This window comes from Stenotrophomonas maltophilia group sp. Smal17, assembly GCF_030237045.1.
Classification (GTDB): Bacteria; Pseudomonadota; Gammaproteobacteria; order Xanthomonadales; family Xanthomonadaceae; genus Stenotrophomonas; species Stenotrophomonas forensis.
The window spans coordinates 1-48,257 of the sequence record NZ_JASJSU010000007.1; the positions used below are offsets into that span (position 1 = coordinate 1).

The 48,257-nt window shown below is 66.1% G+C and carries 44 protein-coding genes and 1 pseudogene; 26 read left to right on the forward strand and 19 right to left on the reverse strand.

Features of this window, described 5'->3' with window-relative positions:
- Positions 1–109: 109 nt before the first annotated feature.
- The gene (locus QRO93_RS03540) at positions 110–673 is read left to right on the forward strand and encodes a DUF3693 domain-containing protein (RefSeq protein ID WP_285303950.1); all 564 of its coding nucleotides are present in this window, start codon (positions 110–112) and stop codon (positions 671–673) included.
- Between the two features lie 509 nt (positions 674–1,182).
- Positions 1,183–1,935: a hypothetical protein gene (locus QRO93_RS03545; RefSeq protein WP_180878352.1), complete on the forward strand. Its 753-nt coding sequence runs from the start codon at positions 1,183–1,185 to the stop codon at positions 1,933–1,935.
- Positions 1,936–2,065: 130 nt separating this feature from the next.
- Here QRO93_RS03545 and QRO93_RS03550 read toward each other — a convergent pair whose 3' ends face one another.
- The gene (locus QRO93_RS03550; RefSeq protein ID WP_180878351.1) at positions 2,066–3,736 is read right to left on the reverse strand and encodes an ABC transporter ATP-binding protein; all 1,671 of its coding nucleotides are present in this window, start codon (positions 3,734–3,736) and stop codon (positions 2,066–2,068) included.
- Between the two features lie 172 nt (positions 3,737–3,908).
- On the opposite strand from QRO93_RS03550, the gene QRO93_RS03555 reads away from it, so the two are divergent.
- From QRO93_RS03555 to QRO93_RS03570, 4 genes are read left to right on the forward strand one after another with little or no spacing between them, the layout of a single operon-like run.
- On the forward strand, positions 3,909–6,293 hold the full coding sequence (locus tag QRO93_RS03555) for a TonB-dependent siderophore receptor (protein WP_258010853.1): 2,385 nt from the start codon (positions 3,909–3,911) through the stop codon (positions 6,291–6,293).
- A gap of 9 nt (positions 6,294–6,302) precedes the next feature.
- Positions 6,303–7,766 (forward strand): DUF3526 domain-containing protein, encoded by a 1,464-nt coding sequence (locus QRO93_RS03560; protein ID WP_285303951.1) that lies wholly within the window; start codon positions 6,303–6,305, stop codon positions 7,764–7,766.
- Positions 7,763–9,121 (forward strand): ABC transporter permease subunit, encoded by a 1,359-nt coding sequence (locus QRO93_RS03565; RefSeq protein WP_180878348.1) that lies wholly within the window; start codon positions 7,763–7,765, stop codon positions 9,119–9,121. Before QRO93_RS03560 ends, QRO93_RS03565 begins: the two co-directional genes overlap by 4 nt.
- Before the next feature lie 12 nt (positions 9,122–9,133).
- The gene (locus tag QRO93_RS03570; RefSeq protein ID WP_053449737.1) at positions 9,134–9,844 is read left to right on the forward strand and encodes an ABC transporter ATP-binding protein; all 711 of its coding nucleotides are present in this window, start codon (positions 9,134–9,136) and stop codon (positions 9,842–9,844) included.
- On the opposite strand, the gene QRO93_RS03575 is transcribed toward QRO93_RS03570, so the two are convergent.
- The 3 genes from QRO93_RS03575 to QRO93_RS03585 form a co-directional block, all read right to left on the reverse strand.
- On the reverse strand, positions 9,841–11,574 hold the full coding sequence (locus QRO93_RS03575; protein ID WP_285303952.1) for an asparagine synthase-related protein: 1,734 nt from the start codon (positions 11,572–11,574) through the stop codon (positions 9,841–9,843). The two genes, QRO93_RS03570 and QRO93_RS03575, sit on opposite strands and share 4 nt — an antisense overlap.
- A gap of 111 nt (positions 11,575–11,685) precedes the next feature.
- Positions 11,686–12,330, reverse strand: coding sequence for a lasso peptide biosynthesis B2 protein (locus QRO93_RS03580; RefSeq protein WP_258010852.1), 645 nt, complete (start codon positions 12,328–12,330; stop codon positions 11,686–11,688).
- Positions 12,331–12,479: 149 nt separating this feature from the next.
- Entirely contained in the window at positions 12,480–12,632 is a 153-nt protein-coding gene (locus QRO93_RS03585; RefSeq protein ID WP_162292569.1) for a hypothetical protein, read from the reverse strand.
- A gap of 191 nt (positions 12,633–12,823) precedes the next feature.
- On the opposite strand from QRO93_RS03585, the gene QRO93_RS03590 reads away from it, so the two are divergent.
- On the forward strand, positions 12,824–13,750 hold the full coding sequence (locus QRO93_RS03590) for a hypothetical protein (RefSeq protein ID WP_180878345.1): 927 nt from the start codon (positions 12,824–12,826) through the stop codon (positions 13,748–13,750).
- Positions 13,751–13,766: 16 nt separating this feature from the next.
- Here the strand turns inward: QRO93_RS03590 and QRO93_RS03595 are convergent, their stop codons facing one another.
- Together QRO93_RS03595 and QRO93_RS03600 are read right to left on the reverse strand one after the other, a co-directional pair.
- Entirely contained in the window at positions 13,767–14,675 is a 909-nt protein-coding gene (locus QRO93_RS03595) for a hypothetical protein (protein WP_180878344.1), read from the reverse strand.
- A gap of 20 nt (positions 14,676–14,695) precedes the next feature.
- Positions 14,696–15,175, reverse strand: a complete 480-nt coding sequence (locus QRO93_RS03600; RefSeq protein ID WP_180878343.1) for a GNAT family N-acetyltransferase — start codon at positions 15,173–15,175, stop codon at positions 14,696–14,698.
- A 133-nt stretch (positions 15,176–15,308) separates the two neighbouring features.
- Between QRO93_RS03600 and QRO93_RS03605 the strand changes: the two genes are divergently transcribed.
- Both QRO93_RS03605 and QRO93_RS03610 read left to right on the forward strand, forming a co-directional pair.
- Positions 15,309–17,504 (forward strand): hypothetical protein, encoded by a 2,196-nt coding sequence (locus QRO93_RS03605; protein ID WP_180878342.1) that lies wholly within the window; start codon positions 15,309–15,311, stop codon positions 17,502–17,504.
- A 72-nt stretch (positions 17,505–17,576) separates the two neighbouring features.
- Positions 17,577–18,062, forward strand: a complete 486-nt coding sequence (locus QRO93_RS03610; RefSeq protein WP_053449731.1) for a TspO/MBR family protein — start codon at positions 17,577–17,579, stop codon at positions 18,060–18,062.
- Between the two features lie 17 nt (positions 18,063–18,079).
- Here the strand turns inward: QRO93_RS03610 and QRO93_RS03615 are convergent, their stop codons facing one another.
- Positions 18,080–18,373, reverse strand: a complete 294-nt coding sequence (locus QRO93_RS03615; protein ID WP_049458084.1) for a hypothetical protein — start codon at positions 18,371–18,373, stop codon at positions 18,080–18,082.
- Between the two features lie 267 nt (positions 18,374–18,640).
- Between QRO93_RS03615 and QRO93_RS03620 the strand changes: the two genes are divergently transcribed.
- The 3 genes from QRO93_RS03620 to QRO93_RS03630 are packed head-to-tail and all read left to right on the forward strand — an operon-like array spanning position 18,641 to position 23,734.
- On the forward strand, positions 18,641–20,878 hold the full coding sequence (locus QRO93_RS03620) for an ATP-binding protein (RefSeq protein ID WP_180878341.1): 2,238 nt from the start codon (positions 18,641–18,643) through the stop codon (positions 20,876–20,878).
- Positions 20,875–21,342: a response regulator gene (locus QRO93_RS03625; RefSeq protein WP_053449729.1), complete on the forward strand. Its 468-nt coding sequence runs from the start codon at positions 20,875–20,877 to the stop codon at positions 21,340–21,342. Before QRO93_RS03620 ends, QRO93_RS03625 begins: the two co-directional genes overlap by 4 nt.
- Positions 21,335–23,734: a hybrid sensor histidine kinase/response regulator gene (locus QRO93_RS03630; RefSeq protein WP_285303953.1), complete on the forward strand. Its 2,400-nt coding sequence runs from the start codon at positions 21,335–21,337 to the stop codon at positions 23,732–23,734. The genes QRO93_RS03625 and QRO93_RS03630 overlap by 8 nt, the downstream gene beginning before the upstream one ends.
- A gap of 2 nt (positions 23,735–23,736) precedes the next feature.
- Here the strand turns inward: QRO93_RS03630 and QRO93_RS03635 are convergent, their stop codons facing one another.
- The 3 genes from QRO93_RS03635 to QRO93_RS03645 are packed head-to-tail and all read right to left on the reverse strand — an operon-like array spanning position 23,737 to position 25,740.
- Entirely contained in the window at positions 23,737–24,429 is a 693-nt protein-coding gene (locus QRO93_RS03635; RefSeq protein ID WP_180878339.1) for an oxidoreductase, read from the reverse strand.
- Between the two features lie 10 nt (positions 24,430–24,439).
- Positions 24,440–25,120, reverse strand: coding sequence for a ChrR family anti-sigma-E factor (locus QRO93_RS03640; protein ID WP_180878338.1), 681 nt, complete (start codon positions 25,118–25,120; stop codon positions 24,440–24,442).
- The gene (locus QRO93_RS03645) at positions 25,117–25,740 is read right to left on the reverse strand and encodes a sigma-70 family RNA polymerase sigma factor (RefSeq protein ID WP_180878337.1); all 624 of its coding nucleotides are present in this window, start codon (positions 25,738–25,740) and stop codon (positions 25,117–25,119) included. The genes QRO93_RS03640 and QRO93_RS03645 overlap by 4 nt, the downstream gene beginning before the upstream one ends.
- Positions 25,741–25,871: 131 nt before the next feature.
- On the opposite strand from QRO93_RS03645, the gene QRO93_RS03650 reads away from it, so the two are divergent.
- The 10 genes and pseudogenes from QRO93_RS03650 to QRO93_RS03695 form a co-directional block, all read left to right on the forward strand.
- Positions 25,872–26,639, forward strand: coding sequence for a hypothetical protein (locus tag QRO93_RS03650; protein ID WP_180878336.1), 768 nt, complete (start codon positions 25,872–25,874; stop codon positions 26,637–26,639).
- 81 nt (positions 26,640–26,720) lie between these two features.
- Positions 26,721–27,671 (forward strand): acyl-CoA desaturase, encoded by a 951-nt coding sequence (locus tag QRO93_RS03655; protein WP_180878335.1) that lies wholly within the window; start codon positions 26,721–26,723, stop codon positions 27,669–27,671.
- A gap of 1 nt (position 27,672) precedes the next feature.
- On the forward strand, positions 27,673–28,950 hold the full coding sequence (locus QRO93_RS03660; RefSeq protein WP_180878334.1) for an NAD(P)/FAD-dependent oxidoreductase: 1,278 nt from the start codon (positions 27,673–27,675) through the stop codon (positions 28,948–28,950).
- Positions 28,947–29,714, forward strand: a complete 768-nt coding sequence (locus QRO93_RS03665) for a DUF1365 domain-containing protein (protein ID WP_053449722.1) — start codon at positions 28,947–28,949, stop codon at positions 29,712–29,714. The genes QRO93_RS03660 and QRO93_RS03665 overlap by 4 nt, the downstream gene beginning before the upstream one ends.
- Positions 29,711–30,970 carry a cyclopropane-fatty-acyl-phospholipid synthase family protein gene (locus QRO93_RS03670; protein WP_180878333.1) on the forward strand — a complete coding sequence of 420 codons (1,260 nt, stop codon included), beginning with the start codon at positions 29,711–29,713 and terminating at the stop codon, positions 30,968–30,970. The genes QRO93_RS03665 and QRO93_RS03670 overlap by 4 nt, the downstream gene beginning before the upstream one ends.
- A 1-nt stretch (position 30,971) precedes the next feature.
- A complete protein-coding gene (locus tag QRO93_RS03675) occupies positions 30,972–31,520 on the forward strand; it encodes a DUF2878 domain-containing protein (RefSeq protein ID WP_180878438.1) in 549 nt (182 codons plus the stop codon).
- Positions 31,517–32,302, forward strand: coding sequence for a DUF1295 domain-containing protein (locus tag QRO93_RS03680; RefSeq protein WP_053449719.1), 786 nt, complete (start codon positions 31,517–31,519; stop codon positions 32,300–32,302). Before QRO93_RS03675 ends, QRO93_RS03680 begins: the two co-directional genes overlap by 4 nt.
- Positions 32,299–33,372, forward strand: a complete 1,074-nt coding sequence (locus QRO93_RS03685) for a cyclopropane-fatty-acyl-phospholipid synthase family protein (RefSeq protein WP_180878332.1) — start codon at positions 32,299–32,301, stop codon at positions 33,370–33,372. The genes QRO93_RS03680 and QRO93_RS03685 overlap by 4 nt, the downstream gene beginning before the upstream one ends.
- A gap of 8 nt (positions 33,373–33,380) precedes the next feature.
- Entirely contained in the window at positions 33,381–33,914 is a 534-nt protein-coding gene (locus QRO93_RS03690) for a lipocalin family protein (RefSeq protein ID WP_180878331.1), read from the forward strand.
- 124 nt (positions 33,915–34,038) lie between these two features.
- Positions 34,039–34,425 (forward strand): annotated as a pseudogene (locus QRO93_RS03695) (response regulator); the annotation flags it as partial.
- Positions 34,426–34,484: 59 nt separating this feature from the next.
- Here QRO93_RS03695 and QRO93_RS03700 read toward each other — a convergent pair.
- The gene (locus tag QRO93_RS03700; protein ID WP_285303954.1) at positions 34,485–35,957 is read right to left on the reverse strand and encodes a serine hydrolase domain-containing protein; all 1,473 of its coding nucleotides are present in this window, start codon (positions 35,955–35,957) and stop codon (positions 34,485–34,487) included.
- Between the two features lie 40 nt (positions 35,958–35,997).
- Here QRO93_RS03700 and QRO93_RS03705 point away from each other — a divergent pair, with 40 nt between their 5' ends.
- The 3 genes from QRO93_RS03705 to QRO93_RS03715 all read left to right on the forward strand — a co-directional run bounded on the left by QRO93_RS03705 (position 35,998) and on the right by QRO93_RS03715 (position 39,700).
- Positions 35,998–36,594: a transcriptional regulator gene (locus tag QRO93_RS03705; RefSeq protein WP_180878328.1), complete on the forward strand. Its 597-nt coding sequence runs from the start codon at positions 35,998–36,000 to the stop codon at positions 36,592–36,594.
- Positions 36,595–36,755: 161 nt separating this feature from the next.
- Positions 36,756–37,382, forward strand: coding sequence for a response regulator transcription factor (locus QRO93_RS03710; protein WP_180878327.1), 627 nt, complete (start codon positions 36,756–36,758; stop codon positions 37,380–37,382).
- Positions 37,379–39,700, forward strand: coding sequence for an ATP-binding protein (locus QRO93_RS03715; protein WP_180878326.1), 2,322 nt, complete (start codon positions 37,379–37,381; stop codon positions 39,698–39,700). Before QRO93_RS03710 ends, QRO93_RS03715 begins: the two co-directional genes overlap by 4 nt.
- Here the strand turns inward: QRO93_RS03715 and QRO93_RS03720 are convergent, their stop codons facing one another.
- The 5 genes from QRO93_RS03720 to QRO93_RS03740 all read right to left on the reverse strand — a co-directional run bounded on the left by QRO93_RS03720 (position 39,701) and on the right by QRO93_RS03740 (position 44,845).
- Positions 39,701–40,456: a SapC family protein gene (locus QRO93_RS03720; RefSeq protein ID WP_040007760.1), complete on the reverse strand. Its 756-nt coding sequence runs from the start codon at positions 40,454–40,456 to the stop codon at positions 39,701–39,703.
- 110 nt (positions 40,457–40,566) lie between these two features.
- Positions 40,567–40,839, reverse strand: coding sequence for a hypothetical protein (locus tag QRO93_RS03725; RefSeq protein WP_005409616.1), 273 nt, complete (start codon positions 40,837–40,839; stop codon positions 40,567–40,569).
- 200 nt (positions 40,840–41,039) lie between these two features.
- Positions 41,040–43,076, reverse strand: coding sequence for an elongation factor G (gene fusA / locus QRO93_RS03730; protein WP_180878325.1), 2,037 nt, complete (start codon positions 43,074–43,076; stop codon positions 41,040–41,042).
- Positions 43,077–43,477: 401 nt separating this feature from the next.
- Positions 43,478–44,227, reverse strand: a complete 750-nt coding sequence (locus tag QRO93_RS03735; protein WP_180878324.1) for a hypothetical protein — start codon at positions 44,225–44,227, stop codon at positions 43,478–43,480.
- A gap of 75 nt (positions 44,228–44,302) precedes the next feature.
- Positions 44,303–44,845: a hypothetical protein gene (locus QRO93_RS03740; RefSeq protein ID WP_180878323.1), complete on the reverse strand. Its 543-nt coding sequence runs from the start codon at positions 44,843–44,845 to the stop codon at positions 44,303–44,305.
- A 259-nt stretch (positions 44,846–45,104) separates the two neighbouring features.
- Here QRO93_RS03740 and QRO93_RS03745 point away from each other — a divergent pair, with 259 nt between their 5' ends.
- Positions 45,105–45,371, forward strand: a complete 267-nt coding sequence (locus tag QRO93_RS03745; protein ID WP_180878322.1) for a CD225/dispanin family protein — start codon at positions 45,105–45,107, stop codon at positions 45,369–45,371.
- 9 nt (positions 45,372–45,380) lie between these two features.
- Here the strand turns inward: QRO93_RS03745 and QRO93_RS03750 are convergent, their stop codons facing one another.
- The 3 genes from QRO93_RS03750 to QRO93_RS03760 are packed head-to-tail and all read right to left on the reverse strand — an operon-like array spanning position 45,381 to position 48,225.
- Entirely contained in the window at positions 45,381–46,142 is a 762-nt protein-coding gene (locus QRO93_RS03750; protein ID WP_180878321.1) for a heme ABC transporter ATP-binding protein, read from the reverse strand.
- Positions 46,139–47,182 (reverse strand): iron ABC transporter permease, encoded by a 1,044-nt coding sequence (locus QRO93_RS03755; protein WP_053449710.1) that lies wholly within the window; start codon positions 47,180–47,182, stop codon positions 46,139–46,141. The genes QRO93_RS03750 and QRO93_RS03755 overlap by 4 nt, the downstream gene beginning before the upstream one ends.
- Positions 47,179–48,225 (reverse strand): hemin ABC transporter substrate-binding protein, encoded by a 1,047-nt coding sequence (locus tag QRO93_RS03760; RefSeq protein WP_053449709.1) that lies wholly within the window; start codon positions 48,223–48,225, stop codon positions 47,179–47,181. The genes QRO93_RS03755 and QRO93_RS03760 overlap by 4 nt, the downstream gene beginning before the upstream one ends.
- Between the last annotated feature and the right edge of the window lie 32 nt (positions 48,226–48,257).

A 48,257-nucleotide genomic window follows, 5' to 3' on the forward strand; every position in this document is an offset into this window, starting at 1 on the left:
CAAGGGAACCCGCCAGCGGCCTTGGGGTGCCGGTGGCGGGGCATCAACTGACAGTTGACGCGGAGCGATATAAACTCACAGTTGATCCCCGTGTCAACTGGTACTCCACATGCGAAGCATCGACCTACTGCTAGACAAGGCCCGCGAGAAGTGCGAACGCCCGTCCGACAGGGCTTTGGCAGAGAGAATGCGCGTCACTGCCAGCGCCGTATCGAAGTGGCGGAAAGGCGGAGTGATCACGGAAATGCACGCATCTGCGCTGGCCGCCCTTGCCGGGATGGACGGCGAAATCGTCGTGCGGGTGATGGAGGAACAGGCCGAGACCCCCGCTCAGCGAAGGGTCTGGCGCTCGGTGTTGGACAGGTTAAGCGCGGCGGCGGCAGTGCTGGTGCTGGTAGTGGTCGCAGCGCCAGGCGTCGCACGCACAAAAGCCATTGAAATCAATAACGTAGATCAGGGCAAGGCCGCTGTTTGTATATTATGTTCCAAACATCTTGGCCCGGCCGCCACCTGGCCGTGGTGTCCGCTGATTGGGCAGCTTCGATCTCTTGGCGCAGCTGTTTCTCAAGGCCCCTGTGTCGTTCGGATGTCCTGCTTGGCTGCGCCAGGAGTACCTCCATCTCTGGCCGCGCGCTACCAACACCGCTTCACGTCCGATTCTCGACAGATCTGACGTACTTGGTCCAGCCTTCCCGCTCAGATTTTGCTGTCTCCAGGGCCGCGGGGAGCCGCACGCCAAATTGCTGTCTCGCTGCCTCGGCTCGATCGGCTCTCCGAAGCCCGGTGTCCCGTTGCTCGGCGAGCTATGAGATCTGCAAACGGATCTGATCTTCAGTGCATCACGCTGGGCAGCCACCAACTGCTCACTCAGCAAGCTCTTGATGGTCGGTTTCACCAGGTCACCAGCCAGAGGGTCATAAGGGTCGGCGAGTCCCCCCAAGTGAGCCCGGATCTGCTCGACGGTCGGGTACTCGCACTTGGCCAGCAACTGATCGCCGGCGGCGTGAACACCAGATTCGGTAATGCCGCCGGCCATGCGATGTCTCCTGTACCGGCGCCCTACTCTGCTGGTAACGTACTCGCGATAAGTGATGAGACTCCACATCAAAAGGGGGCGTTATGGGGGCTGAGATATGGATTATTGAGTCGCTGAGACCGGGTGACCGGACCACAGGCAGCCTCTTGTCCAGCAAGATAAAAAATAGCGACGCAGCCCTCACGAGGCAGCTTAAGGTCAAGCTTCTCACCCCGAAAAGCCTGAAGGAGTTCAGTGACTGCTTGAATGATGTACTCCAGTCAGCAGCTGCTGGAAATCACCCAATACTTCATATCGAAGCCCACGGCAACGAGAACGGGCTCCAACTTACGAATGACGACTTGATCGATTGGCCCGATCTCTCGGTACCGTTGGCCAAGATCAATGACATGATGACGGGGTGGCTGGTGGTGACTGTCGCCGCCTGCTCAGGTGGTCACATGGCACGAACTGTTCTCAATACCGCCCGTGCTCCTTTCTTCGCTTTGGTTGGTCCGCCAGAGGAGATTGAAGAAGACGTTCTTCTGAATGACTATACGGAATTCTATATCGAGTTCTGCAAGACCCGCTCCCTCACCAAGGCAATGTGGGCTCTTAATTCGTTCGGGGCTTCCAAGCGGAACTATTTTCTTACAACGCACAGAAGCTGTTTTGTCCAACTTTTTGAGGAGAGGATCACGGAGAAGATTTCCTCAATGGAGCGATCACAGCGGATAGCCAGACTCGCATCCACGTTGGTAGCGGCGTCAGCAACTCCGGAGGAAATAAGTGCTGCGCACCATGCCGCTACAAAAGTCGTGGACAACCCTACAGAGTCCGCATTCCGCGCGTGGCGTCAGTTCGTGTTCGCTGACAAGTACCCAGAGAATTTGGACCTCTTCCCTTTTCCGTTTCCTTGATCGGACGTCGTCTGCTTTGTAGATCGAGAGCCAGATCAGAACGAAACCTGCGCTCGCACGCCCACAGTGTTGCTGGAATCCGGCCCCTACGCGTTGCCGACCTTGTTGTCGGTTTTCCAGTGAACGTAGTTCAGCATGACGAAGTCTGGTTTCGATCCCCCACAAGGTCGATGACCTGATCGGCTGCGGTCACAACGCTCCATCGATGGGTGATGGCCAATACAGTCACCTCCTTGGCCAACTCGCGAATGTAAGCAATGATCTCGCGCTCCGTCGCCTCGTCCAGCGCCGAACTGGCTTCATCCAGAAGCAGGATCGCAGGATCGCCATAGAGCGCACGCGCGATGGCGATGCGCTGCCGTTCGCCGCCGGAGAGTTTCAGCCCGCGCTCGCCCACCGTGGTTTCAAAGCCCTCGGGCAGCGCGTCGATCAACGCCAGGATCGATGCTCTGTGGGTGGCGAGACGCAACCGGGCATCGTCGCGGGGGCGCCCCAACAGAATATTGTCAGCCAAACTCTCGTTGAGGAGGATGACATCCTGGGGAACCACCGCGACGGCGGCATGCCAGGCGGCACGTTCGATCTGGGCCAGGTCGGTGCCATCTATCAAGATCCGGCCGGCCTGGGGCTCGATCGACTTCAGTGCCAGCTTGAACAGCGTCGACTTCCCTGCCCCGGTCTCCCCCATCAGGAAGTTGATGCCACCGCGCCCGGCGTGGAAGGACGCATCGTGGACGCCGCGGCCATTGCCGTAACGATGGCTGACATGCTGGAACTCGATCTGGCCGCATTCTCCGTGGAATCGGCCGGCGTTCTCGGCCTGCCGTTCTTCGGGTGCCGCCCACAGCGCCGACAACGGCGTCAGCAGGGTCCAGGAACGGGCGACGTCATCGATCGAGCGCGCGATCATTTCAAAGGGCATGTTGAGCTGCAGCAACAGCAGGTTGAACAGCACGATATCGCCGACGCTCAGGTGGCCGCTCTGGTAGCGCGGGAGCAGCAGTGCGAAGGTGACGATGAACTCGACCGCCAGGCAGATGCCCAGCAGCGCGATGAAGCCGATCCGCTGGAGCACGTACGCGCGCCAGCTGTCGCGGACCTGCTGGGCCTTCTGCTCGAAGCGCTGGATCATCCAAGTGCTGCCACCGAACTGCCGCAGCGTCTCCATAGCGTTCATCGCATTGCCTACGAAGCGGGCATTCTGCTGGCCTGCCTCGACCGCCGACTCACGATGAATCCGCGCACGGCGGGTGGCGATGGCCGAAAGCGTGATGGCAACAGAACCATAGCCCAGCACGATGACCACCGCCTGCAGGTTGATCAGCGCCCCCAATGTCACCAAGGTCAGCAGGATCTGCAGTGCACTGGGAATGAACACCACCAGGCCGAGCTGCACCACGATCTTCAGGGCATTGCGCCCCTTCTCGCCGGCCACCTGCAATTCGGCTGCGTTGTAATCCAGGAAGAAGCTGTGGGTCTTCTTCAGCAGGCGCGCGAAATAGCGGGTGCTGGTGATGAAACCCAGGTTCTCGCCACTGAGGAACGACAGGTACTGCACGGTGTTCTGCAGGATGCTGGCGGCACCGAGCATCACCGCGTAGAGCAGGAACCATGCCGCCAGTTCACGCAGGTCTTCCGCGCTGATGCGGTCGATCAGGCGCGAGAACAGATACGGCGCTGCCACCGTGGCCAGGCTGGAAAGCACGACGCTAGCGGCGATCAACAGTAGCAGCCTGCGATCAGCCTTCCAGTACGCGGCAAGGATCTCGGTGACCGGCGGTGGCAGCGCGAACGTTCTCATCAGCGTCGGTCAGGCATTGGTGCAGTAACTCCCGTGTGGCGGTGCGCCTGCCCTCGCCTCTCGCCACCGCAAGAGGCGTCGCGCATCTCGAATGATATGCTATAACATCGCCATTGAAGGCGCGATGGCTCGTGCCGCAGACCAACATCTGATGAGATCGATGGACCGGGGCATGAACAACGCATCCACCGCCAGGCCGGCGGCACTGGTGGTCGCCAGCTTGGCCGCCGCACTCCAGCTCAACGCTCCGGCAATGGCGCAGGACGCCGGCGCTCCCGCCAGCCCTACCCAGGGCGACCGGCGATCCGACACCGCCACGCTGGACAAGGTGATGGTCATTGGCAGCAACATCCGCGACGCCATTGGCGGCGGTGCCTCCCCGGTCATCGTCATCGACCGGGAGGCCATTGATCGAAGCGGGGTGCCCTCGTTGCAGCAGCTCTTCGAGAAGCTGCCGCAGAACTTCGGTGGCGGCGCCAACGGCGCCAATGTCGGCAACCTCGGCGTCGACCGCGACACCGGCAACAACTTCGGCCAGGGCACTGCCATCAACCTGCGCGGCCTCGGAACGGGCACCACGCTGACGCTGATCAACGGCCACCGTGTGACCTCCTCGAACCGCTATCAGTACGTCGACATCTCGCTGATTCCGCTGAGTGCCATCGAGCGCGTGGAGATCCTTACCGATGGTGCCTCTGCCATCTACGGCACCGACGCCGTCGGCGGTGTGGTCAACATCGTTCTGCGCCGGGATTTCACCGGCTATGAGACCTCGCTCCGCTATGGCAGCGTCACCCGCGGCAGCATGGACGAGTACCAGGCATCACAGTCCGCCGGCTGGTCCTGGGAGGGGGGCCATATGATGGCCAGCTACGAGTTCCTGAAGCAGGCCAACCTCGCTGCGGTCGACAAGGATTTTTCCCGGAACGTTACCGTCAGGCCGTACGACATTTATCCCGGATCGAAGCGGCACAGCCTGTACCTGGATGGCGAGCAGGAGCTCAGCGATGTGCTGACGCTCAACCTGACCGGCTCCTTTGCCAGGCGCGAGATGGACACCACCATTTCCGGAACCGCCGACGAAACCCGCCTGTTCCCGCATACGCGGCAGTTCGATGTGTTCGCCGGCCTTACCCTCGAGCTTCCGCGCCAGTGGCAGGCACGCCTGAATTCCGGATTCGGCAGGAGCGATGTCTCCTACGAGAGAACCACCATCTCGGGCAGTTCGGTCAGCACCGCACCGCCGACGGATACGAATTCCGAATCGCGCTATCTGGAAGTGATTGCCGACGGCGAGCTGTTCAATCTCCCGGCCGGCGGCGTGCGCGCGGCATTCGGTGCGGGCTACCACCGAGATGGCTATGAACTGCTCGACCACCGCGGCCTTGAGAAGCCGCTGGATCTGCAGCGCACGATCCGCTCCGCCTTTGCTGAGCTCAATGTTCCGCTGCTCGCAGACACGCCTGGCGTTCGTCGCCTGTCACTGACTGCGGCCGCACGCTACGACGACTACAGCGATTTCGGATCCACCCTCAATCCCAAGCTGGGCCTGCTGTGGGAGGCGATGGAAGGACTTTCATTCCGCACCAGCTACGGCCGCTCCTATCGTGCGCCGGTCTACCAGGACATGCAGCTGAACAACACCGTGGTGGTGGCCAAGGTACCCAACCCGAGCGCGGCCAGCGGAAGCACGGTGCTGATGATGCTCTCCAACGGCAACCCGGATCTGGGGCCTGAACGTGCCAAGACCTGGACCGGCGGCTTTTCGTTCGCGCCCCCGTCACTGCCGGGCTTCAAGGTTGACGCGAACTACTATCACATCGAGTATGCCGACCGGATCGGCAGCGGCTTCGGTGGCAGCTTCCCGTCGCTGTTCCTGCAGTCCACCGCGCCCTATGCGGACCTGCTGACCGTCAACCCGACGCCGCAGCAGATCCAGCAGGCGCGCCAGCTCGGCGCCTCCGGCCTGGGCCTGTTCGTATCGCGGGCAGGCCCTTATGCCCTGGCACCAGGTACCGATGAAACCAGCAGCGAGGTCATCCTCGACAACCGCTTCCGCAACAACGCGTTCACTTCCCAACGCGGCGTCGATTTCAATGCCTCCTACGACTTCGACGCCGGCCAGACCCGCTTTGCGTTGAACCTTGCCGGCCAGTACATCATCGATTCCAAGCGCCGCGTGACCGCCACCTCGCCCGAGGTCGACGCGGTGAACACGGTGTACTTTCCGGTCGACCTGAAGGTGCGCGGTGGCCTCGCCATGAGCCACCGGCAGGTCGCCGGCGGGCTGTTCGTGAACTACGTGGACAGCTATCGCGATCCCGCCAACCGGACCGACCCCCACGTCAGCTCGTGGACAACGGTCGACCTCAATCTCAAGTACGACTTCAGCGACTCTGCCGGCGCCGGACAGGGCACCTCGCTGGCCTTCAACGTGCAGAACCTGTTCGACAGGAACCCACCCTTCATCGTCAACAGCATCAACACCGGTTTCGACCCGACCAATGCAACGGCGCTTGGCCGCTTCCTGTCCATGACGCTGACCCATCGCTGGTAGGGCCCCGCCATGAGCGATGCCTCCCCCGCCTTCTCCAGATCCGCATCGGCCCTGCGCCAGACCCTGACCGTTGCCGCGACCCAGCTGAAGCTGATGTGGCGCGAGCGGCGCCTGTTGTGGCTCGCGCTGACCCTGCTGCTGCTTGCGGGGGCGTCGGTTACCACGGGGGCAGCACGGCTGGCCCAGCAGGCCCAGGAGCGCCAGATCGTAGCGGAGCAGGAGGCGGGGCTGTGGGACAGCCAGGGCATGATCGATCCGCATGCCGCCGCGCACGTCGGCCGCGCCATTCCCGCACCTGTGCGGCCGCTGGCGGCGCTTGACCCGGGCATCTCGGATTTCGTTGGCACGTCGGTGTTCATTGAAGGCCATGCGCAGAACCCGGCCCGGCACCGCCCCATCGACGCCGGCGCCGCGCTCAGCCGCTTCGATGGCTTTTCCGCAGCGTGGACGCTGCAGGTCGTGGCACCCCTGCTGATCATCCTTGCCGGATTCGGCAGCCTCTCCGGCGATGTTGCCCGCGAAACCCTCCGCCAGGAGCTCGGCAGTGGCGCATCGGCCCATGTGCTGATCGGTGGCCGGCTGATCGCGCTGGCGACGGCGTCGCTGCTGCTGGTCCTCGCCCTGCTGGCGGTCAGCCTTCCGGGCATGGGCGGACACCTCCTCGGCACGGCCGACATCATCGCGCTCGTTGCGATGGTCGCGGCGTACGCGCTCTATCTCCTGGTGTTCTGCGCCATCACCATCGGCGTCTCGGCGCGCTTCAGCGCAGCACGCACGTCCCTGGTGGTGCTGCTCGGCTTCTGGGTGGTGGCCACCCTGCTCGCGCCACGGGTGGCCCCCGCGCTGGCCGAATCGCTGGATCCCACGCCTACTGCACCCGCGTTCCGGGCGGCGGTCACCGAGGACGCGGAGAACGGCGCCGATGGCCACGACCCAGCGGACAAGCGGCTGGACGCGCTCAGAGCAGAGATGCTTGCACGCTACCAAGTGAGCGACGTGGACGATCTCCCGGTCAATTTCCGCGGTGTGGCGCTGGAGTTCGCTGAAGCGAATTCCAGCGAGACTTACAATCGCCACTTCGAACGCATCTACTCCGCCTACCAGCGGCAGGAAACCACGCAACGCGCCTTCGCGGCGTTGTCCCCCACCCTCGCGCTGCAGGCCGCGTCACGGGCACTGGCCCGCACCGACTTTCCTGCACATCTGGCCTTCCTGCGGGGCGTCGAAGACTATCGCTACCGGCTGATCCAGGCACTCAACCTGGAAGTGAAACAGCACAAGGCAGTGAACGGCAGCAAGCATCTGGCCGATATTGCGACCCTTACCCGCTCCGTGGTGTACAGCCCACGGCAGCCGTCGCTGGGCCAGATCGCCGCGGCACAGTTGGTGAACGTCGCTATTCTGCTGGCCTGGATGCTGCTGGCGCTGGGGCTGGTGTTCACGTCAGCGCGGCATCTCGGGAGTGCCCCATGAGCAGCCTGTCGATCGCAGGGCATGAGATCCGTCGTCTGCTGCGTGACCGGGCCTTGCCAGTGCTGCTTGGCCTGCTGGTGGTGCTGGCGGCCTATGCAGCCTGGAATGGCAGTGCATGGGTGGGGCAGCGCGAGGCTGCCATCGGTTTGATCCACGCGGAAGAACAGGATGCCAGGGAGCGCAGCCGGGGGTTCGTTGGCAAGGCGCCGTCGGTACTGCCCCGGGTCCAGCCGGTGCTCCCTCCCGCCCCGATGGCGGCATTGTCGATTGGACAGGCCGAAGCCTACCCCTATACCGCCGACGTGGTTGCGCTGGGTGACCGTACCCAGCTGCTCAGGCATGTGTGGTCCGACATCGGCAATCCCGCCGTGCAGGCCGCTGGCCGATTCGACCTGGCCTTCGTCGTTGTGTTCCTGCTGCCCTTGGTCATCCTGGCGGCCACCTTCGACCTCTGGTCGCGCGAACGCGAACGCGGCATCACAGCGTTGGTGTTGTCACAGCCCATCGCGGCAGGGCGACTGATCGCGGTGAAGGCATCGGCCCGCGGCGCCATCGTGCTGCTGCCTGCACTGGCCATCGTCGTTGCCGTTGCCGCTGGGTCGGGTGCAACAAGCCCTTCGGGCCTGGCCGTGCTTGCCCTGATCGTGCTCGCCTACGGCAGCTTCTGGCTGGCGCTGGCGGTGCTTATCGGCTGTTTCGCCCGGCGCACCACCGAGGCCGCCATCGCCGCCGGCGCACTGTGGCTGCTGATCGTGGTCATGGCCCCGTCGTTGATGCTGGCAGCGGTGAACCTGATGGTTCCGCCGCCCTCACAGATGCAGCTGGCCACCGCGCTGAAGGCGCAGCTGGCCGACACTGCCCGCCAGCAGCAGCTGCGCCACGCGGCAGAACCACCCGCCACGCGTTCGCCAGCGCCGCGCATTGCCGATGCCGTACGAGTGGTCTATGCCGATCTTGTCCAGGCCGATCAGGTCATCGCGCCCTTGATCGCCGCCCATGCAGAGGCAGAGGATGCGCGGCGCCAGTCACTCGACCGGGTGCGCCTGCTGCTGCCGTCGGTAGCGGTGCAGGATGCACTGGATCGCCTCGCCGGGTCGGACGCCGACCGTGCGCTGGCGTTCCAGCAGCAGGTTCTCGCCTACTGGCAGGCACGTCGGCAACTGCACAAGGACTATCTGGACCGTGACATGCCACAGACGCTGGCCGAGTATGACGCCCTGCCCCGTTTCGAATTCCAGGAAACAGCGGGTGCCCTGCAACGCGGTGTACTGATCGACCTGGCCGCACTGGCCGTGGCCACCCTGCTACTGCTGATCGCGGCCGGGTTGCTGCGGCGTCGGCTGGGCACTCCCTGAGGTACATCACACATGCTGACTGCAACGCATCTGGTCAAGGAACACGGCACGCATCGGGCGCTGGATGATGTGAGCTTCACGGTGCGCCCCGGCGAGATCTTCTGCCTGCTGGGCGCGAACGGGGCCGGCAAGTCGACAACCATCAAGCTGTTCCTGGGCTTCCTTGAACCTACCTCCGGATCCGCCGAGGTTGATGGGCTCAGTGCCTGGCAGCGGCCACAGCAGGTGCGCCGGCGCCTGTTGTACATCCCGGAGAACGTGGCGCTGTATGACGAGCTGACCGGCTATGAAAACCTGGATTACTTCGCGCGGCTGGCTGCGGTGGAGCAACGCTCGCCCGCACGGCTGAAGGACGCGCTCAGGTCCGCCGGGCTGGCGCCGGAGGCATTCGGGCGGCGCGTCGGGTTCTACTCCAAGGGCATGCGCCAGAAGGTGGGCATCGCGCTGGCCATCATCAAGGAAGCCGGGGCATTGCTCCTTGATGAGCCGACGTCCGGCCTGGACCCGACTGCTTCGGCCGAGTTCCACGAGTTGATCGTGCGCCAGCGCGACCGCGGCACGGCGATCCTGATGGCCACCCACGATCTGTTCCGTGCCCGCGAAGTGGCGACAACCATCGGACTGATGCAGGCCGGCAGGCTGCGCAGGACGCTGGATGCCAGCACGATCACCGCCAATGATCTTGAGAGCCTCTACCTTGAGGAAATGAGCCGGAGCGCCTAGGCCACGCCGACCGCAGGCACGCCGGGTCGGCCCATCCAACGCCTGAGCCAGGCTTCGATGTTGACCTGGGGGCCGAAGATACCCAGCACCTGGGATGAGTGATCCGGGCTGACCCGGCGGATACCCGCGTCGGCCGATGCGCTGTCGATGTAGCCGCGCCGCGCCAGCAGGCCGTCCACCAGCAGGCCCCTGATGAACTGCTGATGCCGCTGGGTGACGGCGACCGAGTGATCGTCCAGGTAGCACTTCACCTTGCGCGAGAGCAGGGCCTGCGGCAGCAGGCCCTGCAGTGCACGACGCGCGATCGTCCTGTCCTCCGCGTCGGCCATCAGCAGGTGCAGCGGCAGACGGGCAAAGAGTTCGACCACAGGCTGTGCGCTGAGCGGTGACACCCCGTGCCAGCGCCCTGCGCCCTCGAACGGATCGAGCACGCTGGTCGGGAAGATCATGCGCCCGATGTGAGCCAGCTTGTGCGGGGAGAGCCTGTGCCCCTGTGCTCGTGCATGCCGCAACCAGGCAGGCGGCGTGCCATCCTGTTCAGAAGCATCCACCTTCACCCATTCGCACGGGTTGCCCCAGCGGCCATTGATGCTGCCTGGCCTCTTCAGCACGCCATGGACGAAGGCATCCTTGAATACCCCGTACAACGAATCGCCCGACTGCGCGGTTTCGAACGCAACACGGAAGAAGTCGCGGTCGATCCCCCGCCGCCACGCGTAATCGATGGCAGCGGCATTGCCTTTGAAGCGCAGGAAGACCGCATCGCCGCCGACACCGGTGAACTGCACCGTATCTGCGTCGAAATCCACGTCGCGCCGATGCAGCAGGTAGCCCGAGCAATGTGCAGGACGAGCGGTTCGCGGGAAGTCCATGATTTCTTCCAGCGAGCAGTGCGGCTGGCGCTGGTACTGGACGAACTCGCAGCTTCGCCCCGAGGATTCACGGGCACCGGCAATGGCCATGCGCGCGAACATGCGCTCATCGGCACCAATGCCGGCATCGTAGTGATGGATGCACTTCACTTCCGGTGCGGAGGGCGCATGCAGCAGGCCGGCGAGGACTATGGAGGAGTCCAGCCCGCCGGACAGCTGAAGCTGGATGCATCGATGCTGGCTCGCCAGCGCACCGATGCAGCCCAGCAACGTTGCGCGTGCCAGCTGCACGGCCTCCTCCAGATCTTCGATGGGCGCTTCACTGGCCTGCCGCACCACGTCCCATTGATAGTGCCGGCCAACCGGCTGGCCATCGCGGAACGTCACCGCCTCGCCCGCCTCCAGGGCGACGACCTCCTCGAATCCTGTCTGAAGGCCATCACGGAACGGGAACAGCAGCGAATAGGACAGGAACGACCAGTCGACGTTGAAGTCACCCAATCCCAGCAGCAGGCAGTCTTCCATGTTCGAAAAGACCACCGTCAGCTGATCGGCCGTGGTCATGTAGCACGGAATCTCCGCCGTCGGGTCGCGCAGCACGAACCAGCTGGCGGTATCCGGCTGGTAGCCCAAGGCCACGTAGCGCCCCCAGTACTGCTCCACCAGGCTCCTGCCCTGCGTACTGCAGGCGGTCGTGCCCGCGGCAGCATCGGGAACTGCCTGGGCGGGAACGGTATCGGCGCCGAACACCTTGTGGAACAGCTTGCCGAGTACCACCAGCGGGCCGGACCGCCTGTACTCGAAGTAGCCAGGGTTGTCAGTCTGGGCATAGATGGCACCGCCGCTGCCCTTCAACACGCATGCGATTCCGGGGCGACCCACCTCGATCCGCTCCATGGCCTGCAGGGCCTGCGCACGGGCAGATTCGGAATGATCGTTCCAGAACACAGCGACATATCGGTACATGGATCAGGCCGGCTGCAGCACCAGGATGGGCGTCATCCGGCGCAGGTTGAAAGGGATGTCGGTCAGGACACGGTCGCCGTGCTGCAACCAGCAATGCGCCGCAAACGGCTGGGTCCGCACCGCGAACACCCAGACGGGAACGATGCCGTACGACCCCAGGAACTCGCGCATGGCCAGGCAGTACAGGAAGCACTCATCGGTCTTCCTGAAGGCGATCGGTCGCAGCCAATCGAATACCCGAACCAGGAGGGCCAGCTGCTGCAGGTCCACCTCGCCCGGCGTGGATGCCTGACCACGCCGGCGCGCTGCCGAAACCGTGTAGCTGAAAGGCAGGAACATCCTGCTGCATGCCGCACGCGTGACGGAAGCCAGGAAGCGGCGCACATCGCGGGCCGTGATCGGTGGACATCCCCGGGACTCGCCCTCGCGCACCCAGTGCCGGGGCAACGCGATTGCGGCGCTTGCTGCGGATTTTCCGCGCAGCGGATCCTGGGTGATCAGGCGCCGATCAATCAGCGACTGGAGCATCCTCGGCCTCGGCACTCCGTCGGAGGCCAGGGGCCAGTCCTGCACCAGCCCGCCAAGCCCCGCCGCCCAGCGCCGATCGATGGAAAGATAGCTGCCGGAGGCCTGGTCAAGAATGACCATCGCGTCACCGGTCACGCAGACATGCGCGTGCTTCGAAAGGAAGTATGGAGCTTCAGGCTGGTGCATCGCGAGCGTGATCTCATGCTGCTGCAGGCATCAGAGCGGTGCATGCAGGGGCATGCACCGCAGGTCATGCATGGTGCGATGGATCAGGGCGAGGTGGTCGGGAAGACGCCATCCCACAACGTGCCGTGGTTGTGCGCCTTCGTTTCGGAAACCACCGAGCCCAGCTCGATCAGTTCACCCTGATCTTCGTGATTCTGCTCTCCAGCCACTACGCCCAGCTCAATCAGTTCGTTCATGAACATCTCCTCTAGTTAGTGGGTGCACCCACGCAATGCAGTGGATGCACAGCGGCCAAGCCGGCGTCGCCCTGCGTTGTTCAGCACGATTGCCGCCAAGGCATATAAATGTTACGATATAACATATTATTTTTGTGTGACGGCCGACCAGTTTGGACGTCGCTGCAGCGACTCCCACGAGAGCGAGATGGATGCCCACCGACATCAATGACGATGGCCTTGATCCCACCCTTTTGCTGAAGGGCCTGTTTCCGCTGCCGAAATTCATCCGCTTCGTCAGGGAGCGTTGCCCGCCAGGACGCTTTGATGAAGCGACGCTGGTGGAGGAATGGCGAAACGCCCGCGCCCTGGTGCGTCGTCTTCATCAGGACGAAGCAGGCGCCGCCGACGCCATGGACGCCCTTGCCCTGCCCGAAGAGATGCAGCCATTGGCGGAGCAGGCCCTCCGCCAGCCCTCGATGCACCGCATGACGAGCGTGGTGCCCCGCTGCTGGCAGATGGTGGAAATCGACCGGCTGGTGGTCTTCCAGGAGTGCATCAACCTGCGCCACATCGATCAGCTGGCGGCGGCCACGGCCGCGTCACCCGATGCACGGGAGATCATGGAGCTGGTGGCCCGAAGTGGACGCCATGCACATCCGGATGTGCGCTTTACCCAGTCCGATGGCAGCTACACATTCGCCTCTGCGTCCAACGACCTGAGGTTTCTGGACGTGGCGGCGATCGACCCTCGCAGCATCGCCGATTACGAGCCGTTCGGCGCGGCCAGCCACGCCCTTGTCATCTATCTCGGTTTCAGCGACAACCTCATCAGCGCAACGCGCATTGGCCGCCGGATCATCCTGACCAATGGCTCGCACCGGCTGTACCTGCTGCGCAGGCTCGGCTTCCGCCATGCACCCTGCCTGGTGACCGATGCGTCCGACAGCGATCTGTCCGACGTACTATTGCCAGCCGCGGTCAAGCAGGATCGGCAGTTCTATCTGGGCGCTTCGCGACCGCCGATGTTCAAGGATTACCTGGATCCAAGGCTGACCTGCACCGTGCCGGTCACCCGCAAGCACTATGCGCTCAGGGCCAAGCTGGATCTGCAGAGGATCACGGTACCCTCGCTCTAGCGATTACCGCTCCAGCTCAAAGAAGACATGCTGTTGTAAACGGAGTTGATGCCCGGGGCAGGATCGGCGTCAACCAGTGGATGGTCTGCGTCGCTCCGTTCGGGACCCAATCGAAATCAGGCCGAACATCCGCCTTCGCCGGCCGCGCTGTCACCTTCTGCAACTCGATGCAGCGCAGAGCAAGTGCTCTGCCGCCATCGTCGCCCGCCTTGATCGATCCATCGCGGGACAGCAGCAAGGCTTCACGCCTCACCCGATACGCCGAATCTGAAGATGCCCGCGTTGGTTCATCCACGCCCCCTTGAAGCGGGGCTCCTGGCAAGGCGGATTCGGGAATCGATCCAAGAACCGCGAGCTGAGCGCACGAGCCCGCGTAGTAGGCATGGTACTCATCCTGCCCACGGGCATCCCCGGCAATTCGACCGAGAATATGAAAGGTCTCATGCGCCACTAGATCAACAAGATTTCCCTCTCGTCTTTCTTGGTTACCGAATGCCGCCACAGCCAACGCAAGGTGCGCCGATCGATATCCGAAACTCCACCTGCTCACGGAAATGGATTGCCCCTCAGGCACGATGATGACCGAATAGCGGATGCTGCGCTTGGGGAACCATCGCTCCGCTTCGGTGGCGGAGGTGTCTATGTTCCGGCAGGTTCTTTCAACATCTGGCTCGACGCCCGGGTAGATCTCAAGTTGGATCCTGTGTGCGACAGACTCGCATACCTTGATCTCAGGGGTGCCGGACGCCAGATTCGATCCAGGTAGATAGCTCTCACTGCGCAGGTAGATCCAGCCTGCCAGAAGGGTCGAGCTGACCGATGTGTAACCTGCGGATGAGACCTGCGGTGGCGTGCTCTTTGGCTGCAGGGCACAGGCGCCCATGAAAGTGCAGAGTACGAAGACGCAGGATGTTCGCAAGATCACGCTCGCTCTACTCCAGGCCACTACAGAAACCGGTGCATCACAAACACGTCCACCAACCCCAGCGTTCGATGCCGGAATGCCTCCGGTAGCGTTCCGACCACCGCAAACCCCAGCTTCCGGTACAGCGCGACGGCCGGCGTGTTGGTACTGACCACGTAGTTGAACTGCATGGCCAGGAAGCCTTCCGCCCTCGCCCGGTCCAGGCTGTGTTCCACCAGCGCCCGCCCAATTCCGCGCCCCTGCAGTGTGGGATCGACCACGTAGGTGGCGCTGGCCACGTGCGCCCCCAGATCGGGGAAGTTGGCGCCCATCCTGTACATCCCGACTACGCGGTCTTGCAGAAGTGCCACATAAGCCGGCTGCAATCCAAACCAGTGGCTCTGGAAGGTGCTGGCCTCGAAGGTGCCGGCGAACGGCAGCGCATCCTCGGTCGCGATGGCGGCCCTGAAGATGGCCCACATGGCGTCGAAGTCACCTGCGGTGGCAGCCCGGATTTCCATGCGATTCCTCGCGGATCGGAGTAGTGGCCAAGGCGGACACTAGCAGAAACAAACCACGTGGCCGCGGCTGCTTCACGTACCGCCGCCATCGGTTCCGCAATAGTTGACGAAATTCCGGCCTGCAGAGCAGTACATGCCCCCTACTTCCGCGCGCATCCCGCACCGTTTTCGCCGATGGCGCGTCGCGGGCTATGTCCTGCTGGGCATCTACGCGCTCTACCTGCTGGCCGGCAACATCTTCCTCAACACGCCGCTCTTCGATCAGGTCACCAACCGCAAGCCGCACAAGTTCGTGATGACCACCGGCCCGGCCATCACGCTGCTGCCGGGCCACGTCATTGCCTGGAACGTGCACATGCGCGGCCACGTGAACCACACCGTCTACGTGCTGCACGCCGAGCGCGCCAGCGCCCGGTTGGCGGTGTTTCCCCTGTTCAAGCGGGAGGTCCGGGTGCCCCGGCTGCAGGCCACCGGGGTCTCCGCCGAGATCAGCCGGGTCGAGGACGCCATTCCGCCACCGCCGCGCAGCGACCAGGGCTGGACCCTGCGCTTCGATGCCATCCACAGCGACAGCATCCGCAGCGCTCGGTTCGGCAAGCTGTTGATCATCGGCAAGGGCCAGGGCACGGTCGGGTTCCTCAAGCAGCTGCGCGGTGGCCCGTCCGAACTGTTCGATTCGGAGGTCTCGTTCCGCGATGCGGACACCAGCTTTGACGGTGTGCAGCTGCTGGGCGACATGAACCTGACCGCGCGCTTCAGTTATCCACGCCACTACCGCGACCAGGCGCCCGGGTTGGCCAAGCTGAAGATCCTGCATGCCCAGCTGGACGTGGATGCACGCAGCCAGGGCCTGCGCATGGACACCGATGCACAGCAGCCGCGCATTTCCAGCGCGCCGGTGCCCGGTCGCCTGCAGCTGGCGGCCCACCTGATCGACGGCCAGCTGCAACCCGGCGACCGTGCGCTCTGGCAGGTTCCGCTCTATCTGGGCGATGGCGCGCCTGATCGTGGCCTGCTCGCCCTGCAGCTCAACGTGGCCAACGACCTGCGCCTGCAGGCGCGCCTGCCGCCTCGGCCGGGCTCGGGCAGCGAAGTCGATGCGGACATCCACATCACCGGGCGCGACATCCCGTTCCAGGCTCCAGCGCAGCTGCTGGAGCGCAGTTCCGGCACCGTGCGCGGCGAATGGACCTTCACCTCGCTCAACTGGATCCCTGCGCTGTTCGTGCGCAAGCCGTGGCTGCAGCTGGATGGCGGCGGCACACTGAAGGCCGACCTGCGCCTGCGCCATGGCGAGCTGATCGAAGGCAGCACCGTGGACATTCCCTCAGCGGCCGCCGTGGCCGAAGTTGCCGGCGTGCGCCTGGCCGGCACCGCCAGCGCGCATGGCGAATTGAAGGCCGGCACGCCCAATCAGGCACAGCTGGCGATCCGGCTGCCCCGTTTCAGTGCACGCCCCAGCGATGCCAAGGACGTGCGCCTGTTCGATGGTCGCGATCTGGCCGTGGACCTGACCGGCGACGGCCGCCTGCAGGAACTGCGCAAGGGTGTACGTGCCCGGCTGCGTTTCAGCGAAGCCACCATTCCAGACCTGGCCGCCTACAACCGCTACCTGGGGTCGTCGCAGCTGCGGCTGTTGCGTGGCACTGGCAGCCTCAGTGGCGATGCCACGCTCGACACCGATGGCCGCGTCGGCCATGGCACGGCGCGCCTGCTGGGTCGCAACGCCAGCGCCAAGGTCGCAGGCCTGGACATGGGCGGCGATGTGGACGTGAACGCAACCCTGCGCCGCGGCGATTTCAACCAGCGCCACTTCGACCTGTCCGGTACCACCGTCGAACTGCGCAACGTGCAGGTGGCCGGCACAGAGTCCAGCGCCGCATGGAAAGGCCGTGCTGCGTTCAAGCGGGGCCGCATCGACGCGCAGTCCCCGTTCCAGGTGGACGCCACCACCGACCTGACCCTGAGCGATGCGCGCCCCCTGCTGGCGGTGTTCGCCTCGCGCACCGACTACCCGCGCTGGACCCTGTCGCTGCTGGATTCCGGCCAGGTCGATGCGCAGGCCAGGCTGCGCTGGCGGCCGGGTCACCTGATCATCGACGGTCTGCAGGCCGAGAATGATCGCCTCTCGGTGCGCGCACGTCTGGATCTGCTGGAGCAGCGCAAGCGTGGCGACCTGTATCTGCGCTGGGGGCTGCTGGGTGCTGGTATCGAGCTCGATGGCGACCAGCGCCAGTGGCACCTGGCCAAGGCGCGCGAATGGTTCGACCAGCGCCCTTCCCTGCTGCCTTCAAGCCAGGACGGGAGCGCCGCGGGCACTTCAGACTGATCGCCGCCGGCCTGCATCCATTTGCCGCCTCCGTTCGTATGAGGGGGCATAGGCATCATGGAGTTGTACGCAATGAAGCGGAGTTCACAGGCACTGGGTCTTCTGGGATGGGTCGCGGTTACCTTTGCGGCGGCTGCAATGGGCGCGTGGGCCTCCACGTCCGCTGCCAGCTTCTACGCCAGCCTCACCCTGCCGGCCTGGGCACCGCCTGCCGGTGTATTTGGGCCGGTCTGGACCCTGCTCTACGCGATGATGGCGGTTGCCGCCTGGCTGGTCTGGCGGGAGCGCAGTTGGCGCGGTGCGCGTCCGGCGCTGACACTCTATCTAGTGCAGCTCGCGGTCAACGCCTTGTGGAGCTGGCTGTTCTTCGGCTGGAAGCTGGGCGCACTTGCCTTCGCTGACATCCTTGTACTGATCGTGCTGGTGTGCGCGACGATCCTTGGCTTCCTGCGCATCCAGCGGGCCGCCGCAGTACTGTTGCTGCCCTACCTTGCCTGGATCTCGTTCGCCTCGGCGCTCAATTTCGCCGTGTGGCGCGCCAACCCCGGGGTATTGTGAAGCACCCATCAGAGCCCTCACGCCTGTGCGGCCACCTGCGGCTGCCAGGCACGCAACAACGACGGCTTGAATGCCTGCTGGCCGCAGCCGGCAGGGCAACGCACCACCCGTGATGCGGAATGGCTCACCAGTCCCTGCCCTTCCTCGGCCTTGAACACGGTTTCGCACGACAGGCAGCGGGCGACCAGCGAGTACAGGTGCAGCAGGCGGCCACTGGCCGGGTCCTGCAGCGCATCCACGTCCAGCAGTTCGAACTGGCAGCTGTCGGGCAGCATGCGATACGGCATGGAAGGCAGGGTCTGCAGGTTCACGGTCGTGGTGGCTCAAGGAGGTTGGCCTACGGTAGGCAACCCCGTGTGCAGCGAGCGTGCAGCGCGCATGTACCTTCTGCGAAACGTGAAAGTGCCCGCCGCACGGCGAAAATGAAGAATTCAGTTTTCAATGAAAGGCTCTTCACGCTTACGAAGTGGTATGCGAATGCACGCTTTTGCTTCACCATCACCGGATACCGGATGCAGTGCTGGGTTGTCCCCATCTGGGATGTTCCCGTCATCCATGAATCATGAGTGCCGCCTTTGATGCCTTCCGTTGAGTCCAAGCACGACGTTGCGCTGTCCCGTTGTGCACGCGAACCGATTCATACGCCGGGCGCAATCCAGCCGTACGGTGTGCTTCTGGTACTGGAGCCGCAGTCACTGCGGGTGCGCGAGCGCGCCATCAGCCAGCCCAGGCTGCTGCAGCAGTTCGGCGAGCCGCTGATGCAGCACGTCAGCGAGGTGCTGGGCGGCGTGCTGGCGCCGTTCGAGGCGTTGTTCCAGCAGGCCGCGGTTGGCAGCAGCGCCCACGTCGGCGCCGTGCACCTGGACGGCCACGGCCGGCATCAACTGCTGGTGCACCGCTCCGCCACCGACCTGCTGGTCGAGCTGGAGTCGCCCGTTCCCGGCCAGCCGGGCTCGCTGGAGGAGCTCTACCCGGCCATCCGAGAGCTGATGACCGCCATCGAGTCGGCCACCACGGTGGAAGACCTGTGCCAGCTGGCCGCCGAACACATGCGCCGGCTCACCGGCTTCGATCGCACCCTGGTCTATCAGTTCGACCCCGGCTGGAACGGCATCGTGGTGGCCGAGGATGGCAACGGCCTGTTGCCGTCCTACCTGGACCTGCGTTTCCCCGAGTCGGACATTCCGGCCCAGGCCCGCGAGCTGTATCGCCGCAACCGGGTACGGCTGATCGCAGACAACAACTACACCCCTGCCCCACTGATGCGCGCCGAGGACCATCGCGACGCACCGCCTACCGACCTCAGCCTGGCGGTGTTGCGCAGCGTTTCGCCGGTGCACATGCAGTACATGCGCAACATGGGCACCGGTGCATCGATGTCGGTGTCGCTGGTGCACGAAGGCCAGCTGTGGGGCCTGGTGTCCTGCCACACGGTGCATCCACGCCGGCTGCCCTACCACGTGCGCACTGCGTGCGAGTTCATGGGCCAGATCCTGTCGCTGCAGATTGCCCTGAAGGAACGTGCGCGGGCCATTGAAGAGCGCGTGGCGCGCCGCTCGGTGCTGGTCAAGCTGCTGGCCCGCATGGCCGGCGACGAGGATTTCATGGCCGCACTGCGCCACGACGAAACCAGCCTGCTGTCGCTGACCGGCGCCGCTGGCGCGGCCATCGTGCACAAGGGCGACTGCATGCGCGTGGGCGTGTGCCCGCCCGCGACCGACGTGCTGGCCCTCACCGATTGGCTGGCCGCACAGCAGGCCGGGCAGGAAACGTACTGCACCGACCATCTGGCCGGTGACTGGTCGCCCGGCGTGCGCCTGGCCGACGTGGCCAGCGGCGTGCTGGCGGTGTCCATCTCGCAGCTGCATGACAGCTACCTGATGTGGTTCCGCCCCGAGGTGGTGCGCACCGTGCGCTGGGGCGGCGACCCGCGCAAGACCGCCGCGCCGGACGTGGTGCTGTCCCCGCGCAGCTCCTTCGAGGCCTGGAAGGAAACCGTGCAGCAGCGCAGCCTGCCGTGGAATGACGCCGACCGCGATGCCGCGCACGAGATGCGCACCGCCATCGTCGACATCGTGCTGCGCAAGGCCGAGGAAATGGCCGAGCTGAACGAACAGCTGATGCGCAGCAACAAGGAGCTGGAAGCCTTCTCGTACTCGGTCAGCCATGACCTGCGCGCGCCCTTCCGCCACATCGTCGGCTATTCGGAGCTGCTGGGCAGCTCGGCCGGTGAACGCCTCAACGATACCGAACGTCGCTTCCTCGACACCATCGTGGAATCGGCCAAGTCGGCCGGTACACTGGTGGACGATCTGCTGAGCTTCTCGCAGATGGGGCGCTCCACCCTTGGCCGGGTGCGGCTGGACATGGCCGCGCTTGCCGAGGACGTGCGCAGGAGCCTGGCATTGGACTACGCCGGCCGCGACGTGCAATGGACGCTGGCGCCGCTGCCGGAGGTGCACGCCGATCCGACGATGATGCGCCTGGTCTGGCAGAACCTGCTCTCCAACGCGGTCAAGTTCACCCGCGAGCGCGAGCATGCGGTGATCGAGGTCGGCCATGAGCGCAGCGAGGAGGAGGACCACTTCTTCGTGCGCGACAACGGCTGCGGCTTCGACATGCGCTATGTCGACAAGCTGTTCGGCGTGTTCCAGCGCCTGCATCACGTCGAGGAATTCGAAGGCACAGGCATCGGCCTGGCCAATGTACGCCGTATCGTCAGCCGCCACGGCGGCAGGACCTGGGCCGAGGGTGAGCCCGGCAAGGGCGCCACGATCCACTTCACCTTACCCCGTTCCACAGGAGATCACCCATGAGGGACCTGCGGCCGATCCTCCTCGTCGAGGACAGCCCCAAGGATGCCGAGCTGACACTGGCCGCGCTGTCGCGCTGCCAGCTGCTGAACGATGTCATCCATGTACGCGACGGCGCCGAAGCGCTGGACTACCTGCGCTGCGAAGGCAAGTTCGCCGGCGCCAACCACGGTGGCCCGGTGGTGGTGCTGCTGGACCTGAAACTGCCCAAGGTGAACGGCCTGGAGGTGCTGGAGCAGGTGCGCGGTGACGCGCAGCTGAGCAGTACGCCGGTGGTGATGCTGACTTCCTCGCGCGAGGAACAGGATCTGGTGCGCAGCTACGAACTGGGCGTGAATGCTTTCGTGGTCAAGCCGGTCGATTTCAAGGAATTCTTCGATGCCATCCAGGGGCTGGGCATGTTCTGGGGCATCACCAATCAGCCGCCGCCCCATCGCCCCAATGGATCGGGGCAGCACAATGCATGATGGATCGCGCCGCAGCGAGCGCCTGCGCATCCTCATGCTGGAGGACAGTGCGCTTGATGCGGAGCTGATCACCGCACAACTGCAACGCGCCGGCCTGGATTTCGAGGTCGAGCGGGTGTGGTCACGCAACACCTTCATCGAGGCGATCGACCAACGCGGGTTCGACGTGATCCTGGCCGACCACGTGCTGCCAGGCTTCGATGGCGACGCGGCGCTCGCGCTCGCACGCGAGCGGATTCCGCACACACCCTTCATCTTCGTCTCCGGCACGCTTACCGAAGAGCTGGCGGTGCAGGCGCTGACCCGCGGCGCACGCGACTACGTGGTCAAGCAGCGGCTGCAGCGCTTGCCGGATGCCATCCGGCGGGCACAGCAGGAAGCCCGCGAACGCACCCAGCTGGCCGATGCACAGGCCGCGCTGAACGACAGCCAGGCCCAGTTGCAGCAGGTGACCGACGCCGTGCCGGCGTTGATCGCCCAGCTCGACAAGGAGCACCGCTACCGCTTTGCCAACAAGGCGTTCCTGGACTGGCACGGCATCAGCCTGGCTGAACTGCTGGGCCGTAGCGCGCGTGATGTCAGTGGCATTTCCGCGTTCGAGCACGCCCTGCCCAGCCTGCAGCAGGTGCTGCGGGGCGAGCGCAGCAGCTTCCAGGTGGAGCTGGCGCACCGCAGTGGCGAGTCACGATTCGTGCAGATGGACTGCGTGCCCGAGCGTGGCGCCGATGGAGAGGTGGTGGGTTACATCTGCCTGGGCAGCGACGTTTCCGGGCTGAAGCAGGCCGAACTGGCGCTGCGCGAGGACAATCAGTTGCTTGAACGGCAGGTACAGGCGCGCACCACCGAGCTGCGGGCCAGCAAGCGACGGCTGCAGGCGATCTTTGAATCCAGTTTCCAGCACCAGGTGCTGCTGGACCTCGCGGGCCAGGTGGTGGATGCCAACATCGCCTCGTTGGCCGCGGTGCTGGCCGACAAGCCCGAGGTGATGGGCCTGCGTTTCGGGCAGTCGCCCTGGTTCGCCGGCACCGATGACGTCGGCGCGACCGTTGACCGCGCCATTGCCGATGCCGCCAAGGGGCACAGTTCGCTGCATGCGCTCGACCTGGAGTTGCCGACCGGCCGGCGCAGCTTCGATTTTTCGTTCCGCCCGCTGCTGGATGCCGAGGGCGCGGTCACCGCCGTGGTTTCCGAGGCGGTGGAAACCACCGCCCGGCTGCAGGCCGAGCACGCGCTGCGGCAGGCACAGAAGATCGAGGCGGTGGGCCAGCTCACCGGCGGCACCGCCCACGATTTCAACAACATCCTCACCGTCATCTCCGGCAACGTCGAGCACGCCATGCTGCTCAGCGAGCGTGCCGGCGAGCCCGGGGCGATGGTCGGCCGTGCGCTGGACAATGCCCTCAAGGGCGTAGGCCGCGCCGCCAGCCTGACCCAGCGCCTGCTGGCATTCGCCCGCCGCCAGCCCTTGCACAGCCAGGCCGCCAACCTCAACGACCGCCTGCTGGACATGCATGACATGCTGCAGCGTGCGCTGGGCGAACTGGTGCAGCTGGACATCCGCGTCGCCGAGGACATCTGGTGCATCGAGATCGACGTCAGCCAGCTGGAGGCGTCCGTGCTCAATCTGGCCGTCAATGCCCGCGACGCCATGCCGCACGGCGGTCGGCTGGTCATCGAAGTGGACAACAGCCATCTCGACCACGACTACGCCGCCCTGTTCCCTGATGCAGCACCGGGTGAGTACGTGATGCTGCGGGTCCGCGACAACGGCCACGGCATGGACGCGGCCACGCTGGCGCGGGTATTCGAGCCCTTCTTCACCACCAAGCAGGTGGGCCGGGGCACCGGCCTGGGCCTGTCGATGGTGCACGGCTTCGTCAAGCAGTCCGGCGGGCATGTGCTGATTGATTCGGTGGAAGGCGGCGGCACCAGCATCACCATGATGTTCCCGCGCTCGACGCTGGCCCTGCCCTGTGAGGGAACGGCACCGCAGACCGGGCTGGCCGGCTATTCACCGCGCGAAGAGACCATCCTGGTGGCCGAGGACAACGACGATGTCCGTGCCCATACCGTGGACGCGCTGCGCATGCTGGGCTACCGCGTGCTGGAAGCGCACGACGGCCCTTCGGCCCTGCGCCTGCTGGAGCGCCCTGACACCACGGTGGACCTGCTGTTCTCCGACGTGGTGATGCCTGGCATGTCGGGCTGGGAACTGGTGCGCGAAGTGCGCGAACGCTGGCCGGACGTCGCGGTGCTGTTCACCTCGGGCTACCCGCGTGACCACGATGCGGTCGGCAGCCAGGGCCGTGCGGTCGCGCTGCTGCCCAAGCCGTTCACCCGCAGTGATCTGGCGCAGGCGGTACGCACCGCGTTGGAGGCCGCGCTGCACTGAGATCAAGGCGCCGGATCGTGCACTCCCGCTGCGATCCGGTTGATGTCCGCGCACTCCACCGTGGCCGGCGGATGCTCCCGGCCGGCCAGCGCGATCATTGCCTGGCCCAGTGCCAGATTGCTGGTCACCAGCGAGGGCGCGATCGCGCCGGCCAGTTTCATCAGCGGCGCGCCACCCCAGTACAACGGCTTCAGCAGGCCATGGCGGGTGCCGGTGCCTTCCACCGGGCGCACGCCACCCGGGCGCAACATCACCGTGCGAACCGGCAATGCCTGCAGTGCCTGCTCGGTTTCGCCCTTGATGCGCAGCGGCATCAGCCGGCTGCCCGCATCTGCGCCTGCACCGGACACATACAGGAAGCACCCCTGCGGATTGGCCGCTGCCCACGCCCGGGCAACGGCAAGCGTGGTGTCCAGCGTAACCCGGCGGTACTCGGCCTCGGCGGTGCCTACCGGCGGCGCACCGGCACAGTAGAAGCAGGCATCGAATCCTGCCAGTTCATCCTGCCGCGCTTCGACGTGCAGGAACTCCGGCACGATCAGTTCGCTGCCGGCTCCGCGGAGGCTGCCCGGATGCCGGACCAGTGCAGTCAGCTGAGACACCTGGTGCGAGCGCTGACAGGCCAGGGCCACGCCCTGCCCCACCAACCCGGTAGCGCCGGTCAACAGAACCCGCAATGCACCGGCAGCCGCCATTGTGGTCCCCCTAAAGCTTCACGAAACGCTGGATCTTCCGCGCCAGCCAGCCACTGAACACCAGCGGCGCATCCAGCGCGGACACGCAGATGCACGGCACGCCCGGTGCGGTGACGGGCTGGTGCTCCACCTCCTCATCCAGGTCCGCCACATCGCCCGGCGCGAACAGGCCCAGCGCGTCGTTGTACGAACCGCGCAGGATCTGGGTCAGTTCACTGCGTCCGTGGCTGTGCATCGGCAGGCACTTGCCCGGCGCGATCTTCAGCATGATCAGCGATGGCATCTGTTCGGCGCGGATGCAGTGCACGCCCGGCGCCATCCAGCGCCAGCGCAGGGCTGCCAGCGACGCACCGAAGTACGGGTGCAGCGACGCCGGCAGGTGATCAGGATCGGCCTCTGGGCGCTCCCGCCGCGGCACGCTCGCCGCCATGGGCAGGCTGATGGGCGACTCGCTGGCAAGCTGCGCCAGCATCGCCTCGCGCAGCGCGCTCCGGCGTGCGTCACCTTCGGCTGAGGCAGGTTGCGTCTGTTCCAGCAGCACCGACCCGATCGCCTCAGCGTCGCGCAGGCGCTGGCGGCACTGCGAGCATTGCTCCAGGTGGGCGCCGGCCACGATGCTCAACGGCGCGGGCAGCGCACCGGCCGCATAGCTCATCAACGTGGACTCGTGCAGATGGTGGTGCGGGTTCACGGCGCACCTCCCACTTTCGACTGCAGTTGCAGGAACGCACGTCGCAGATGCGATTTGACCGTGCCCAGCGGCATGCCCAGCGCCTCGGCAATCTCGCTGTGGCTCTTGGCTTCGAAATAGGACATCCGCACCAATCGCGCCTGCACGGCAGGCAGCTCGTTGATGCGCTGGCGCAGCCGCGCCTGGTCAGCGAACTGTTCGGCACTGCTGCGTTCGACCATATCCACGGTTGCCGCGTCCTCCACCGCCGCCTGCACCTGCAGCCAGCTGCGCTCGCGCCGCACCCGATCGATCTGCAGGTTGCGGGCAATCCGGTACAGCCAGGTACTCAGCGCACCCTGGGCAGCGTCGTAGTCGGCCGCGCGAAGCCACAGCCGCAGCAGGCATTCCTGCGCCAGTTCTTCGGCCACCGCATCCGGCGCCCCCAGGCCGCGCAGATAGACGCACAGCCGCGGCATGAAATGGTCGTAGATCCGCATGAAACAGTCGCGGTCGCGCAGGCGAGCGACCCTGTCCATGTCACCGGCCCAATTCGTCGGCTCGCTGCTCGGCTGCTGGGAACTGGACACGATGCGTGCGGTATCGAAGGTGAGGAGAGTGCTGGCGGCGTCAGGGTACATCTGCGTTCGCGGCGGGCAGGTGAAGGTCTGTCCTCTGTACGCGCACCGGTGGCGATTGGATGCAGGCCACGTACCGCATCCATCCGGCCGCGCCTGCCGTATGACCAGGGCCCTCCCTGCGGATGACGATCATGCGGACCGCCTGGCTGCTGTTGTGCCTCCCCCACGCCGCGCTGGCAGCCCCCTGGCTGCGGACCGAAGGCCTTGCCAGCACCGGGCAAGGCGCCACTGCCTATCGGGAAGTGCACTGGCAGCGCGACGCGACCGAAGGCGCCGAACGCTGGGTGCTGTACCAGTGCCCGGATGGGCGCCCCTTCGCCCGCAAGCACCTGCCCGCGACCTCCCGCCCGCAGGCGCGCGGCTACTCGCTGGACGATCTGCGCAGCGGCCAGAAGGTGCAGATCGAGGTGGCCGGCGGCAGTGTCCTGATCGACTGGAAGGAGGATGCCGATGCGCCATCGCGCCAGCGCCGCCTGGAGTTGCCTGCTGATGCCGTGATCGATGCCGGCTTTGACGCCGCCGTGCGCCAGCATTGGCCGGCGCTGATGCGCGGCGAGCGCATCTCGCTGCCTTTCCTGGTTCCGGGGCGGCAGCGCTATTTCCCTGTACAGGTTCGCCGCACTGCCCCGCTGCGCTGGCAGGGGGTGGCCGCGCAGCAGATCGAGGCCAGCCTCGACACCTGGTATGGCGGCATCGCACCGCGCCTGCAGCTGGTCTATGCCGATACCGATCGACGACTGCTGGAGTTCCAGGGCACCAGCAACCTGCGCGATGCACGCGGCCACTATCCGCAGGTGGTGGTTCGATTCGCCGCTGCTGCGCGCGCAAGCAGCGCCAGCGAATGGCAGCAGGCCTGGGCGCAACCGCTCGTCGCCGGTTGCGGCGTGACGTCCGGGTGAAGCGAAACTAACAGCGGAAGCACGCATCCAGTGGGCATTGTGCTGCGTAGAGAGAAGACACGACCCCCTTCGAGACCCCTCATGGCCTCTGCAGCGCCCCTCCCCCGTCGCCGTTGGCGCCTGCTGCGCACAGTGCAGCGCTGGGTCGACACCGGCAGTGCTGCAGACAGCGCCGTCGACCGCCCCGGGCGTATCGACTGGCTGCGCGCGGTCCCCTTCGCCTTGATGCATGTGGCGTGCCTGGCGGTGATCTGGGTGGGCATGTCATGGACCGCAGTGATCGTTGCGGCGGCGCTCTATGCCGTGCGCATGTTCGCGATCACCGCGTTCTACCACCGCTATTTTTCGCATCGCACCTTCCAGGCGTCGCGAGCGGTGCAGTTCGTATTCGCTGTCATCGGGGCCGCCAGCGTGCAACGCGGACCGCTGTGGTGGGCCGCGCACCATCGCCACCATCACCGCCACGCCGACCAGCCGCTGGACCCGCACTCGCCGCGTGAAGGCGGCTTCTGGCGCAGCCACATGGGCTGGTTCCTGACCCGCGAAGCCTTCGCCACGGACCTGTCGCGCATCCCCGACCTGGCGCGCTTCCCTGAACTGCGTTGGCTGGATCGCTTCGACACCGCGGTTCCCGTACTGCTCGCCGCGGCGCTGTATGCCCTCGGCGCCGCGCTGGAGCGCTGGGCGCCGGACCTGCACACCTCGGGACCACAGTTGCTGGTCTGGGGCTTCTTCATTTCCACCATCGTGCTGTTCCATGCCACCGTGACCATCAACTCACTGGCGCATCGATTCGGCCGCCGCCGCTTCGAGACCCGCGATGACAGCCGCAACAACCTCTGGCTGGCCTTGCTTACCTTTGGCGAAGGCTGGCACAACAACCACCACTTCTTCCCGGGAACCGTCCGCCAGGGCTTCCGCTGGTGGGAGGTGGACCTGACCTGGTACGGCCTGCGCGTGATGGCGGCCCTCGGCCTGGTAAAGGGCCTCAAGCCGATTCCCGAGTGGGTGCTGGCCAAGGCGAGGTACTGACATGCGCATCGCGATCATCGGCTCCGGCATTGCGGGCCTGGCCAGCGCCTGGTGGCTGGACGGCGAACACGAGGTCACGCTGTTCGAGGCCAACGATTATCTGGGTGGCCATACCCATACCCACGACGTGCAGGTGGATGGCCTGCAGATGGCGGTGGACACCGGCTTCATCGTCTTCAATCCGTTGCACTATCCGCTGCTTACGGCATTGTTCGACGAACTGGGCGTGGCGTCCCAACCGACGACGATGAGCTTCTCCCTGCACAGCGAGCGCAGCGGCGTGGAGTACAACGCCACCTCGCTGGACGGGTTGTTCTGCCAGCGCCGCAATCTGCTGTCACCCCGGTTCTGGGGCATGCTGGCCGACCTGCGCCGCTTCTACCGGGACGCGCCCCTGCTGCTGGCCGAGGATGAAGGCCCCACCCTGGGCCAGTACCTGCATGCCCAGCACTACGGCGAGGCATTCATCGAAGAGCATCTGCTGCCGATGGCATCGGCGCTGTGGTCCTCCCCCACCCGCTCGGTGATGGAGTTCCCGGCCCGCTACCTGGCCCAGTTCATGGCCAACCACCAGATGCTGCAGATGGCCGGGCGCTCGCCCTGGCGCGTGGTGAGCGGCGGCTCGGCGCGCTATGTCGACGCGTTGCGCGCCCGCTGGCGCGTGCGTGAGCGGCTGCAGTGCCCGGTGCATTCGGTCGAGCGCATGCCGTGGGGCGCGCGCGTGCACAGTGCTGCCGGCGTAGAGGGTTTCGATGAGGTGATCCTGGCCTGTCACAGCGACCAGGCGCTGGCGCTGCTGGGCGACGCAGACCCTGTCGAACGCGAGGTGCTCGCTGCCATCCGCTACCAGCCCAACGAAGCGGTGCTGCACACCGACGCAACGCTGCTGCCGCGCAATCGCAAGGCATGGGCCGCATGGAACGCGCATGTGCCGCGTGACCCGTCTGCGCCCTGCACGGTCAGCTACTGCATGAACCTGCTGCAGGGCCTGTCCGGTGACACGCCGCTGGTGGTGACGCTGAACCGCAGCGAGGCGATCGACCCGACCAAGGTCCTGCGCACGCTGCGCTACGCCCACCCGGTGCACGACCACGCAGCCGTCCGGGCCCAGCAGCGCTGGCCCGAGCTGCAGGGCCGTCGCCACACCTGGTTTGCGGGCGCGTACTGGGGCTGGGGCTTTCACGAGGATGGAATCCGCAGTGCGCGGCGCGTGGTCGATGCGCTGCGTGCCTGCGAGCCGCACCGGCTGCTGCCGACGGCCGGCGAGATCGCGGCATGAGCGCCAGCGCGCTCTATTTCGGGCAGGTGATGCATCGGCGGCATCACCCGCACCCGCATGCGTTCCGCTACCCGATCGCGCAGCTGCTGCTCGACCTGGACGAGCTCGATACGGTGTTCGCTGGCCGCTGGCTGTGGTCGATCAATCGGCGCAACCTGGCCGAATTCCGCCGCAGCGACTACTTCGGTGATTCCACGCGGTCACTGGCCGATGCAGTACGCGACCATGCCGCGGCCACCCTTGGCTTCCGGCCTGCCGGCCCGGTGCGCCTTCTTACCCACCTGCGCTTTGCCGGGCATGTGTTCAATCCGGTCAGCTTCTACTACTGCTACCAGCCCGATGGCAGCACGCTGGACTGCATCGTGGCCGAAATCACCAATACCCCGTGGAAGGAACGGCATGCCTATGTGCTGCCGGTCTCCACGGCCACCCATGAAGGCACCTCCCTGCGCTGGCAGTTCGACAAGCGCTTCCACGTCTCGCCCTTCATGCCGATGGACTGCTGCTATGACTGGCGCTTCAACCTGCCCGGCGATGACCTGCGCGTGCACATGCAGGTCTGGCGCGACGGTGTCCGCCAGTTCGATGCCACCCAGGCCATGCAGCGCCGCGCACTGGATGGCCCCGGCCTGGCGCGGGTGCTTGCCCGCTATCCGCTGATGACGCTGCAGGTGGTGGCCGCCATCCACTGGCAGGCCTTGCGCCTGTGGCTGAAGCGCAACCCCGTCCACGACCACCCCAACCTTGCCGGGAAACCGCGATGAACTCGATGACTCCTTCGGTCGCGCTGCCGCGCCCCGGCGCACTGGATGCCTTCCTGCGCCGCCGCCTGCTGGCCCAGCTCGCCCCGCTGCGCGAGGGCCGGCTGTGTGTGCGTGACGCGCTCGGCGAAGTCTGGCTTGGCGATGCCCGGGGCGAACTGCATGCCACCGTCACCATCGAGAACCCGGCGTTCTACAGGAAGGTCGCCGCGCAAGGCAGCGTCGGCGCAGGCGAGAGCTACATCAACGGTGAATGGCGCTGCGACGATCTGGTCGCGCTGATACGGCTGCTGGTACGCAACCGCGATCTTCTCGACAGCATGGAACACGGCCCGGCCCGCGTCGGCGGTTGGCTGCTGCGCGGCTGGAACCGCCTGCGCCGCAACAGCCGTGAAGGCAGCCGCCGCAACATCGCCGCGCACTACGATCTCGGCAACGACTTCTTCGCCCTGTTCCTGTCGCCGGACCTGATGTATTCCTCGGCGCTGTTCTCCGATGAAAGCGAGCCGCTGGAATCGGCCTCGCGGCGCAAGCTGGACCGCATCTGCCAGCAGCTGCGGCTCAGCCCTGGCGATCGCGTGGTGGAGATCGGCACCGGCTGGGGCGGCTTCGCCGTGCATGCCGCTACGCACTATGGCTGCCACGTCACCACCACCACCATTTCCGCCGAACAGCATGCGCTGGCCGCAGAGCGCGTGCAGGCCGCCGGCCTGCAGGACCGGGTCACCCTGCTGATGCAGGACTACCGCGACCTGCAGGGCCAGTTCGACAGGCTGGTCTCGATCGAGATGATCGAAGCCATCGGCGCCGAGTACTTGGACACCTATATGGCGACGTTGCAGCGCCTGCTGAAGCCGGACGGCGTGGCCCTGCTGCAGGCGATCACCATCGAGGATCACCGCTACGAGCAGGCCCGGCGCAGCGTCGACTACATCAAACGCTACGTCTTCCCGGGTAGTTTCATTCCATCCATCCACGCGATCATGGCGGCCAAGACCCGATCCAGTGACCTGCAGCTGATCGCCCAGCAGGATTTCGGGCACTCCTATGCGCTGACCCTGCGCGCCTGGCGCCAGCGCTTCCTGGCGCAGTTGCCCGCGGTGCAGGCACAAGGCTTCGACGCGCGCTTCTGCCGGCTGTGGGAGTTCTACCTGGCGTACTGCGAGGGCGGCTTCCTCGAGCGCTCGATCGGTGTCTCGCACCTGTTGCTGGCACGCCCTGGCCATCGGCCGATCCAGGATGCGGGCGGTGGGCACTGAGATGCGCCGCTTCTGGGCCAACCTGCTCGGCAACCAACTGGTCTGGCTGAGCGCCGTGGCCGGCGCCGGTCGCGGCTGGCAATGGCCCGCACTGCTGGCTGCGTCGCTGTACATCGGCAGCCAACTGCTCACTTCGCCGCAGCCGAGGCTGGACCTGCGGCTGCTGGCGTGGGCGCTGGCCTGCGCCTGGCTGGTCGACGCCAGCGCAGCGGCCAGCGGCACGGTGCGTTATGCCGCCGCCGCGTTCGGTTGGGCGCCGCCGCCGTGGATCATGGCGCTGTGGGCGGCGTTCGCGATGACGCTGACTACCTCGATGCGCTTCCTGCAGCGGCATGCCGCGCTGCCGATGCTGTTCGGCCTGCTGCTGGCCCCGCTGGCCTACCTCTCTGCTGCGCGCGGCTTCGACGCGGTGCGGTTTGCAGCGCCGGCATGGCACGGCTTGCTCGTGCTCGGCGTTGGCTGGAGCATCGCGCTTTCCCTGCTGTGCAGCCGTGCCCGGCGCGGATCGCGAGGCACGCCGCAGCCACCCCTCGCTGGAGCGCCGTCATGATCGACCTGTTATGGGTGCTGTTGTACGCCGTGCTGATAATGAGCTGGGGCTGGGCCTGGCAACGCCGCCACACAAACATCGGTGTAGTCGATGTGCTGTGGGCCAAGGGCGTCGGTGCATCTGCACTGTTGCTTGCGTTGCTTGGCGATGGCGCGCTGGTGCCACGGATGGCGCTGGGCGTGCTCGGCGGCGTGTGGGGCAGCCGCCTCGCCCTGCATCTGTGGCATCGGGTCCGTCACGAAGCGGAGGACGGACGCTATCGCTACCTGCGCGAGCACTGGCACGGCCACCAGGGAAAGATCTTCGGTTTCTTCATGGCCCAGGCCCTGCTGATCATCCTGTTCGCCCTGCCCTTCGTCGCGGTGGCGGCCAACCCACGGCCGGGGCTGACGATCTGGATCGTGGCCGCTGCGGGGGTCTGGCTGCTCAGCGTGGGGGGTGAAGCGCTGGCCGACCGCCAACTGGCCTGCTTCCGCGCCAACCCGGCCAACAAGGGCCGCACCTGCCGGGATGGCCTGTGGCGCTACTCGCGGCACCCGAACTATTTCTTCGAATGGCTGCACTGGTTCACCTATGTGCTGTTGGCCGTGGGTTCGCCACTGTGGTGGATGGCCTGGCTTGGACCGCTGCTGATGTATGTATTCCTGCGCTACCTCAGCGGTATTCCGTTCACCGAAAAGCAGGCCCTGCGTAGTCGCGGCGATGACTACCGCGAGTATCAGCGCACGACCCCGATGTTCTTCCCCTGGTTCCCCCGGCCTTCCAAGGAGCATTCCGCATGAACGCGATCCCGTCACAGAACCCCACCGAAGCGGGTGAGAGCGGGCTGATCGCCTGGGCCGAGCGCGGCTGGGTTCCGGATGCAGCCTTGCGCGCTGGCATCCGGCGCCTGTGCGCGCAGCGCCTGCACGAGGAAGCCGAGGGCGGCATCGAGGGCCAGTCGGCCCGCTTCAACCGCCGCATCGCCGAATTGGCCGACAGCCCACTGGCGCTGCATGCCGATGCCGCCAACCGCCAGCACTACGAGGTGCCCGCCGCCTTCTTCCAGGCTTGCCTGGGCAGGCAGCTGAAGTACAGCAGTTGCTACTACCCGACCGGCAACGAGACGCTGGACCAGGCCGAAGACGCGATGCTGGCCCTGTACGGCGAACGTGCCGGGCTGGCCGATGGCCAGCACATCCTGGAGCTGGGTTGCGGCTGGGGCTCGCTGACCCTGTGGATGGCCGAGCGCTATCCGCTCGCGCGGATCACCGCCGTGTCCAACTCGAACAGCCAGCGCCAGCACATCCTGGCGCAGTGTGCGTCGCGTGGGCTGCACAACGTCGAGGTGCTCACCCGCGACGTCAATCAGCTGGAACTGCCACACGCGCAGTTCGACCGCTGCGTCTCGGTGGAAATGTTCGAACACGTGCGCAACTACCAGCGCCTGCTCGCGCGCATCGCGCAGTGGCTGAAGCCTGACGGCGCGCTGTTCGTGCATATCTTCGCGCACCGCACGCTGATGTATCCGTTCGAAACCGACGGCGGCGACAACTGGATGGGCCGGCATTTCTTCACCGGCGGGCTGATGCCTGCCGCCGACACCCTGCTGCACTTCCAGCACGACCTGCAGTTGGAGCAGCGCTGGCTGCTGGACGGCACCCACTACCAGCGCACGGCGGATCACTGGCTGGCCAACCAGGATGCGGCCCGCGACCGCGTGATGCCGGTGCTGGTTGCCACCTACGGCCAGGCCGCCGCAAAGGTCTGGTGGCAGCGCTGGCGCATGTTCTGGATGGCCTGCGCCGAACTGTTCGGCTACGACGATGGCCAGCAGTGGCTGGTGGCCCATTACCTGTTCCGTCCCCGCTGAGGTGTCGCATGCGCATGTTCTCGTTGCTCCCCCTGCTGGCGGTCGGACTGTTCGGTACCGGTTGCAGCTCCAATGACACACGCCCCTTGCCGCGCCCGCCATCGGTGGACGTGCCACGCTTCATGGGCGACTGGTATGTGATCGCCCACATTCCCTCGCGTCCCGAGCGCGAGGCGTTCGATGCGGTCGAGAGTTACGCGCTGCGGCCCGATGGGCGCATCCAGACCACCTTCACCTATCGCAAGGGCAGCTTCGACGCGCCACAGAAGTCGATGCACCCCATCGGCCGGGTAGAGAGGGAAGGAAACGGCGCCGTCTGGGGCATGCAGTTCATCTGGCCGATCCAGGCCGAGTACATCATCGCCTGGCTGGCCGATGACTACGGCCAGACCATCGTGGCGCGCAGCAAGCGCGACTACGTCTGGTACATGGCACGCACGCCACAGGTCTCGGACAGCGACTACCAGCAGGCGGTGCAACGCATCGCGGCAATGGGCTATGACACCCGGAAGCTGCGACGGGTACCGCAGTCGGTGCGATGACCCCAGCTGCGGCCCTGCGCGGCCGCTCGGCCAGCCTTTCGCACCAGGCTGACACTGCGCATCCACGGTGTTGATGCGGCAGCTCGCACACTGCGGTTCCCCACGTGAAACAGGCACCATCGGCATGCATCCCGAATCCCGCCCGCACATCTGCAACCTGCTGCTGGTGGAGGACCAGTTCGACCTGGCCACACTGATGGAGCAGGCGCTGCAGCAAGAGGGCGACCAGGTCACGCATGCCTACAGCGTGTTCGATGCACTGGGCCTGCTCGACACCCGGCAGTTCGACGGCGCCGTGCTGGATATCGAGCTGCGCGACGGCGTGGTGTTCCCGGTCGCCGATCGCCTGGCCGCGCTCGGCGTGCCCTATCTGTTCGTGTCGGCGGTCTATGACCAGCTGGTGCCGGCACGGCATCGCGGCGCCCCGTTCGTTGCCAAGCCATTCCATCTCGAAAAGCTGCAGCGGGCCGTGCAGCACGCCATCAGCGGCAGCCCCGCCATTGCATCGCCGGGGCCGGAAGGCGCCCCTCGCAATCCAGCGCACCCACAGGAGGCAGCCGCTCCCGGCACTCAATCCAGCGCGAACCCTGCAACCCTGCCTTCTTCGTCGGGGCGGATCATGTAGGGCATGAAGACGCCGGGGCCGAACGTCGCCACGTAGCGGTACATCGTGCCCTTCTCGCTGGCCTGCGTGCCCTTGAAGACCAGGGCGTCCGGCTTGCCATAGGGCCCGACCGCCTTCGCCAACCCGGCACCCAGCCCCGCCTCCAGCCTTGTACGCAGGTTCGCGCTGAAATCCGCATAGCCGCGCCCGGCCTGCAACTGTTCAAACGTGGCCCGTGCCCGTGCCGTCACGGCAGCGTCTTCGCCAGGCGCGGGCTGGCTCCACGCAGCGACGATGGCGGGATGGAGCGCACTGAAGACCGCATTGGTCAGCGTGATGCCGGCCTCCGGCGTCTTGTCCCCCAGATTGGTGAAAGCAATGATGCGCAGCCCAAGCGCGGGGAAGTACTCGTCGGCGGTGGTGAACCCCTGCGAGCCGCCGGTATGGCCGATCCTGGCCTGGCCGTAGACCGCATTGACGAACAACCCGAGCCCATAGTCGGCGCTACCGCCCTCAGCGGTGTGAACCGGCGTGATCATTTCGCGGTAGCCGGCCTGGCTGACCACCCGCCCCCCGCTCAGGCCACGATCCCAGCGCGCGAGATCGTCCAGCGTACTGACCAGAAAGCCGGCAGCGCCACTCCAGTCCGGGTGGAAATAGGGTGATCGGCGCAGGACGCCCGCCTCGTGCCGGTACCCCACCGCCATGTCCTGCAGTCGCTCCGTATCGGCGAGGGTGAAGGTGTGCCGCATGTCCAGCGGCTCAAGCAGATGCTGGCGCACGTAGTCGACGTAACGCTCGCCCGATACCACCTCGATCACCCGGCCGAGCAGGATGTACCCGGTATTGGAGTACGACCAGCGGCTGCCCGGCGCGAAATCGAGAGGACGATCGCGGATGCGCGCGATCAGCCGATCAAACGCAACCGGCTGCGTCGCCAGGGCATCGACCTCCTGTTCGGGCCCGTCGAAATAATCGTGCAGGCCGCTGGTGTGGGACAGCAGCTGGCGCAGGGTCACCTCGTGCGCATGCGGGGCGTCCGGCAGGTACCTGGCCAGCGGATCATCCAGGCTGAGCTTGCCGGCCTCCTGCAGTTGCACGACCGCAGCGGCGGTGAACTGCTTGGTGATCGAGCCGATCTCGAAGGGCGTGTCGGTGCGCACCGCCAGGCCCCGCGCCAGGTCGCGCTGGCCATAGGCCTTGGCGTGAATCAAGCGCCCGTCCTGGAGCACCATCACCGCCGCACCGGGAACACTGAAGCGGCGCATGACCTGGCCGACGCCGCGGTCGATCCCCTGGATCGCGGCCGCATCCAGTGGGGCGCTCGCCCTGCTCGCGGCATCGCTGCGCGGCCCTTCCGTGGCAACAGCGGGCCGGGCACTGCCGATCGTCACCAGCAGCAGGCCCGCCAGGGCCATCCAAAAGCGTGCCGTGCGCATTCCCGCCCCGATTATTCAAATTTGAACTATAGTTTGAATTATGAAATCCGCCACTGCAAGCCACTCCAGCCCAGCACCGCTCAAGCTGACACCCGCCCAGCTTGCCGCGATGGCCTCGCCCGCACGGATGGCGATACTGCAGCGCCTGGACGCGGAGGGTCCGGCCAGCATCCGCGAACTGGCCGAGCGCCTGGGCCGCCCCGCCACAGCGCTCTACCACCACCTGGCGCACCTGCAGAAGCACGGCCTGGTGCGCATCACCGAACATCGCGACACCGGCCGCCGCCCCGAAGCCGTCTACGCGGCGGCCTCAACACGGCTGTCCTCCCGCGACGCGGTGCGCACCCCGTCCGGCCGGCGGAGCCTTGTCCGCGTGGCGACACGCGTGGTCGCCGCCACCCTGCGCGCGTTCGCCTCGGCCGCCACCCAGGCCGCCGCCCGCTTTGAAGGGCCACAGCGCAACTGCGCGGCCAGGCACCTGTCCTTCCGCGCCGATGACGAGCAACTCGCCCGCATCAACGCATTGATCGAAGCGCTTGAGGCCACCGCGCTCGACGCCGGCACGCAGGGCGCCCCCCTGCTGCTGACCGTACTGATGGCGCCCGCCGCACACAGGCCGCGCGGACCCTCGACCTGACCGTCCATGCATCGCTACCATCAATGAACATTGCCAAGTTCGATATTCATTGACGATCGAAACTTAGGAATAATCGCAAAAATCCGACAAATTCAATGTGCGGCATGACAACGGCGCCAGAATGATCGCCACGCCCGCGGGCGCTGACCACCTCTGTGCGCATGAATGGATATCCTGCACCGCGCCTGTTGCACCTGGCACTATTGGACGATCACGAAGTGGTCCGTCGCGGTACCGCACTGCACCTGTCCCAGGACGCCCGCTTCAGCATTGTTGCCAGCCACGGCCACAGCGACGCGTTCATCCAGGACCTGCATGCAACGCCGGTGGATGTGGCCATCATCGACCTCACTCTGGCGCGCGGGGACCGCGACTGCATGGCGCTGGTGGAGCTGCTGCGCGCGACGTTCCCCGCCATTCCCCTGCTGGCCTTCGCCACCCTGTCACCCAGCATACATATCGGCCCCCTGATCGACGCCGGCGTCAGCGGCGTGGTCAGCAAGGCTGAGCCGCTGCCACTGCTGTCCGAGGCAATCGTACGCGTGTCGCTGGGGCTGGACCGGCTGCCTCCCGACTGCCGGCATCCGGCAGACGGCGAAGATCTCAGCCGCAACGAACGTGAAGTGCTTCACCTGCTGCTGGCCGGCCTTACCGTCTCGGAGATCGCCCAGTTGCGCCATCGCAGCATCAAGACGGTCAGCACCCAGAAGAAGTCCGCGCTACGCAAGCTGGGCCTGCGCAACGATGCAGAGATCTATGCCATGCGACATCAGCTGGAGGCACTGTGAGCCGGCGCCATCGCCCGCACTTCGCCCCTGTCCTGCTGCTGGCCCTGCTCCTGTTGCCGACAGTCTCGGCCGGGGATGCACCGTCGCAACGATGGGCGGCGGGCCGCGAGGTCCGCGTGGCCACCGCGCCCTCGCTGCGCCCCTTGCCACCGGCGCTGGCTGATACGGCTCCGCTGCCCACCCTTGCCCATGGCTACGCCACGCTTGTGGCACGCCACTCGCAGCTGCGCTTCACCGAACACCCCTACCCCAGCACGGGCTCCTCGGTAGTCGCGGTATGCCGGGGCGATGCCGACCTGGTACTGGTCATCGGCGCGGTCAGGCCACTGCACCAGCCCTGCGCCAACCTTGTTGCCTCCACTCCCTTCCGCGGCGGCAGGACCGTCCTGGCCGGCCGGAACGGAGGGCGCCTCCCGCACGATGTTGCACAACTGGAAGGACGCACACTGGCCGTCGTCAATGGCGGGCCCTACGCCGAGTGGCTGCAGGCGCATCATCCACACCTCCGCCTGCTGCACCTGCCCGATCGGCACGCAACACTGGTGGCCGTTGAAACAGGTGCCGCCGATGTCGCAATTGGCCTGGAATCGACGCTGCAACCGATGATCCGGCGACACTTCGGCGGCACGCTGCAACTGCAGCCCTTCGAAAGCGCGTTCTCCACCGACCTGTACCTGCTGGTGCGCAGCATTGACCGCCAACTGCTGGCGCGCATCGACCAGGCACTGCAGGACATCACGCTGGAAGAGCATGCCGGCCTTCTGCAGCTCTGGGCCCGGCAGGCACTGCCCGCCTCGATCCAGCGCATGTTCGATCAGATGCGCATGCCACCGCCGCACTGGCTTCTGGCCTTGATCGCAGTGCTGGCCGGCCTGCCGATCCTGTGGCACGTCGCGGCCCGTCGCACCAGGCGCGAACGCCGTCGCCATGCCCGCGCGGCAGGCATGGTCAGCCATGAGATGCGCAATTCGGCGCAGGCGATGCTGATGTCGATCGACCTGCTGGGCCGGTCACCCCTGGCCAGCGGTCAGCGCGAACTGCTGGCGGCCGCCACGGCCGCCGGGCGCTCGCTGCGCAGCCTGTTGAACCGCTCAATGGATTTCTCGCGCCTGGCTGGCGGCGGCTTCAAGCCGCATGTGGGCGCCTGCGATGTGGCGTCTCTCTGCCAGCAATCGCTCGACGCGATCCGGCCACAGGCCCGGCTGAAGGGATTGCAGCTTCGATTCGACTGCAGCCCCGACCCTGCGCCGACGATCGCACTCGATGCAGAAGCACTGCGGCAGATTGTCGACAACCTGCTTGGCAACGCGGTGAAGTTCACCGATGTGGGCGGCATCGATCTGCGCGTGCAACTGATGCCGCCGGTCCAGCCGCGGGCACTGGTGCTGGACGTGATCGACAGCGGCATCGGCATTGATGCCCGGCACGCCGGGCGGCTGTTCCGCGCCTTCCAGCAGGGCGAGGACGGCCAGATGCGCGGCGGCAGCGGCCTGGGCCTTTCCATCGCCCGCGAACTGGCCCGCGCCATGCGTGGCGACCTCACCGTGCACAGCGTCGTGGGACGCGGCAGCCGCTTCACCCTGTGCCTGCCGATACAGGCCGCCGACGACGATGTTGCGCCCGCAGAGGACCCTGCCGCCGGCCGTCCACTTGCCGGCCTCGACCTTCTGCTGGTTGAAGACCATGCATTGAACCGGCAGATCATCGCCGAGCAGTTGCGTCGGTTCGGTGCGAGCGTGCGTGCCGTTGCCGACGCGGCAGGCGCGCTGGACGAGCAGAGCCGCAGCCCGCGCCGGATCGTGCTGCTGGATATCGGCCTGCAGGGCATGGATGGCTACGCACTGGCGCAGCAACTGCGCAGCCAGGCCAGTGGGCCGCTGCGGCTGGTGGCGCTGTCCGCCCGTACCGGGCGCAGGCACCTGGCGCGCTCGCGCAAGGCCGGATTCGACGCCGTTCTGACCAAACCCCTGCAGGTTGCGCACCTGCTGCAGGCGCTGCAGCTGACGCCCATCACCGGTATTGCAGCCCGCACGCCCCTGGCAGCGCTGGACCACGTCCATCTGGCCGATATCCGCGGCGAACTGGAAGGCATCGAGCGGGCGCTGGCCGATCACGATGCAAGGGCCATGCGCCATCATGCGCACCGCCTGCAAGGGACACTTCAGATCTGTGGCGCCGCTGCCCAGGCCGACATCGCGGCCGATCTGTGGGAACTGGGTCATGATGCCGCGACGGACTGGATCGACGCGCGGCGACTGCTGCAGGTGCTGTGGCACTGGCATGGCTCCCGCACTGCGGAAGCCATGCCTGCCAACTGATCAGGCGGCCAGACGCTCGACCTGGCGACGGGTCAGGTCATTGAAGCGACCCAGCGACATCAGGTGCTGGTGGATCAGCGCCAGCCAGCCGCTGCGGTGCCACTCGACCACGGTGGCTTCCGGCAGCGCAACGAACTTTTCGACGTCGACCACCTGGAAACCATTGAGGTTGAACTCGCGGCCATCCGGGGTACGCACGGTGGCGTTGCGCTCGACCAGCAGGCCGTTGTCGATCAGGGCCTTGGAGAAGGCCTGGGTCTGCTCGTGCTCACGGGTGAACTGGCCGCAGAATTCCAGCGCCTGCTGCACCATGTCGGTGGCCTTGCCGTCGACGAACAGCGGCTGGCCTTCGTCACCGCCCTTGACCACGCGCGGGCTCTCTTCATCGATGCCCAGCAGGAAGTCGTTGTCCGCACCGGTGTCGATGAAGATGAAGGGATGGCGACGCAGGTAGGCCGGGATGTAGGCCTCGTCTTCCCACAGGCCGTCCTTGATGAACAGGTTCTCTTCCGACACGCCGACGGCAGCCATCGGCACCGCGGTCGGGCCGGCGAACAGGATCGGGAAGTGGTGCAGCGCCAGCGAGAACTCGCCCAGCACCAGCGGAATGGCGTTGTTGCCGGCGGCGAACTCGAGCTTGCCCGGCAGGACGCGCAGATCGGCGTGCACATCGGCCTGCAGCGGCACCGGACGGGTGTAGAACAGGGGAGCGCCGCTCGGCGCCGCTTCGGTGGTGGTGTCGCTGGTGGTGGTCATCTTGGGAACCGTTCGATCATGCGCGCCTGCCATCCCGGGCGCGCCAGCGGGAACAACCTGAATCCCGCATTATCAACAAGCTCGATGACAAGGGCCACCCCGGTGAGGGCCTATTTCAGCTGCAGGGGGTATCGCTGCCACAGCACGTGGACGAGAAAACCGGCCAGTTCGGTATCACGGGCGCTCACCGCAGCGCGGATCTTGTCCAGCAGCACCATGTCCGAGCACGAGCGCACATCGGCGTGATTGGCCTGCCCTGCCCTGCGCGCACGGTAGCGCGCAGCCCGCTGTGCATCACTCATTGCGTACCCGAACTTGGGCGGACGACCGCGCTTGCGCGGCAGGGTCAGCTCCAGGGTTCCGGGGTCTTTGTCATCACGCATGGGCGGGGTGCGGGCGGCGGCGAGCAACGGGGGGTGCGCAATTTATCGTGAGGCATCACTTTAATCCAGCTTTTTCTGCAGTTTTGTTGCAATGCAGTGCAAATGCATCACGCCTCCGGCAGCAGAACCACACCACGCGTGGATGCCTCACCAAGGCCCACGCAAAAAGGGAGCCCGCGAACGGGCTCCCTTCACCTTCCTCATGCAGCGCGTACGGGCTCGTAACCGTGCAGATGCGCCTCGCTGCTGGCCCGCCCCTGGCTGAGCGAACGCAGCGAGGTGGTGTAGCCCACCAGCTGCGCCAACGGTGCGAATCCGCTGACCTCGGCGCGACCGTCCTGGTCCTCGATGCGGGCGATGCGGCCGTGACGGCGATTGAGGTCGCCGACCACGTCGCCCACCGACGCCGAGGGCGAATGCACCGTCACCGCCATCACCGGCTCCAGCAGCTGCGTGCCGCCTTCTGCCAGTGCCGCCTTGATCGCCTCGGCGCCGGCGCGATGGAACGCCATTTCCGAGGAATCCTTGGCATGGGTCTGTCCATCGACCAGGCTGACCTCGATGCCGACCACCGGATGCCCCTGCGGGCCTTCCGACAGCGCGGCGCGCACGCCCTTCTCCACCGCCGCGATGAAGCTGCGCGGCACCACGCCACCGACGATGCGATCGTTGAACACGACCTCACCGTCCTCGCGCGGCGCCACGTCCAGCACCACCTGCGCGAACTGACCCTGGCCGCCGGTCTGCTTGACCAGCCGGCCGACCACGCCGGCCACTGCACGCATCGGCGTCTCCTGGTAGGCCACGCGCGGCGCGCCCACGCCCACCTCGACCTTCCATTCGCTGCGCAGGCGCTCGACCATCACCTCCAGGTGCAGTTCGCCCATGCCCCAGACCAGGGTTTCGGCCGTATCGCGATCGGTTTCGACGCGGAACGACGGGTCCTCCTGGGCCAGGCTGGCCAGCCCCTGCGCCATCCGGATCAGGTCGGCGGCACGCGCCGGCTCCAACCGCCATGCCAGCACCGGCGCCTGTGCCTGGATGTTCTCCAGGCGCAACGGCTGCGCACGGCCGCTCAGCGTTTCGCCACTGACCGCATCCTTCCAGCCCAGCACCGCGACGATGTCACCGGCCACGGCCTGTTCGATGTCGTGGGTCTGGTCGGCCTGCACCCGCACCAGGCGGCTCACACGCCGTCCCTGCGGATGCTGCGAACTGGCCACGGCATCGCCGACCTTCAAGGTGCCCGAGTACAGCCGCACGAAACTCAACGCGCCGTGCTGCTGGTGGGTGATCTTGAACAGCAGGCCCGCCAACGGACCGTCCGGATCCGGCGGCAGCACCATCTCGCCGTCCTCGCTTTCAGCGACCACGGCAGGCCGATCCAGCGGCGATGGCAGGTAATCGACCACTGCGTCCAGCAGCGTTTCGATGCCCTTGTCCTTGAACGCCGCGCCGGCCAGTACCGGCACCCCGGCACCGGCCAACGTTGCGCGCCGGATGGCTGCACGCAGCTGTTCCGCATCGATCACGCGGCCTTCCAGCCAGGCATCGGCAAGTGCTTCATCGTGGTCGGCCACGGCCTCGACCAGCGCATCGCGCTGCGCCTGCCACTGCGTGCGCGCTGCGTCGTCCCACGGGGTGATCGTCGCCGCAGCACCTTCGTGCCACTGCAGCACCCGCTCATCGACCAGATCGACCCAGCCGTTGAAGTCGCTCTCGCTGCCCAACGGCACGCCCAGCGCCCACGGCCGCGCGCGCAGCTTGTCCTGCAGCTGCTCCAGCACGCGCTCGAAGGAAGCACCGACGCGATCCATCTTGTTGACGAACGCAATCAGCGGCACGCGGTGGCGGCGCGCCTGGCGCCACACGGTCTCGGACTGCGGCTGCACGCCATCCACCGCCGAGAACACGGCCACGGCGCCGTCGAGCACGCGCAGCGAACGTTCGACCTCAATGGCGAAGTCGATGTGGCCGGGGGTGTCGATCAGGGTCAGCCGATGCGACGGCAGGTCGCGCGGCGACCATTGCGCCTGCACGGCAGCGGCGCCGATGGTGATGCCACGTTCGCGCTCGATCGCCGAGAAATCGGTGGTCGCATTGCCGTCGTGCACTTCGCCGACGCGATGGATCTCGCCGCTCTTCCACAGCAGACGTTCGGTCAGCGTGGTCTTGCCGGCGTCGATGTGGGCAATGATGCCGAGGTTGCGGCGACGGGAAAGGGTCTGGGTGTTCATAAAGAGATTCCTGCAAAGCCAACTTCGGGGGCCGCGCACCCCGGTTGGCGACAGGGCGCGCGGCTAGCGTTCGGTCTCGGCGATCTGGTGCATGGCACGTTCTCCTTGCGGTACATCGGGTTACGGGGAATGGAACTGCGGAAACGAAAAGAGCGCCCCGGAGGGCGCTCTGTCGAAGGTCCAGCGATGGCCGTCTCAACGGCCTCGTGGGGCTCCAGGCAGACACGCCCGTTCCGCGCGTGCGCGGGTCAGGGTGAAAAACTTCAGGAGCGGCATCCGGTTCATGGGGCGCATTCTAGACCTGCCAATCTGGCGCGCAAGTGAATATTGCATACATTGATGGAACGATGCGCACCACTACAGACCCACCCATGGGGTGGCTGCAATCGGTCCCTGGCGCCTTACTTGCACCCATGCAGCGAGCGGGCCTCCGCCACGGTCGCTGCACGGTCATCCCCCATCGAGACCCATCCTTTCAGCGACATCGCCGGATCCACCTGCGCCTGGCGCGGGCCGCCATGGATCAACACCTCGGTCCAGCTGCCGACCGGCACCAGCTCGGACAATCTCGCCGCTTGGTCGTCTTCGGTGCTGAACATGTCGTCCGGCGACGCGGGCTTGGCGTTGTTCACGGTCTCGGTCTTGCGCACCCGGACCCGCAGCGCGCCATCCGGCATGCGCTGGGTCATAACCTCATGGCGTTCGACGCCGTAGGCCCACGTGTTCTCGCCAACGCCACGGGTTTCGCTGCCGTCATCCGCGACCGCCACCACCTCGCCTGCCGGCCCGATCACTCCTGCCACCGCACCCAATCCCGACATCAGTGCCTGGTAGACAATCATCTGCCGCTGCTCGGTCGTCAGCGAACCGGCATCCGCCTTGCCCGCAGACAACTTCAGATAGGCCGCCTCCTTGCACAACACCAGGACCTGCTGGTCATCCCAGCTCACCGACATTTCCTCGTTGGCGAAGTACTGCGTCTTCAACGACGTAACGGCGCCACCCTTACCCTCTGAATGCCGCGTTTCGGTCAACGAGGCGTTCTCGGCTGCATCGGTGAGTGATACCGGAGAGGTGGCAGCCGCGTTGGCGGCGCACACGGAAGCAAGCAGGGCGGCAAGCAGCACGCCGCGCGGAGCGGTACGGAACATTGGGTCAGTCCATTGAGGGATTCGAGCACGCCATGATATGCCAACGAGACTCGACAGCCCCATCCCAACCCCGGATCAGCTCATCTCGCCATAGGTACAGCCTACCGTCACCCACCCCGGCGAATAGGACAGATCGACAATCAACCGTATGTGTCGATTGTCCGGAAGCGTTCTGTAGAGATTGAGGCCTTTCCAGCCATGCTCTCTTTCCATGGCCTCGGCATTCCAGCGCGACGACATGCCTCCAATGCGCTTGGCAATGGACATCCCCCGTGCCATCTCCTCGCCGATCGGAACCGGTATGGCAAGAAGCATCTCCTGGCGACCCGACACATGCACTAGCGACGACGACTCTCCCCACGCCGTCGTGGACGTCCGGGTTTTCCAGAGCATCAGTGCCGCGCCAACGCCCGCATCGCTCTGGGTGAAATCGGTGAGGTCGCCCGCTGCGATCCGGCCAGTGAAAGCGTCCAGCTCCTGGTGAGTCAGCTGACACTGCAACAAGCGGGAAAGAATCGATGACGTGTCCTGTTGCGCCTGGGCTGAGAATGAGAGGCCGACAGCCACACAGAACGCAGCCAGCCGCTTACCCCAGAACCTGTCCATCACCATGCCCACGTTCAACACCTTCTACGAATCTTCGATGAAGGCCCATCAATGCGGCAGTGCATCCAAGAAGTAAAGCCGGTGCACGGACTTCCGCGGCCTCCTCGTTGGGCGACGTGCATCCTGCCGTTGCAGCAACTGCTGACGGGAAGCCACATGCGTCACAGGCGACGTGGAGATGACGCCTGATCGTACGATTTTCGTACTTCTTGTATACCGCCAATGACAGCGGCAAGTGAACATGCGCCGACCCTATCCCGAGGCGGCGCACATGAGCAAACCGACAGAAAAGTTCCCCAATGACCCATCACGGCTTGCATGGGCGTCACTTCTGCTGGGCAACTGGCTGACTGCAATCGTTGCCATCGTGTACGCAAACAAAGCCGCGTCACTTCATCTCGCGGGCCGGGCAGAACTCAGCCTGGCCGCCGCACGCAGATCCCGGGCCTGGGCTTATGCATCATTTGCCCTGCTGTGGATTCCGTTCGCCATAATAGTTGCCGCCGGCATGTACCTGCGTCTCACGGGATCGCGGTAGCCCCCGTACTCAGGCCACCACCACCAGCGGCACACCACGTCGCGGATGCTGCAGCACCACCACATCCTGCTGGTAGACCCGCTGCAGGTTGTCCTCGGTCAGCACCTGCAGCGGCGTGCCATCTGCGGCCACCCTGCCCTGCTCCAGCAGCACGATGCGATCGGCATAGCCGGCCGCCAGATTCAGATCGTGCAGTACTACGATCACGCAGGCGCCGGCTTCGGCACAGGCACGCACGCTGCGCAGGGTGCGCTCCTGGTGACGCAGGTCCAGCGCGGCGGTCGGCTCATCCAGCAGCAGCAGCGGCGTTTCCTGCGCCAGTACGCGCGCAAACGTGGTGCGGGCGGACTCGCCACCGGACAGCTGCTGCACTTCGCGCAGGCGCAGCGCCTGCAGTTCGGCGGCATCGATCGCCGCTTCCACCTGGGCATCATCGGCAACCGGGTCGGGCGGGTGCGGCAAGCGCCCCATCGCCACTACCTCTTCCACGCTGAAGGCGAAACGCACGCCATGCTCCTGCGGCATCACCGCGCGCTCGCGTGCCAGTGGCCCCGCCTTGTAGCCTGCCAATGGTTTGCCGCGCAGGCTCACCTCGCCCGCATCGGCGCGAAGATCACCGGCCGCCACCGCCAGCAACGTGGATTTGCCTGCACCATTCGGGCCCACCAGTGCGGTCACCGTCCCCGGCTCGAACGCGAGCGATATGCCGTGCAGGATCTCGCGCTGCTGGCGGCGCACCACCACCTCGTGCAGTTTCAACAGCACGCTCATGGTGCGGCCTTGCGGCGCTGCTGCAGCACCAGCCAGAGGAAGAACGGCGCGCCCAGCGCAGCCGAGAACAGGCCCAGCGGAATCTCCGCCGGCGGGTCGAGCGTGCGCGCCGCGGTGTCGGCCACCACGATCAGCAGTGCGCCCAGCAGGCCGGACAACGGCAGCAGCCAGCGATGGCCGGGGCCAACCAGCAGGCGCGCCACGTGCGGCACCACCAGGCCAACAAAGCTGATCGAACCGGCAAAGGCCACCGCCGCGCCCACCAGCAGCGCACTGAACGCGACCAGGCGACGGCGCGTACGGGTCACGTCCAGCCCGAGGTGCTGCGCCTGGCGTTCGCCCAGCGCCAGCATGTCGAGGGGCGTGGCCAGCCGTTGCAGCGCGAACACGCCGATGGCGAACAACGGCACCACCGCTGCCACATCGGCCCAGTTGGCGCGTGCCAGCGAACCCATCTGCCAGAACACCAGCGACTGCAGTTCACTTTCGCTGGCAATGTAGGTCAGGAAGCCGATCAGCGCCGAGCAGAACGCGGCCATTGCGATGCCGACCAGCAGCAGCGTGGCATTGCCACTGCCCTTGCCCGGGCGCGCCAACGCGTAGGTCAGGCCGATCGCCAGCGCGCCGCCAACGAACGCGGCGACCGGCACCAGCCAACCCGCAGCACCGGCAGCGCCGAGCACGATGGCGGCCACCGCACCCAGTGCCGCGCCCTGGCTGACGCCAACGATGCCCGGATCGGCCAGGGGATTGCCGAACAGACCCTGCAGGCTGGCCCCGGCCATCGCCAACGACGCGCCGACCATCGCCCCCAGCAGCGCACGCGGGATGCGCAGCTGCCAGACCACGGCCAGGTCACGACTGCTGACCGCCTGCGGATCGAGCAGGCCCAGCTTCACGCCCAGCGCCTGCACCACTTCCAGCGGCGGCAACCGCAACGGACCCACGGCAAACGACGCCAGCACCGCCCCCAGCAGTGCCAGCAACGCCACCATCAACATCATCCGCCCGCGACGGCGGCGCCGATCCGCCGGACTCATGCCTTCGGCAACGCCGCCAGGGCCTTGGCCAGCGCCAGCGCACCGGCACCAGAGCCCACGCTGGTGTACTTCAGCTGCACGTCCGGCATCACCCAGACCCGATTGGCCTGCCCGGCCGGGGTCTGCTTCAGCGTCGGATAGGACTTCCACAGGCCTTCGGCCCCGCCGAACAACTGCAGGTCATGCTCGGTCACCAGGATCACCTCCGGGGCTGCCGCGACCACGCCCTCGTTGCTCAGCTGCGAGTAGTTCTTCACCCCCGCTTCGGTACCGATGTTGACGCCACCGGCCAGTGCGATCAGCTGCGCCGACGCGCTGTCGGCCCCGGCCACGGTCGGCGCGCCGCCGGCGCCGGTTGCCGATACGTGGATCACCCGTGGCGCATGGCCCAAGCCCTTGCCAATCGCTGCAGCCTCGTCCAGCTGACGCTGCACCTGCGTGGCAAGCGCCTGCCCTGCCTCGGCCAGCCCGAGTGCAGCGGCGACCTTGCGCACCTTGTCAGGTGCCGGCTGCAGATCGTCGATGACCACCGCCGGCTCGCCCACTTCGCGCAGCTTCTTCGCCAGCTCGGTATGGCGGCGCAGGCTGTTGCCCAGGAACAGCGAGCCCTGCAGGCTCAGCACGCCCTCTACGCCGGTGGTGCGGTTGAACAGGAACTGGTGCGGCGCGGCCAGGCCCGCCTGGGTGGTGGTGTTGGTCGGCGCGGCGAAGACCTGCTTGCCAAGGCCCAGCGCCTCGATCACCGCAATGACATCGTCGCCACCGGCGATGATCCGGCTGGTGTCGGCCACCTCGATATCGGCGCCGTCATCGGAATGCACCTTGGCCGGCAGCACCGCCTTCTGGTCGTGCACGGCCGGCATCTCGGCACCGGCCACGCGCTGCCAGCCTGCTGGCAAGGCACCTTCAGCCGCCGCCGTGGCGGCCGGCGCCTCGGCAGGCTTCTGGCCCTCGGACGGGGCCGGCGCGCCACCGCAGGCGGACAGCGCCAGCGAAACAGCCAGGGGAAGCGCACACAGGCGCAGACGGGACGCGATGTTCATGGAGGTTCTCCTTGCTGGCCGGGCGCTGGGGG

Excerpts from the sequence above, each read along its gene's own strand:
- QRO93_RS03540 (WP_285303950.1), top strand. The coding sequence starts at position 110 with ATGCGAAGCATCGACCTACTGCTAGACAAGGCCCGCGAGAAGTGCGAA.
- QRO93_RS03550 (WP_180878351.1), bottom strand. The coding sequence starts at position 3,736 with ATGAGAACGTTCGCGCTGCCACCGCCGGTCACCGAGATCCTTGCCGCG.
- QRO93_RS03555 (WP_258010853.1), top strand. The coding sequence starts at position 3,909 with ATGAACAACGCATCCACCGCCAGGCCGGCGGCACTGGTGGTCGCCAGC.
- QRO93_RS03560 (WP_285303951.1), top strand. The coding sequence starts at position 6,303 with ATGAGCGATGCCTCCCCCGCCTTCTCCAGATCCGCATCGGCCCTGCGC.
- QRO93_RS03565 (WP_180878348.1), top strand. The coding sequence starts at position 7,763 with ATGAGCAGCCTGTCGATCGCAGGGCATGAGATCCGTCGTCTGCTGCGT.
- QRO93_RS03570 (WP_053449737.1), top strand. The coding sequence starts at position 9,134 with ATGCTGACTGCAACGCATCTGGTCAAGGAACACGGCACGCATCGGGCG.
- QRO93_RS03580 (WP_258010852.1), bottom strand. The coding sequence starts at position 12,330 with ATGGTCATTCTTGACCAGGCCTCCGGCAGCTATCTTTCCATCGATCGG.
- QRO93_RS03585 (WP_162292569.1), bottom strand. The coding sequence starts at position 12,632 with ATGAACGAACTGATTGAGCTGGGCGTAGTGGCTGGAGAGCAGAATCAC.
- QRO93_RS03590 (WP_180878345.1), top strand. The coding sequence starts at position 12,824 with ATGCCCACCGACATCAATGACGATGGCCTTGATCCCACCCTTTTGCTG.
- QRO93_RS03600 (WP_180878343.1), bottom strand. The coding sequence starts at position 15,175 with ATGGAAATCCGGGCTGCCACCGCAGGTGACTTCGACGCCATGTGGGCC.
- QRO93_RS03605 (WP_180878342.1), top strand. The coding sequence starts at position 15,309 with ATGCCCCCTACTTCCGCGCGCATCCCGCACCGTTTTCGCCGATGGCGC.
- QRO93_RS03610 (WP_053449731.1), top strand. The coding sequence starts at position 17,577 with ATGAAGCGGAGTTCACAGGCACTGGGTCTTCTGGGATGGGTCGCGGTT.
- QRO93_RS03620 (WP_180878341.1), top strand. The coding sequence starts at position 18,641 with ATGCCTTCCGTTGAGTCCAAGCACGACGTTGCGCTGTCCCGTTGTGCA.
- QRO93_RS03625 (WP_053449729.1), top strand. The coding sequence starts at position 20,875 with ATGAGGGACCTGCGGCCGATCCTCCTCGTCGAGGACAGCCCCAAGGAT.
- QRO93_RS03630 (WP_285303953.1), top strand. The coding sequence starts at position 21,335 with ATGCATGATGGATCGCGCCGCAGCGAGCGCCTGCGCATCCTCATGCTG.
- QRO93_RS03635 (WP_180878339.1), bottom strand. The coding sequence starts at position 24,429 with ATGGCGGCTGCCGGTGCATTGCGGGTTCTGTTGACCGGCGCTACCGGG.
- QRO93_RS03645 (WP_180878337.1), bottom strand. The coding sequence starts at position 25,740 with ATGTACCCTGACGCCGCCAGCACTCTCCTCACCTTCGATACCGCACGC.
- QRO93_RS03650 (WP_180878336.1), top strand. The coding sequence starts at position 25,872 with ATGCGGACCGCCTGGCTGCTGTTGTGCCTCCCCCACGCCGCGCTGGCA.
- QRO93_RS03655 (WP_180878335.1), top strand. The coding sequence starts at position 26,721 with ATGGCCTCTGCAGCGCCCCTCCCCCGTCGCCGTTGGCGCCTGCTGCGC.
- QRO93_RS03660 (WP_180878334.1), top strand. The coding sequence starts at position 27,673 with ATGCGCATCGCGATCATCGGCTCCGGCATTGCGGGCCTGGCCAGCGCC.
- QRO93_RS03665 (WP_053449722.1), top strand. The coding sequence starts at position 28,947 with ATGAGCGCCAGCGCGCTCTATTTCGGGCAGGTGATGCATCGGCGGCAT.
- QRO93_RS03670 (WP_180878333.1), top strand. The coding sequence starts at position 29,711 with ATGAACTCGATGACTCCTTCGGTCGCGCTGCCGCGCCCCGGCGCACTG.
- QRO93_RS03675 (WP_180878438.1), top strand. The coding sequence starts at position 30,972 with ATGCGCCGCTTCTGGGCCAACCTGCTCGGCAACCAACTGGTCTGGCTG.
- QRO93_RS03680 (WP_053449719.1), top strand. The coding sequence starts at position 31,517 with ATGATCGACCTGTTATGGGTGCTGTTGTACGCCGTGCTGATAATGAGC.
- QRO93_RS03685 (WP_180878332.1), top strand. The coding sequence starts at position 32,299 with ATGAACGCGATCCCGTCACAGAACCCCACCGAAGCGGGTGAGAGCGGG.
- QRO93_RS03690 (WP_180878331.1), top strand. The coding sequence starts at position 33,381 with ATGCGCATGTTCTCGTTGCTCCCCCTGCTGGCGGTCGGACTGTTCGGT.
- QRO93_RS03700 (WP_285303954.1), bottom strand. The coding sequence starts at position 35,957 with ATGCGCACGGCACGCTTTTGGATGGCCCTGGCGGGCCTGCTGCTGGTG.
- QRO93_RS03705 (WP_180878328.1), top strand. The coding sequence starts at position 35,998 with ATGAAATCCGCCACTGCAAGCCACTCCAGCCCAGCACCGCTCAAGCTG.
- QRO93_RS03710 (WP_180878327.1), top strand. The coding sequence starts at position 36,756 with ATGAATGGATATCCTGCACCGCGCCTGTTGCACCTGGCACTATTGGAC.
- QRO93_RS03720 (WP_040007760.1), bottom strand. The coding sequence starts at position 40,456 with ATGACCACCACCAGCGACACCACCACCGAAGCGGCGCCGAGCGGCGCT.
- QRO93_RS03725 (WP_005409616.1), bottom strand. The coding sequence starts at position 40,839 with ATGCGTGATGACAAAGACCCCGGAACCCTGGAGCTGACCCTGCCGCGC.
- fusA (WP_180878325.1), bottom strand. The coding sequence starts at position 43,076 with ATGAACACCCAGACCCTTTCCCGTCGCCGCAACCTCGGCATCATTGCC.
- QRO93_RS03735 (WP_180878324.1), bottom strand. The coding sequence starts at position 44,227 with ATGTTCCGTACCGCTCCGCGCGGCGTGCTGCTTGCCGCCCTGCTTGCT.
- QRO93_RS03745 (WP_180878322.1), top strand. The coding sequence starts at position 45,105 with ATGAGCAAACCGACAGAAAAGTTCCCCAATGACCCATCACGGCTTGCA.
- QRO93_RS03750 (WP_180878321.1), bottom strand. The coding sequence starts at position 46,142 with ATGAGCGTGCTGTTGAAACTGCACGAGGTGGTGGTGCGCCGCCAGCAG.
- QRO93_RS03755 (WP_053449710.1), bottom strand. The coding sequence starts at position 47,182 with ATGAGTCCGGCGGATCGGCGCCGCCGTCGCGGGCGGATGATGTTGATG.
- QRO93_RS03760 (WP_053449709.1), bottom strand. The coding sequence starts at position 48,225 with ATGAACATCGCGTCCCGTCTGCGCCTGTGTGCGCTTCCCCTGGCTGTT.